The following is a 54,512-nucleotide window of genomic DNA, read 5'->3' on the forward strand; positions in this document are numbered from 1 at the left end:
GGCACATGCACTTCGTGCCGACCTACTCAAGCTGGCTCAATCAGGTCGAGCGATTCTTCGCGATCATCACCGACAAGGCCATCCGCCGTGGCTCGTTCAGAAGCGTCAAGGAACTGACGAACAAGATCAACACGTTCGTCAGCCAATACAACGAGACCTGCAAGCCCTTCACCTGGACGGCGACAGCCGATTCAATTCTCGAAAAGCTCACCCGCCTGTGCGGTCGAATTAACGGGACAGGACACTAGCGCGTAGGGGGGTTGGTCGGCTTCTCTTTCGCCGCGATCCGCGCCATGTCGCCGCGTTCAATGCGCTGGGCAATGTTCTCGCGGGCGTGAAGCACCAGACGCGTCGCCTCGTAGTCCTGGTATTTTTCAGACTCGAGCATCGCCAGGCCCAGCGATTGCACGGCCCGTGCATGGTGGGGAAATTCCTTCATGAACTCGTTGCGCTCCATGGCCCGGAAGGCGGCACCCTCGCGCGCCCATTGCAGCATCTGGGCCGCCGCAGGAACTGCTTCRCATCGCGCCACTGCCTCATCGCGCCATCGCAGCACCTCGCTCGCCACGTCGCGAGGCACTTCGGGGTCCTGGACCAGGCGCCGCACCAAGGTCTCCCACCGCATGGCGGTCTGCACGAGTTCCCTCGGCGCCGGCGTGCGATCGCGCTCTGCGTCCAGCGTCGCCTGGGCACGCGTGGTGCGAAGCCATTCGCCTTGCGCCAATCGGTTCTCGTAGAACTGGGCGCCCCGGGGATCGATGATGCGCAGGCCATCCACGGCCCGGCGATCCTCCAGATGCCCCATCACATGGCGGACGTTGGCGAGCGCCGCGTCGTGCGCCGCGGCTGAAATGAAAGGCGTCGGCAAGCCGCGGGATCGCCACCGGTCGTAGCGCGCCATCAACGCGATGCGACTCAGGTCGGGATGGGTGCTGACGAACACGGCCTGCACCGCGTACGCGTCTTTGCGCAACGCGGCCGCGAGCCTCGGAATCGACCTCGCGTCCTCCAGCTCGTCCTCGATGACCATGTGCAAGCGCTGCGCTCTCGCGTCCTCGACGGCACGACCCAGCCAATGCACGATGTCGGGCTGGATGGCAGGGAAATCGACGGCGCTGTCTGCACGGCTGGCCGGGTGGTAGGCCGTCAGACGCTCGATCGAGAGATGGATGGCCGGGCCTGCGGTCTTGAGCAACGCGCGCCGCAGCAGGGCTGCGGCCACCGGCACGCCGGCCCCAGGTTGCCCGGCGACGAGCATCGCGACCGGCTGGGGGGACGCGGCGATGCCCGCCAACAGGTCGGGCCGGACCCTTTGTTCGTAGAGACGGTCGCGCTCGGATGCGGAAAGGCGGTCGGTTCGCGTCATTCGGCGGCCCCCGAAGCGGTGGGATGCGCAGGAGGACCGTACCTCGCCAGAATCTGTGCGACCTCCGTGGCGCTCATCGGGTCGAAATCGGCGAGCAGCTTGCAGGCGGCGTCGCGTTCGTCGCGTATTCGGTCGAGTCGGCGGACGTCGGGAGCCGACAGGGCCAGACCTTCGTCGAGCGACGTCGTCAGATCGGCGATCGTCCGGTGCAGCAAGGCCAACGCCAACTCGGCGTCCAGCGAGGCATTCAGCGGGTCCCAGTAGCGCGCTTCGTAGTCCTCCACGGGCGGATTTGCCGCAGATCGAGAGGGGGCGTCCTGGTCCTGGTCGATCGAGAAGCTGCGCAGGCGGACCGCCTTGGTCAGCATCATGCGCATCACGTCCGGCAATTCCATGCCGAGCTCGGCCGCCATCCGATACGCTTCTTTCGCGATCGCGCGGTCGATTCGGAATCGGATGATTGGGCTTTCCATGGCGACGCGAGTTATAGCAGGCCGCGGAGGCGTACCCCGGGGGGTCTCGGCGCACTTTCGGCCCGGCGTGGGCCGGACCGACGGGCAGCGAGGCTCAGGCCAGCTGCTTAACGAGCCAGATGACGCTCAGGTGGGCGGGGTAGAAGGCATAGAAGACCCACCGGTAGCGCCCCACGGGAAGGGCCACCTGCGCGGCCGCCCAGATGAGCGGCAGGCAGGCGAGCGCCGCGAGGTTGCGGTTCACCACCCCCAGCGATGCGATCGCGGCCGCCCAAAGAGCAAGCCGCAACGCCGTCGGCCGCCGGCAGAAGGCCCAGGCGCCGAGGCAGCTCAGCAATCCGAACCACCAGAACTCGACCACCGCCCCCGCAAGGATGAACAAGCCGATTGCCAACGCCGTCCGGGCCCGGCCCCCGCCCTCGAGCAGCCCGACGAGGGTGGTTGCCGCGAGTAGAGTCCAGAGAATGTTCAGCGGCCACCCGCCGACCAGTGCCACGTAGGCAGGCGTGGCCACTGCGCCGAAGGCGAGCAGCCGCCACATCACTCTGCGGTGCACCCCCGCCGCCCAGGCGCCAGGGCGCGCGAGGTTGTACATCAGCACGAAGCCGAACAAGGGCATGACCATCCGGCCGAGGTCAAACAGGAAGACGAGGCGCTGGTCCCACAGATACTTGTTGACGTGGTCGAGCACCATCAGGATGAGCGCGAGCCACTTCAGGCCTTCCAGACTGCCGTCGGCGACCACAAAGCGTGCCTTGTGGGGGTGCGCGCGGGTCGATGTGCTGCGGGTCAGCATGATCGGACCGCCACGCGCATGCCAGGTTCAGTTCAGTAGGCCGGGGGCAGGTCCGTGCCCTCGTGCCAGAGACGCTGCCATTCGGTCGTGTACTGCGCCGCGATAGCGGGCGCGTTCCGAATCACCAGCACGTTCTCGGCGTTGCGCGTGGCGGCCGAGGCGGTGTAGTTGAAGCTTCCGGTCTGCACGGTGGCGCCATCGACCACCATGAACTTGTTGTGCTGGAGTGCGTAGCGCGCATTGAGGCGGACGGGCACACGCTCGTTGGCCAGAAACCGCGCGGCCGAATATTCCTTGGTCGCCTCGCCAGCGTCCACGATGACGACCACCTTCACGCCCGCGCGCGCGGCGTCGCGCAGTGCGACAGCGACCGGTCGGCTCGTGAAGGCGTAGGCAGCCACGAAGATCGACGATCGCGCGCCCCTGATCGTGTCGAGCACCAGGGGGAGCGCCTGTCCCGGTGTGAATGCTGCGAAGGCCTCGATCTGCAGGGATGGCGTCCGCTCCGCCGATGCCAGCGGCAGGCCGCTGCCGATCGCAAGGGCCGCTGCCAGAGCGAGCAGCCGGCTGGCGACATGTCGGCGGCGCGAAGGTGACAAGTGGTCGGTCATGGTCATCCACAGGGTTGCGTCGCTTCATTCGCGCGTGGGCTCGGGTTCGTCCCTGCGGGGGGGCGTGCGGCCGCGCGCGTGAACCGGGGCATGCAGCGTGCGCGGTGGCGGCATGCCAATGCGTTCGCCTCGCTCCACGGCGTCGGCGATGCTGTGACGGATCGCCTCGACCACCCTTTGCTGATCGTCGGGGCGCTGCGTCAGCCGGCGCGCAAACTGCCGCGCCAGTCTCAGGCCCAGCATGGCACCCGCGAGGTCCGGGTACTGGGCCAGCACGGCGCTCGTGGCCATCTGGCCCTGGCGCACGACCTCGGCCTTTCGGCCGAGGGCTCTGACGTAGTCCGTCTTCTCGACGGTCCAGCCCATGCGCTGCGCGACCTTCCTTGTCTCACCGACCAACTCTCCGGCCTCATTGCGCCGCGCGACCCGGACCGTCACGGATCGGCCGCCCTGCTGCCGCAGGCTCACCTGGTCGCCGACCTTTGCACCCGAGCGGGATTCGGCCAAGGCGCGTTCGAGGTCCGCGCCCCAGAACGTGCGTTCGCCGGCCGGGGTCCGCACGCGCGCGTAGTACGACATGCGCTCACTCGGATCGAAGTGGTAAGGCGCCGCTGCGTGGGCGAGCAGCTCGCCGGTGACCGGCGGGCGAAGCCAGTCGGGCGCCGAGCGGATCTCGCGCGCTTGCAGTCCGGAAGGGGACCGTTCGGTCGCGGTCGGGCCGCGTTCGTTGATTCGTTCCCCGCCTCGTTCTGCGCCGTCTGTCCCTGGCGGCCTGCGGTCCCGGGCCCGCTGCAACTGCTGGCTTTCGAGATCCGTCGGCGCGTAGCCCCGCACCTCGATGCCCAGCAAGCTCGCTTCGTGCCACACCGCGCGCCGGAACGCCTCGGTGCCCTTCAGCTGAACCACCTGCCAGCCTCGCGCCTGCATGATCGCCACCACGCTATGGATCACCTCGAGGTTGTGCGTGCGCACCTTGAGCTGCGTGCCCTGGTCGACGAAGGCCAGCGTGCGATCGGGAAAGAAATAGCGGTCGTCGATGCGCAGGAAGCGCCGGACCACGGCGTCCGGCACGACGCGGTTCGATGCGGCGCCGGGCCGCGGGGGCTGCTCGTCCACCATGCCAGCCCCGCCGTCCGGATCGCCGACGACGTGGTGGCTGGAGTTTGCCGGAGGGGTGGGATCAGTCGGATCGTGGGCCATGGGGGTCTCCTGCGGCCGTCGTCAGTCGAGCAGCTTCGAGATGAAGCTGTCGGCTGCGGCCTTGATCTCGGCGTCGGTCATCGGTCCCTTCGGGATCTCGACATCGTCGAAATCCAGGGAGAAATCCTCGAGGTCCAGGTCTTCGAGGCGTGTCGGATCGACTTGCATGTCGGGAACCTCCTTGGCAGCGACGTGGGCGCCTGGGTGGGCAGGGCGAGGGGGGCGGGGGCCTGGCGCCATCCGCAGTCGCGTGACGCTCGCGATGTCGAGCAGGGGCACTTCGGGCGGCGGGCGTTCCCGCTTGGCGAAGAAGCGGTCGCGAAAATAGTAGACGCGGTGCGCGAGCACGGGGCGAAGGCCCTCGTAGAAGAGGATCATCCGGTTCGTCCCCAGCTCCTTGACCTCCTGCGGCAGCAGGAGTCGCCGCGGCTGCTCGCTGATGCTCACGGTCGGCGACTTGCCGGCGCCGCCCCACATGGGGCGGCTGATGTTCTTCTGCCGGACCGTGCAGGTGCCAAGTTCGCGCGACACCGCCTCAGCATCGTCGAACTCCTTCGGCGGGAACACGATCCGCGCGGCCAGCATCTTGCGGATCGATTTCGCCCCTTCGATCCCATACTTCTCGATCAGCTGCGAGTTGGACTGCACGATGATCACGGTGCGCACGTTGTAGCCCGGCAGGAAGGCGGTGGACTCGGCGATCACCGGAATGCGCCCGAGCGCCGGGAACTCGTCCAGCATGAGCAGCAGCTGGAGTTTGAGCGCCGGGTTGTTTTCCGGGAGCTCGCGCGTCTGCAGGCCGATCGCCTGCTGGAAGAAGAGGTTCAGGAGTGGCTGCAGTCGCGCGATGTTGTCCGGGTTGATCTGGACGTAGATCGAGATCGGGCGCTTGCGCAGTTCGCGCAGGTCGAAGTCATTGGCAGACGTCGCCGCGTCGATCATCGGGTTGAGCCAGAGGTCGAGCCGGCTCGTGAAGGTCTTGCGGATGCTCGAAGCCGTCGTCGGCGCCAGGTCGATGACGTCGTACAAGCTTTGCACCGTTTCCTGGGAAAGCGGGTAGCCGGCACGTTCGCAGGCATCGATCACGCGCTTCCAGTGCTTCTGGAAGCCTTCGTCGTCGCTCGCCATGCCCTGGCGCAAAACCTCCCCCAGGGTGCGGGTCGCGCCCTCGGTCTCGAACAGGTAGAGCGCGATCCCGAGAAACAGCGAGCGTGCGGAGGAGGTCCAGAACGGGTCGCCTGCGTGCGGGTCCGGAAAGAGCATCGTGCCGATGCGCTGCAGGTCGTCGATGCAGCGGTAGGGTACGGTGGAGACGTAGCCCAATGGATTCCAGCGCGCGGATCGTTCGCGCTCTGACAGCGGATCGAACAGGTGCACCTCCTGGCCGTGCGCTGCGCGGTAGCCGGCCGTGCGCATGAAGTTCTCGCCCTTGATGTCACTGACGATCGTGGAACCCGGCCAGTTCAGGAGGTTGGGGATCACCAGGCCGACGCCCTTGCCGCTGCGCGGTGGCGCCTCGAGCTCGACACCCTGCTGGCCCGGCAACACCAGGTAGCGGTTGCCGAGGCGCCCGAGGATGATGCCGTGCTCGCCGAGCAGTCCGGCTCTCCCGATCTCCCGCTTCGTCGCGAACCGTGCGTCGCCATGCAGGGGTCGGCGGCGCGGCAGCATCGCGAAGCCGACCACACCGAACGCAAGCCCCTGGCCCCCGGCGAGCGCCATGATCAGCGCGCGCCGAATGTCGGGCCGTTCGCCGTAGCCCTGCCAGTAGTGCCAGGCGGTCAGCGGCGTGGCTTGATGGGGCGGCAGCTTCACGGCCATCAGGAAGAAGTAGCCGGCCAAGTGCAGGCCGACCACCGCCGCGCACAGCAGCGCGACCGTCACTTTCAACGGGCTACGCAAGGCCTCTGAGCTTGGTTCCAGGGTCATGCCAGATCTCCGTCACCATGCGCCGCTGGCGGTCGCGCGCGCACTGCACCACCACATCGATGCTCAGCTGCGCCAGTTCGACCCCCTCGCGGGTGCTCATGCCCTGGCCCGCCTCGCTGCGCTTCATGAGCTGCGCGAGCGCCACGAAGGCCATCTGGGCGTTGTCCGCATGCACGCTCGTGATCGAGCCCGGGTGGCCGGTGTTGACGGACACCAGGTAGTCGTACACCTCATCGCCGGTGCGCAGTTCCGAAACGAAGATGCGGTCGGGGCGCTGCCGCTTGGCGCTCGCGAGGAGTTGCCCCGGGGTGATGGCCGCCTGCCCCTGGGCACCCTGCGAATAGAACAGCCGGACGTGATTCGGCTGATTGCGCAGCGACAGCTCCTTGACGTCCTCGATTGTGACCAGGCGCTCCTCGGGCGACACCTCAAGGATCAGCGCCTTGCTCAGTGTCGTCTTGCCGGATCCGGTGGCACCGGACAGCAGGATGTTCCTGCGCAGCTGCACGGCGCGGCGCAGGAAACGGACGATCTGGCGCTCACCCAGTCGTTGCATGAGTTCGTGATCATCCGGCGAGAGGCCCGTGCCAGTTGCCATGGGACAACGGGCAACCGGGACGCTTCGAGTCGACTCGAACATGCCCAGCCCGTCGAGCTCCTCCAGGCTCCAAAGCACGTTCGACGGGCGTCGGATCGTGATCGAAACGGTGCGGTCTTCGGTTGCTGGCGGCAGCACGATCTGGATGCGCTCGCCGCCGGGGAGAGTGGCCGACAGCAGCGGCTCGCTCGCCGAAATGCGCTGACGCGTGAAATTGGCCACCAGCTTGGCGATCGACATGCACCAATCGAAGGTCGCGAAGGGCAGCGGCTCGCGGGTCCATCCGGTCTGGCGCTCGACGAAGGCGCTGCCGGGTTGGTTGATGCAGATCTCGGTGACGTCCGCATTGTCGAGGAGGGCGCCCAACGGTCCGAGGAAGAGTGCCAGTGACGACGGCTCGTCGTGGACAGGCTCACCCTGGCCCGCACGCCCCGAGAAAGCGGGGGTGGCGATCTCGGGAAGGACCGTGTCAGGGGCGGTCTGGATCGCTGCGGAGTGCATAGACGGCCCTGAAATCGACATCGCGCGCAACCAGGATCTGAATGCGCTCGCCCTGGTTCTTGATCACGGTCGGCGGAATCGACATGGTGTTGCGAAGCACCTCGGCGATCACGTCGCGGCTGCCCTGCGGGCCGAGCACCACGCCGCCGCCACTGCCGACGTTGGTGCCGCTCTGCTGATTGGCGACGATCGCCTGGATGGTGCCGTCGATCACGGACAAGAGGATCGCGGCGCCGAAGCGCTGCCAGAAGTGGGTATCGACAAAGCCGGGCAGGCCGTTGCGTCCGAGCTCGTCCGTGCCTGGAGACGCAAGCTGAACGACGACGCCCGTGGGCGTGCGCGCCTCGTTCCACACCACGAAGACACGGCCCTGTCCCTGACGCGGCTCGCCGCGCTGCTCGCCGACGAACTTCGTTCCGCGCTCCAGCAGCACCACCTTGCCGTCGGCGCCATAGATGTCGCTGGCGCCGATGCAGGTCGTCATGCCTTCGTAGGTGGAATCGATCGCGGTCTCGAGCGTGCAATCGATGAACGCGCCCTTGGGGAGCAGCATGCGGCGGGTCGGCAGCAACTGCGCGGTCACGGCCGGTGTCGGGGTCGGCTTCAGCATCGCCGCCAGGGTTCCGCCGCCTCCAGATGGAGAGGTTGTCGGCGCCTGGAGGGAACCGAGCAGCTGGGCCATTCCCGGGGCCATGCCCGGTGCCGTGGCCATTGGCGAGATTCCCGGCATCTGCGGCGCAGCGGCGAAGGCTCCAGGGGCGGACGTGTTGGCCGCTCCAGCTGCGGAGGTCGTCTGCGCGCGGCGAAGGACCGGGACGCCGAGCTGACGCTCGAGCGCCAGCTGTTCGGGGGTCTTGGACGGCGGGCCGCCACCGCTCGAGGTCACGGACGGAGGCGGAGGTGGCAACGCCGACGACGGCGTGCTGATCTCCGTCGCCGTGCGGGCGATCGGCGGATCGATACGGCCGAGCGGCGGCACCTTCATTTCGCCGGCCGCGCGAGTTGCGGCTGCCTTTCGGGTGGATTCCTCTGCGTCCTTGGTGCGGGAATACTGGGTGTTGTAGTACCAGAACAGGAAGCCGGCCCCGAGAAGGACGATGGTGCCCAGCGCAAGGCTGCTGCTCACGCGCGACTGGATCGAGCGCTCACGGTTCACTGAAGGGATGGCGCGCTCGCCCTGCACCGTTTGGGGCTGCGCATTCCCGGGCGACGATTCTTCGAGCTCCTCGTGCTCGCCGTGGCCGGACAGGATCTCGCCTGTCTCCCGGTCGACGGTCGGTGGCTCGTCTTGCGGCTGGCGACCCCTGTTGCCGAGGTCATCCGGCTTGCGGTGGAGGCGATCCTTCCAGCTCATTGCGCAGCTCCTGTCGTGGTGCGCGTTACGCCAGGCACGGTGGTGTTCGAGCGGCTGCGCGCTCCGCCGCCGGCAAACGACTGGTTCACCACGCAACCGACCAGCTTGCCGCGCCGGAGCACGAAGCGTCGAGCGACCCGGTGGATCACGACCTCGTCGTCCTCGATGTTGAAATTGAGCAGAGATTCGGAGCCGTCGTCGTTCTGGACGAACATGGCGGGGAACTCGGACCGCGTCTGGAAGCGAAGCCGGGTCTGCACGCCGTCGTCGTAGGCACTCATCGGCTTCAGGGTGTTGCTGCCGCAGAACCAGTAGTCGCTGTTGCGCGGGCGCTCGGCGACTGCATTTTTCATGCGAGCCTCTGTCAAGAGCCGCTCGCGCTCGGCGGCCGCGGCCCGGGCGTCGTCTTCTGGATAGGTGAAGCGAATGGAATAGACCATGCGACGTGCCGCCTTGCCTGTGGGTGCGGTCGCCGAGACGACATAGTCGAAGTGGTAGGCACGGCGATTGGTGAGAATCGTCAGGTTCGTCGTCGCATGGGCCTCCTTCGGCTTGATGAAGAAATGATTGCGCTCGGCGCCAACGTCAAAGGCGCCGTTGTCGCCGGACCCGAGGTTCACGAACTCCTCTCCCTCGGCCCACTGCATGTGGATCTGGAAGCCCACGTAGCCTTGCAACTCGACCACGTCATCCGGGTTGTAGGCAACGACGCGAATTCGCGCATCGACGGTACCCGCCGGTGGCACCGTGCCAGCCTCGGCGTTTGGCGAAAGGACGGTCATCGCCGCCAAGGCGCCGACGAAGAGGGTCGTCAGGGCCCGGCTCATCGCGTGTCTCCCTTGCCGCCAGCAAGCACGCCCGTCGGCACCTCCGGCTCGCGCCGGTACTCCACGACGCGAAAGCCCAGCGGATTGAGTGACCGGATCTTGTCGTCCTTGGAGGGCTGCGTGTAGGCGAACTCGATGGTCGATACCCAGTGGCTGGCCTGCTCTTCCCCCGTGGCTCCCGGGCGGGTGAAGCGACTGAAGCGGACCTGGGCGAGCTTGTCCCGGCCGCTCTCGAGCTTGAGGAAGGTCACCGAGCGGATCTGCGTGCGAACGGTCGTTCCGTCCTTGAAGAGATTGAGGGGTGAGAGCGGGTTGTTGGTGTTCCAGAGCGCGGCCCATTCCTGGTTCAGGCGCGGGGAGTTCTGTGCAGCGACCAGTTCGTAATCGGCTTCGGCCGTTCCGTAGAAGTACCGCTCGCGGGCGATCACATGGTTCGACAGAAGGTTGCGGGTCACGACTTGCTCGATGTCCGTGGTGCCCTCGTAGGTTGGAACCACATCGACGATGCCGCTGCTGCTGTCGACGCGAATGACGACGGGGACCGGCTGCTTCAGGGGCATGAGACCGGCAACCGCGGCGACGGCCAGCAATGCGATGGCGGAGGCAATGGCCGCGACGGTCCACGCCAGCTTCGAGGATCGAGCAGCGCGACGTGCGCGATCGATCTCCCAGCTCTGGGCCTCTTGCAGGTATCGCTCAAGGGTTGGCGCGCGATTCATGAATCGCTCCTCGCAGGGATGCATCGGCCTGGGCGTTGATCGGGCTCAAGTCTCCTTCACACTCGGGCGGCAACGGGGGCCGTGTTCCGCATGCCGAGAGCAGCGCGATGATCGAGAGAATCAGAGGGACCAGCCTCATCTTGTCCTCCACTTCTCTAGCGCAGGGTGTTCGGATTCGGCATCACCTGCTCCCGAGGCACTACCGTGCCGCCACGCCTGGAACCGCCGATCCGATCCCATGTGTTGGAGACGCCTGCGCCGACGCGATTGCCGGCCAACCGGCGCAGTGAGTCCCATTTACTGCCAGGGTCGCGGCGCAGTCCGTCGAGTACGCCGCGGCCGAACTCGTAGGTGGAGCGACGGGCGCCGCCCATGCCCCATCGCATCAGGGTGCTCACGGCATTGAATGAACTCAGCGAGATGCCGCTGGCCAATCCGGAAGCAATCGCCATTACCTGACGCATCACGAGAAACACCAGTGCGGAGGCAATACACACACGCGCACTCTCCGCGATGGTGATGCCTCCCCCCAGCGCCGATGCATTGGAGGCGTAGGAGCGCAGCACGCTGAGCAACAGTGCTGCGGCCATTGTGGCCAAAAGCGCTATCAAGGCGTAGTTTGCTAGTTGCGCAACCCAGGCCTCAAAGAAGCGTTTGGTCGCGTCGAAGAACAAGAGCACGATGAAGATCGGTCCCAACGCCAGGATCAAGGAAAGCGCGACCTTTGAAAGCGCGAGTAAAAAGGCAGTTACCACCACAGTCAGGCCGACCATGAAGTACACAACGAAACCAGCGATGTAGAAGGCGAAATTGCTGTTGAGCAGGCTGCCCTTGCTGAGAAGCTGTTCGGCGGTCAGATTCCCGTCGATCCAGATCTGATCGACAACGGATATGGTTGTTGGCGATCCAAGTACCGCCGCGGCCAGCTGATCGGGCCCTCGCGTAAAGGTGTCCACGACGAGTTCGTTGTAGCTCCACAGCCGCAGCCCTAAGCCGAGGACGACTGCGACTAAGAGGATGCGCTTCGTCCCTTCCCAGATCGGTTCCTGGATGCGGCCGGTCAGGCACAAGAAGCCCCACATCATGACGTAGACAGTGCCTAGCGTCACCGCAGCAGGCTCGATTGCTGCGGCCACTTTGACCGTGTTCGTGCTCACATATGCGGCAAGCTGACCATTCAACCAGGCGAAGAACTGCTCGAAGAATCCCATATCGCCTCCGCCCAGCTACCTCGACGGCGTCGGGGCAATCGGTACTGGTTTCAGTTGCTTGACGCTTCCGATACCTTCGAGGGTCTTTCGCTTGATCTCCTCTTCATCCCGGGACGGCGAGGTGGTCGCAGAAGAGGGTTGTACGGGAAGTGACGGTTCAGTGATCTGCACTGACGTGACTTGGCGTGAGTAGAAGTAGGCGCCCCCGGCAGCTATCGCCAATACAGCGATAGTTGTGTAGATCCAAGTTGTCTTTTGCATGCGTTGCTCCTCGATGCAGACCTCAGTAAGTCACCGTCGAAATTGATCGAATAGTCCCGACATCTGATATCGCCCGTTCTCTGATCCGTTGCTGTTGTGCCAGCTCCTCGCTCCGAGCCATCTCGTACAACCCCTGCAATTTCGTTTGCTCATTCGTCAACATGCTCTGCTCCGCTTGTATTCGCGCCTGCAGATCCTGGATCGCCTTGGGATCTCTCGCGGTCCCTATCCGATCGACCAGCTGTTGCAACGCGGAGAAGCGCTGGCTGGTGTTCTGGTAGGCCCCCTGGCTCATGGCGCCGAACATGGCGGAGGCTTGGCGGCCTTGTTCGACGACCTGCCGCATCTCCGGACTGAGCGCGCTCATCTGCGAGCTCGAGAGGATGCTGTTGGCACGCATGATTGACTGGATCTGTCCCGACAGGCCCGCGTACCCGCCCGAGGTCGCGTTGACCGTGTTCATCAGTTCGCCGTAGCTGGACGGCAGGTAGTTTCGAGCGATGTCAGCGGTGGGTAGCAGCTGCTCCATGCCACGCGCACCGGTCATGGCGCTGTAGGTCTGCTGGAGCTGAGCGTTGGATTGAGTCAACTGCTCGTACTGGCGCTGCATGCCCGAAAGTTGCTGTTGCCAGGCGCCGAGCTGCTGGATCAGGTTGGCAACGGCGGCCATGTCGATGACCGGGATACCGGCCCTGGCCTGCCAAGGCATCGCGGCCGCGGCGACCGCGAGGATGAAGCCAATGAGTTGTCTACGCATGGTGGTGCTCCTTCGCTGTGGATGCGATCTGGCTGTGGGTGGGGTCGCGGGAGAGCGCGGCTCGAAACTGTGGCAGCCATTGCGCTGGCTCCGGACCGTGCTGCTCGATGACCTCGCGCATCAGGCGCACATTGGCCGTGCGTCCGGAGATGACTTGCAAGGCGTCGTCGAAGCCCTGGAGGTCCAGCTGGGCGACCACGCTGACATGGTTCTGCTTGATCAGAAACTGCCGGGAGCCTGGCTCGAGTTCCTGCTTGATCAAGGCGAATTCCCGGTCCGTGAGATTGAAGCCCTGGGTGTATTCCGCGTACTCCGCCTCGGGGTTCGGGAACAGGATCTTGGTCGGGGTCTGCTCCACGATGGCGCGGGCGATCGAGGAGCCCAGGACGTGACTGGTGCTCTGCGTGAAGGTGGCGATGTTGGCGTTCTTCTTGCGCCAGGTCTCGAGGCCGTTTTTCGCGAACCTGGCAAAGGCAGGGTCGTTCAGCAGCTTGGCGAATTCGTCCATCCAGCAGACCAGGGGGCGGCCGTCGACCATGCGGTTCACCAGATGGAAGAGATACATCGTGAGCGGGGCCCGGACGATGTCGTGATCGAGGAAATCCGTGACGTCGAAACCCACGAGTGCGTGCTGGTCGAGCACCGGCGCGATGTCGTCGATCGGGTTGTCGAAGACCCACGCATAGTCGCCGTGCTCGGCTGCGCACCAGGGCCGCATGCGGGCATGCACGCCCTCGGGGTCCGTCACGTCGAGGAACGCCGCCAGGCGCGACAGCCGGCGATAGGGCATGTCCAGGCGCAAGGTGCCTCGAAGCGCCTGGTCGAGGTCCTCCTCCTGCCGCACGGTGAGCGTGTCGGCCGGGCTGCGCAGGACCAGCCGGCGCAGCCATTGCCGCATGAATTCCAGGTTGTCGGCCACCCCGTCGTCGAGCTGCAGGGGGTTGCAGCCGGTCGGGACGCCGTTCTTGAGCGGCAGGTAGCGGCCGCCTAGCGCCCGAATCAGGATGTGAAGCCCCTCGTCCTTGTCGAAAATCACCTGCGTGGCGTCGAGCCGGTTGCAGATGGCGACCATGCAGAAGCCGAGCAGGGTAGTCTTGCCGGTCCCCACGGGCCCGACGCCCGTCACATGCCCCACGTCGCGGCGACTGCCGCCATCGGCTCGGCGGGGATCGCTCGCATGCAAGGAGAAGTAGAACGGCGAGCCCGCGCGGGTCACGAACATGGCGAGCGCGTCGCCCCAGTAATTGCCGGTCGCCCGTCCGGTCGGGAAATTGTGGAACGGCGACATGCCTGCGAAGTTGCGACTCGTGATCGGTGCCTTGCGCGTCCGGTAAGCGAAGTTGCCGGGCAACTGCGCCCAGAACGCGGCCTCGAGCGCGAGGTCTTCTCGGGCCACGACCATCCCGGTATCCCCGAGGAGGTAGCGCGCCCGAGCGACGTTGTCGTTGAGTTGCTTGAGGCGAGGCAAGCCGTGGGGATCGCCCGTGCCGTCGACGACATCGGCCAGCACGTGAAGCGTGAAGTGGTGGTCGCCCACGACGAATCGGTTGCTCATGAGGTCGTCGAGCGCATCCTTCAGCTCCTCGGCCTGCGAAACCGCCATGTCGCCGGCAGCGGCCATCCGGTGGTGTTGGCGGCTCATCATGTCGGTGGCCGTCCCCTTGCCGAGGAAAGTGAAGCTCTGGGTGAGCACGAACGGGAACGGAGCGGTCAGCAGCGAGCTGAACATGCCCGGCGCGCTGGGGGTCGGGTACTCCTTGATCCCCACGAAGGCGCCAACCCGGGTCTGGGTGCCGGTCCGGTACTCCATCGCCTCGTTGCCGAAGAAAGGCCGGCTCGTGGCCAGGACCTCGTTGAGCGGTGCCCGCGGCAAGGGCATGCGCTGCCATTCCCCGTTGATCAGGAGGCCGTGGAACTCCATGAGGCTCGAGAAGAGCACGTCGCTGCCGGCGCGGCGGTAGACGCCCAAGGCCTCGGGGTCGTAGCGCTCCAGTGCCGCAAGCAGCTCCTGGCGCTTCTTGGCGCATTCGTCCAGCGAGTCACGCATCTCCGCGCGCGCGCCGTCCGGATCGGCCTTCTTGAGGAGGCGCAGCGCGGCGTTGCCGATGCGCGTCGGCTGGGGACGGAAGACGAGCGAGAGGTAGAGCTCGTTGACCATCAGGCGCTCCGCCGCCATCTGGTGCCGATAGCGCTCCTCGACCTCGCGCGCGAAGCCGGGGACGGTGCGACCTCGCGGCCAGGCGCCGTCGCGACGCCGGATGACATGGGTCCAGAGCGCCAGGTTGGGCGAGGCGATGTTGCGCCAGAGCACGTTCAGGCGTTCGTGCCAGTTGTTGATGTCCTCGTCGTCCGCGCTCTCGAAACTGGTGCCGGCCAGGCGCAAGGTCTGGACGTAGTCGCCGGCGCGCGTGCGGGCCACGTGCGCGTCGACATGGGCGACCAAGGGGATCATGCCGGCGGCACCCGCTTCGCGGCGCAGGAGGCGGTCTTTCTGCAGGCCCAGCGTCATGACGGCCTCCCGGGAAGGATGACGCGCGCAGGAGGCTGACGCCGGCGTCCGCGCGCATCCGGCAGGTCCAGCGTCAGGGGGCTGTAGGAGTTGGCACGCCAGTGCCGCAGGTTGCCGGCGAGCAGCGCCGGCAAGCGCGTGCGGCCCCAGAGCTGCAGCAGGTCGAAGAATCGGGGCTCGTAGAGGCAGACCAGGTAGAGCACGCCATGGATCGGGAGGAAGGCCAGCAGCCAGGCCAGGTTCTTCGTCACGATGAAGGACTCCGTCGTGATCACGACATTGACCATCATCGCGGAGTAGGTGACGCCCCAGACCATCGACGGGCGCGTCATGCCGACAAAGAGGGTGTCGGCCACGATGCCCTGGTTGCGGTCCATGGCCATTTGCCTCAGACGCCGAACATCCCGCGGATCCACGAGACGATCTGCGGCCCGCCGAACACCAGCACCGTGCCCAGCACGACGCCGACCATCCACCACCAGCTGATGCGGCCGAACCAGGCCATCACGCCGGACACCATCACCGCCACCGCGGCCAACGGCGTCAGAATCGCGACCAACTGGGTCTGCGTGGCGTTGGCCCCGGTGGCGAACGGGCTGCCGGCGGCCGCGACCTCGGGCATCAGTGCTGCGAGCGCAGCCCACAGCAGAAGCCCCGCCGAGAGTCGGGTTCGCGGCTGGGTGACTTTCCGGTTCAGACCAGGAGTTCGAGCCGGACCAGCGTGCTGCCGATCTCCAGGGTCTTCAGGTGGGTGACCAACGTGTTCAGGTTGCGGTAGGTGCGCGGTCCGCGCGATCCCATCACCGTCGAACGGCCGGGGCGCCAGGAGATGCGCGCCTGCAGGTGGTAGCGCCCCGGGTCCCCTTCCACGACGATGAGTTCGTTGACCGCCCGCCGGTGCAGGAAGTCGACCAGCTCGAGCGCGGTCAGCTCGTTGCGCGCGGGCGGCGTCTGAAGCTGCGTGTTCCCCGGCGTGTCGCGACGCATCGTTGCCATGGCTTTCCTTGTTTTCTCGGGATGGCGCAGGATTGTGATCGAGACGGCAGCGGGGCATGGTGCTCTACTCCAGGCGGCGGGTGGTGGCGTGGCGCGTGGCGTCGGCGCCCGATGGGGTGGCGAGGGACACGGGCTTGGCGCTGGCGGGCGTGGCCCGGCCGTAGACGTCCCACCAGCGAGCGGCAGGCGGGGCGTGCTTGACGGTCGCCGGCTTGGCTTCCGCGGCGGGGAGCATGGCGGCGTTCGATGCCGCCGGGCCGGACAGCCCGGCATGGGACTGTGCAGACCCGATCTCTCGCTTGAGCGCCTCGATGTCCTGGAGCAGGCGGGCGCGTTGAGCTTGCACTTCGTCGGCCCCGACGGTGTCGCTGGCCGCCAGGCGCTCGGCCCGGCGCTTGGCCAGCGCCTCGACCGCTTGCTCTGATTGACGCAGTTCCTCGCGCAGAATGCGCAGGCGTTCGTCGTCGCGTGCCGCTTGCTCCACCGCTGTCACGGCGGGACGCGTATCGGGAATGACTGGCTCCGCGGGTGCCGGCCCGGCGCCGAGCAGAAGCAGGAGCGCGAGGCAGCCCACTGCCGAAGGCCCTGCCCAGCCTTTCAACACCGCACCCATGCGTTGACGAGACCCTGCTTCCATGGGCGCACTTCACCACAACGCAAAATTCACGGTCAAGACAGATTGAGAATTTATTTTGCTATGGTTAGCTATAGCACATATGGACGAGCGATTTGTTTGGGACTACGCTGCGGTCACTGGCAGTCAGTGATCGAGGACCGCTCGGAGAATTTGCGCGAGACGGCGCGGCGAGCGAGGCGATGTGTTGATCGTAGGCCCTCGAGATGCGTCACTCAACGGGCCGCGTGCTGCGGCGCAGCAAGAGCGGCAACAGGAGGTTTCGCAGATGTCGGTCGAAGGTTCTCAAATGCCGTGAAGGAGCCGCAAATGCATGTGGTGGTCCTGACGAATCAGAAAGGCGGCGTCGGCAAGTCGACGTTGAGTGTCCTGCTGGCGCAGTGGCTCGCCGAGCGACACCGACTGCGCGTGGGCGTGATCGATCTCGATACGCAGGCCAACGCCTCGAAGTCGCTGGCGCGGTTCGGCAGCGGGCGCGTGGCGGCCGAACTCTTCGAATCGCACGGGATCCGGTCGTTGGAGGCGACGGCAGCATCCCTCACGCTCTTCGCGGGCACGAAGCGGCTCGCGGACCTCGAGCTCGCCAAGCCAGAAGTCGTCCTTCCCGCCTTCCGTCGGCAGGTCGCCGCGCTCAGTGGAGACTTCGACTTCGTCGTGATCGACACGCCACCATCGCTCGGCCTGCGCATGAGCGCCGCGCTGATCGCGGCGACGCACGTGGCGTGTCCCATCGAGCTCGAGGAATACAGCATCGACGGTGTCACCGACATGCTCAAGACGATCTTCGGCGTGCAGCGGCGCTACAACCCCGGACTGCGCCTGGCCGGGCTCATCGCCAACCGCTTCAACCCGCACTCGGTGCGCCAGAAGGCTGCGTTGCACGACCTGGTCGCGCACTACAGCGAGTTCGTGGTCCCGGCCAAGATCTCCACGCGCTCGGCGATCCCCGAGGCGATCGCCGCGGGGGTGCCGCTGTGGCGCCTGGCCAAGAGTTCGGCGCGCGATGCGGCGGCCGAGGTCTCGGTGGTGTTCGACCTTCTCAAGCAGCGCTTCGACGGGGTCGATGCGCCGCTGGCAGTGCAGGAGTGCCGAGGATGAGCAGCGTCGATTCCCTCGACCTCAGCGCCTTGGCCCAGTTCAAGGCCACTTCGTTGCTGGCGGAGGTCGATGTCTCCCCCAACGCAGTTGCAGGCAAGCCCCTGCAACTCGAGGTTCTGCGGATCGACTTCGATGCCGCCCAGCCGCGGCGCACGATCAGCGAGATCTCGATCGCGGAACTGGCCCAGTCGATCCGCCTGCACGGCGTGCTGGAGCCGATCTCTGTGCGGTCTCATGCCGAGATTCCGGGTCGCTTTGTCGTCAATCGCGGCGAGCGGCGGCTGCGCGCCTGCCGCATGGCGGGCCTGGACCGTGTTCCGGCCTTCCTGGACGAACGCCAAGACGCCTACGCGCAGGCGGCGGAGAACCTGCATCGCGAGGACATGTCGCCCTTCGATCTGGCGCGCTTCATCGCCGAACGCGAGAGGGAAGGGCAGGCGAGGGCGGAGATCGCCCGGCGCCTCGGCAAGCCGCGCTCCTTCATCACCGAGGCCGCCGCCTTGATCGATGCGCCGGCACCGGTGCGTGAGGCCTTCGACCAGGGACGACTCGGCGCCGACCTGCGGGTGCTGTATCGGCTCGCGGGCGCCATGAGGGAACGCCCGGTCGAGACCTCCGCGGTGCTGGCGGGCGCGGGCCCGATCAGCCGGGCCAACGTGGATGCGCTGCTCTCGGAAGTCGGCGCTCCTCGGACCGACGCCGCCGGACACGCAGGCGGGGATCCGTCGGCGCGTTCGGCACGCGTCGTCAGTGCAGGTCGGACCGTGCTGGTGGTGGAGCACGGCGGGCGGCGAGGCTCGTTGCGCCTGAAGGCCCACGACAAGGATGTGGGCGAGGTGCGCTTCGGGGATGGCAGCCGCACGCTTGTGCGACTCGCAGAGTTGCGGCCCTTGTGCTGGGCCACCGAGGAGTAGCCCATGAATCACGCCGTGAACGAGACCGAGGCAGCTCACCGCGCCCCCAAGTCCCGGGATGCGACGTCACCGCTCGTGCTGAGGCTCCTGGCCGGTCTGTGTGTCGTCACGCTGCAGGTCGCTCGCATCGCCTGCTGTGCCTTGCTCGTGCTGATCGAACCGGTGCTGCGTGCGACGCTGGTGCCGATCGCGTTTCTCGGATTCCTCGTGACGCTGGTGTTCGGATTCCTGATCGGCGATCCGCGGTTCCCGCGCTGGGGCATGCTGGCTTTCTCGGTGGGGACGCTGATGCTCTATTGGTTATTCTTGGGTTTGATGGGCCTTTTCATGACCTTGCCTGCGGACCATGACTGTCGTTGACGCCCCGCTGCTGGAGCGCGTGGCGCGCGAGCGCCGTTTCGACGCCCGCACGCTGGAGATCGCGCGGCGGCTGTTCATCGAAAATGAAACCCCGAAAAAGCTCGCCACCGAATACGGGGTCATTCACCAGCGCGTCTACGCCATTCGCAAGCTGGTGCAGGAAGCCGTCGAGAGCTACCGGCTGCCCGAAGGCTGGTCCGAGGTGACCCTGCGCGGGCCCGCCGATCTGGTGCGCGCGACAGCCACCCAGTTCGAGGCAAAGAAGCGCGCTCGCCTGCAGTCGACACAGTAGGGGCGCAGGGCCAGCACTGGCAATGGACCGCGGCGAGTTTTCCGAACGCGGTCGGGAGCCGGGACGCGGCGTTCTCGGCGGTGCTGCGGTCTCAGGCTTGCTTCGCGAAATCCTGCAAGGTCTTGCCGCTGTCGAGCGCCGCCTTCAACCACCCGGGCTTCGGGCCGCGGCCGGTCCACGAATTTCCCGCGTCGTCGCTGTAGTTGATCTTCGAGGGCGCGCGCTTGGTTTTCTTGGCGGGCGCCTTGGCTGCCGGCGTTGCAGCTTCCATTTGACCCATCGCAGAAGCCAACTTCGACTTGGTGCTCGAGCCTGCCCGGAACTCGTCGATGGAGCGACCTGCGGCGAGTGCGTCGCGCAACCAGCGGGGACGTGGACCGCGGCCCGACCAGTTGTTGCCTGCACCATCGCTGAACTGCGCCGATGCCTTGGCCGGGCGCTTGCCTGCGGACTTGGAAGATCCTGCCCCGGGGCCGAGCCCAAGGTGCGCAGCCGTCAGGCCGTAGTGCGCGATCGCGACCTTGATGCGCTCGATGACGCCCTTGACTTCAGTGTTGCGCAGGGCATCCGCCTGCTTTTGCAGCTGTTCGATCTGCTTCTGGATCTGCTTGTAGGTTTGTGCCATTGCTTGCTTTCTCTTCATTGAGGTTGAAAGTACTGCGACTCCCTTGGGGCGTGATTCTGCCAGTCCTGATGCGAAAGATGATGAATTGGCATGAAGCCTGTTCTTCGTCTTCGGGATATTCGCGACTTCGCAACTGGTGCTGAAAGCCTTCGCAAGTTGGAGACGTGCACTCAGACCACGTCCAACGGGCCGATCACGACGTTCTTGTAGCGATCCATGACGGCCACTTCAACGCCTAACCAGCGCGCTACTTCTTCAGGTGCGGTTCCACGTCGAAGTTGCCGCATCGCAAAGGTGTGTCGGAGCTTGAAGGTTCCGCCTTCGTTGCCATCGAGACCTGCCTCCGCGAGCAACTGCCTGGTGGCCGAGTAGTGGGATTGCTTGCTCCAGGGCTTGCCCGTCCCCGTTGACGGAAACAGCATGTCGCCCGGAATCTCTCGTTCCGAGCGAACCAGGAGCCAGTGCTGCAGGAGCTCGCCGGCCCAAGGGGCGATCGGCGTCTCGCGCGCCGGCGCATCTCCAATGGCGGGTATCGAGATCTTCCACGGCCGATCCCGCACGCGGCCGCCGCGTGAGATTGGCGAATTCAGCGTGAGGGCGCGGACCTCGGCGGGTGTCAGGCCGCCACCCAGGTGCAGTGCGACTGCCACGCGATTGCGTAACTCCTGCCAGGTGAACGCCGCGTGGGCATCGCGCCGTGCGCCGCTGGCACCGGGGCGAGGGCGCGCGTTGGACAGGAACGCAATCAGGTGCTTCGCCTCGGCGACGGACAGAAATTCCGGCAACGGGTCGCCGCTGGCTGCCTCGGAATAACGCACGTGCGGGTTCTCGGCGAGCCAATCCGAAGCCGCTGTATTCGGGTTGTCGTTGGACTGCGCTGCGTGGTGGCGCAGCACCCGGTCGATCAGGCGCAAGAGCCGAAGGGCGTGGCGGGGGGTGAGGGACAGGTCCGGGCTTTTCATACCGAAGCGAGCTGCCTGGAAAGCCTGCAGATCCCGCGCGTCGAGTGACTTCAGCGTGACGGCTGGCGACTGGCCCAGACACCAGCCCATGAACCCGCGCCACATCTCGCGGTACACCTCGATCGATCCCGGCTGCCGCAGAGCGCCGGCCGCGCGCTGGTCGGCGAGCCACTGCTCGAAGGCATCGTGCAGACCCCGATGTGCTGGGACTTCGTCAAAAAGGGAGAGGGAGGGCATTCTTTAAATATACTAACGGACCGAGCGATTGATTTCAAGGCGTGGCTGAAGAACAATTGTGTTGCTTGGGGAAGCGTAGGATTCAGACAGTTTCTGACGCGCGCCGTTAGTACATTGTTTAATTCGCCGCGGATGTCTGTTGCTGCTGGTCGATGGGGCGGGCGAGTCAGGTTGTCGAGGCGCGAATCGCGCAACAGCTCACTCGCCGCGTTATATGCTGACGCAGATGAAACTGCCGCACATCCTGGAAGCTCCGCCAAACTTCGACCGTAGCGCGCCGCTGGATCGACAGGTCGAAACCTTGATGAAGAAGCTGCCATGACGGCTATGACGCCCAACCCGGCTGAGTACGAAAACGTCCACGCCGACATCGTTGCGCTGCTGGAGGCTGCCCGAGCCGCCGCCGCGCGTACCGTCAACGCGCTGATGACCGCCACCTACTGGGAGGTCGGCCGACGCATCGTCGAATTTGAGCAAGGTGGACAGGAGCGTGCCGCCTACGGCGAAGCCCTGATCGAACGCCTGTCCGCCGACCTGTCAGCTCGATTTGGCCGTGGATTCAGTCGGCAAAACCTGTGGCAGATGCGCCTCTTCTACACGGCTTGGTCAGCAAACCAGATTCCCCAGACATTGTCTGGAGAATCGGTCGGTCGCGCAAAACTCCCGACGGTGTCTGGGACATCTCCCGACCTTCCTGCTCTCGCTCGAACTTTTCCGCTCCCCTGGTCGGCCTACGTGCGCCTTCTGTCGGTCAAGAGCCCGCTGGCCCGTGCCTTTTACGAAACCGAGGCGCTACGCGGCGGCTGGTCCGTGCGGCAACTCGATCGCCAGATCAATAGCCAGTTCTACGAGCGCACCGCGCTATCCAACAACAAGTCGGCAATGCTGGTGAAAGGCGAAGCGCCCCGGCCTGGCGATGCCATCACGCCCGAGCAGGCAATCAAGGACCCGTTCGTGCTCGAGTTCCTGAACCTCAAGGACGAGTATTCCGAGTCCGAACTCGAAGAGGGCTTGATCCAGCATCTGGCCGACTTCCTTTTGGAGCTGGGCGACGACTTCGCATTCGTCGGCCGGCAACGACGGCTACGCATTGACGACAGTTGGTTCCGCGTTGACCTCTTGTTCTTCCATCGCCGACTCAGGTGCCTACTGATCATCGACCTCAAGGTCGGTAAGTTCAGCTATACCGACGCTGGGCAAATGCACCTGTACCTCAACTACGCCCGGGAGCATTGGACGAGGCCTGGCGAGAATCCACCAGTGGGCCTGATCCTTTGTGCGGAGAAGGGCGCTGCTGAAGCGCACTATGCGCTTGAGGGTTTGCCCAACAAGATTCTGGCGGCCGAGTACCAGACCATACTGCCAGATGAAAAGCTACTGGCTGAGGAATTAGATAGGACGCGGCGTGAGCTGCAGGCTCGGCGGATCGGAAAGGGGCCAGGGCAAAAAGGCAGTGAATGAGAGCCTGCTTCGACGACTACTCGAAATGTTGCCTCTTTGCCTCAAGGCGCCAACTGGATCCACGTCTGCTGTCGGTCTGATGCCTGTCTGTCTGTCTGTCTGTCTGTCTGTCTGTCGACCAAAGCTTTGGACAATTATGTAAAACGCCGTTGGTTAGGCTGGCGCTGCCACAAGAGGAGGGCAGACCATTCCATCATAGCGAACGTCGAGCCCCAGTCCGGCCTTTGGTCAAGGCGCTGCGTCGCTGCATGCGCCATTGCTGGGGAACTTCAGTTTCAACTTCATGAAACCCGGCGTCAAACCGCCGACTCGATACGCCAAATAGCGAAACGCAATGAGCTCAGGGCGAAGTTGTCGGCTGGATCCCCGAGGTTGGTGGGCCCGACGCTTTGGTCGGGTTTCGCCTTGCGCATCGATTGACTCCGAAATTCGCATATCGATAGCTGAAATGGTTCTAGGTCGCCTGCACCGGAGGGCACTCGGCGGCCGCACAGTCATGTGTCCAGCAACTTTGCGCTGCGCGCGGCAGCCCCGCCGACCTCACCGTTGCCGTCGCACACGAGGCCCGCTCGTTGTCCCATGCTGACGGTCAACAGGAAAAACATTTCAACCAATGCTCAATATGGCCAAGAAACTCAAGATCGTCGCCGTCTCCGGCGGCCTGCAACGCCCGTCCCGCACCCTCGTGCTGGTCGAACAACTGCTCGAGGGATTGACGGACGCATTGCCCGTCGAAACGCGGGTCATCGAACTCGGAGAGATCGTCCCGAAGTTCGGCAACGTGCTCCAACGTCACGACCTGCCGCCCGAGGTCGAGTCGATCCTGCGCGACATCGAGACGGCCGACCTCCTGTTGGTCGCAAGCCCGATCTATCGGGGCTCGTACACCGGTCTCTTCAAGCACCTGTTCGACTTCGTGCACCAGGACTCGCTGGTTGACGTGCCTGTGCTGCTCGCAGCGACGGGAGGCAGTGACCGGCATGCGCTGGCGATCGATCACCAACTCCGGCCATTGTTCAGCTTCTTCCAGGCCCACACGCTGCCCATCGGCGTCTATGCGAGCGACAGGGAGTTCGCGAACTACCGCGTGAACAGTGACGCGCTGCGCGCCCGGATTGCGCTGGCCGTCGAGCGCGCGGTGCCTGTGTTGGGGCAACGCGGGCAGCTTTCATTGGCGGTGCCGACGCTCGCACTGGCCTGACCGGTGGGTCCTCGGGCGGTCGGTGGCCAGGTCGTGTCAGTCGAGCCGCTGGCCACCGGCGGAAGCCCTCGGCCCGGATCGATCTGGCACCAGGGATGCCAGCGCCTACTCAATGCCGGGAAGTGGGCGCACTGCTCGCGCTCGGCGCATGCGCGAGCAGTTGCGCAAGCGCCGACTCGGGCAGCGGCTCGCTCTCCCCCTCGGCCGCGCCACCGCCGAGCGCTTGTTTCACCGCGGGGCGCGTCAAGGTGGGGGCGAAGGCTTCGATGAAGGCGTAGACGAAGCTGCGAAGGTAGACCCCGCGCCGCACCGCCAGCTTCGTCAGGTTGATGCCGAAGAGGTGTCCCGCATCGACCGCGCGCAATCGAATATCGCGCTCCGCTTCGAAAGCGATGCCCGCGACGATTCCGACACCGATGCCGAGTTCGACGTAGGTCTTGATGACGTCGGCGTCCATCGCGGTGATGGCCAGTTCGGGCTTGAGGCCGGCTTCGGCAAAGGCCTGGTCGATGCGCGTGCGGCCGGTGAAGCCGCTGTCGTAGGTGACGAGCGGGTACGCGGCCAGTCGTTCGATGGTCAGTGGCCCGTCGAGCAAGGGATGGCCCGGTGGCGCGATCACTGAATGGGTCCAGCGAAAGGACGGCAGCGCCACGAGTTGGGGGTAGTCGCCCAGCGCTTCCGTGGCGATGCCGACATCGGCCTCGCCGTCGAGCAGCATCTGCGCAACTTGCTTGGGCGAGCCCTGGCGCAGGTGCAACTGCACGTTGGGGAACCGGCCGCGGAACTCCTGCACGGCGATCGGCAATGCGTAGCGCGCCTGCGAGTGCGTCGCGGCGATGGAGAGCAGGCCGTCCTCTTGCGCAAGGAACTCCTGCCCGGCCTGGCGCAGATTGTGACTTTCCAGCAGCACACGTTCGATGATCGGCAGCAAATGGTCGCCTGGTGCCGTGAGGCCCGTGAGCCGCTTGCCCGCACGCGCGAAGAGCGCGATGCCGAGTTCGTCTTCCAGTTCACGGATCTGTCGGCTGACGCCCGGCTGCGAGGTGTGCAGCACGTGGGCGGCTTCGGTGAGATTGAAGCCGCATCGAACGGCTTCGCGCACGGAGCGCAACTGTTGAAAATTCATGGAGCCCAACGAGAAAGCAGTGCCGATCAGCACTCGGCGGCCGATTCTGCGGGCGTGCTTTCAAATTCCGAACTACCGATTCGTTGCATTCAAATAAGAGAATGATCTGAGCCGCCTTTTGGGGCTATGCGAAATCTCCATAACCAAAGAACAAGGCATTCGTTGGAACTGTTGGAGCGACTTTCGACAATCGTTGCTTTCATCTCTCTGGAGACTTCATGGCAACCCTGCGACTCGGCGATACCGCCCCCAACTTCACCCAGGACTCCAGCGAAGGCCCGATTGATTTCTACCGATGGGCGGGCGACTCCTGGGTCGTGCTGTTCTCCCATCCGGCCGATTTCACGCCGGTCTGCACCACTGAACTCGGCAAGACTGCGGCCTTGTCGGGCGAATTCGCCAAGCGCGGGGTCAAGCCGATCGCGATCAGCGTCGATCCGGTGGACAAGCACAAGGACTGGATCGCGGACATCAACGACACGCAGAACACCACCGTCAACTTCCCGATCCTGGCCGACGCGGATCGAAAGGTGGCGGATCTGTATGACCTGATCCATCCGAACGCATCGACCACCGCGACGGTGCGCAGCGTCTTCATCATCGATCCGAAGAAGACGATCCGCACCACGATCACCTACCCGGCGAGCACCGGCCGCAACTTCGACGAGATCCTGCGGGTGATCGATTCGCTGCAGCTCACCGACAGCTACAAGGTCGCAACGCCGGTGAACTGGAAGGATGGCGACGACGTCGTCATCATCCCCAGCCTGCAGGACCCGGCCGAGCTCGCCCAGCGCTTCCCGAAGGGCTTCAAGGCTGTGCGCCCGTACCTGCGCCTGACGCCGCAACCGAACAAGTGAACGCGGCGTCATTGCAGCGCGCGACGCGCGGCGCCTGAGCTCAAAACGGATCGGCCGCGAGCGTGGCGCCGGCGGCCGAATCCCAACGGATTGCCTGAACAGCGACTACTTGAGCTTGGTCGTGTAGATCTGCTCGCGCGCGATACGACGAGATGCAATACCGAAAAGTCGGTCGCAGTGGGCTCGCGTGCGCAAGGCGCAACGCGACACGGCCGACGGGCGAGCTTGCAAATCTGGAGATCGACTATGGATATTCGGTAAACATCGTTGGCAGGAGCGCTCGCCACAAGTATCGTCTGAACCGTTTCTCTGCAATTGAAGGAAGGTTTGTCTCCTCGTCGTTTTCGAACGACGTTCACGGGCCTTCGGGCCCTTTTTTTTTGGGCCCGCGCACACGCCGGACGCGGGGTGCGCGTTGGATTCAGTAGCGCGCCGGAAGGAACCGATTCGCCGGCCGGGGCAGGCCGAGGTTCTCGCGCAGCGTGCGACCCTCGTACTCGCGCCGGAAGAGGCCGCGCCGCTGCAGCTCCGGCACGACCTGGTCCGCGAACGCATCCAGCCCGCCCGGAAGCCATGGAAACATGATGTTGAAGCCATCGCAGCCTTCGGTCTCAAGCCATTCCTGCATCTCATCGGCGATGCTCGCCGCGGTGCCGACGAAGGCCAGCCCGCCGTAGCCGCCCAGGCGCTGCGCGAGTTGCCGCACGGTGAAGCCCTCGCGCTGCGCGAGTGCGATCACGCGCTCGCGGCTACTCTGGCTCGCATTGGTTTCCGGCACCTCGGGCAGCGGCGCATCGGGGTCGAACTTCGATGCGTCGTGGCCGAGCGCGATCGACAGCGACGCGATCGCGCTGTCGTAGTGCACCAGGCTGTCGAGCCGGGCACGGATGGCACGCGCCTCGTCCAGCGTGTCGCCGACCACCACGAAGGCGGCAGGCAGGATCTTGAGGTGGGCGCGCTCGCGGCCGAGGGCGGCCAGCCGCCCCTTGACGTCAGCAAAGAAGCGCCGGCCTTCCTGCAGCGTGCCGTGGGCCGCGAAGATCACTTCGGCCGTCTCGGCCGCCAGCTGCCGGCCGGCTTCGGACGCCCCCGCCTGGACGATGACCGGCCAGCCCTGCACCGGCCGCGCGATGTGCAGCGGCCCGCGCACCGAGAGGTACTTGCCCTTGTGATTGAGCCTGTGCAGGCGCGCGGGATCGAAGAAGAGGCCGCTCTCGGGATCGCGGATAAATGCGTCGTCGGCCCAGCTGTCCCATAGGCCGGTGACTACGTCATGGAACTCGCGCGCCCGCGCATAGCGCTCGTCGTGCGGCATGTGGTCCTCGCGGCCGAAGTTGAGCGCCGCGTCGGGGTTCGACGTGGTCACGATGTTCCAGCCCGCGCGGCCGTCGCTCAGGTGGTCGAGCGAGGCGAAGCGGCGCGCGATGTGGAAGGGCTCGTCGAAGGTGGTCGAGGCCGTGGCGACCAGGCCGATGTGCTCGGTGTGCTGGCTCAGAGCCGATAGCAGCGTGAAGGGCTCGAAGGAGCTGACCGTGTGGCTGCGCTTGAGCGCCTCCATGGGCATGTTGAGTACCGCGAGGTGGTCGGCCATGAAGAAGGCGTCGAAGCGGGCCCGCTCCAGTGTCTGGGCGAAGCGCTTGAGGTGCGTGAAGTTGAAGTTCGCATCGGCAAAGGCGCCCGGATAGCGCCAGGCGCCGGTGTGGATGCTGACGGGGCGCATGAAAGCGCCGAGCTTGAGTTGGCGATTGGAGGGCATAGATCGCCGTTGTAAACGATCGTCGGCGCCGCCGCCAAAGACCGATTGCTTCGATGCTTATGCCCCGGCTTTCCGAGCGATGCATGCGCCCGGAGGGTCAACGGAAAACGCATCTGCAAACTCGTATTCCTTCGTTTGCAGGCGTGTCGCGTGTCCGCAGAATCCGCCAGGTCGAAGCCCCGCAACTCGTCTCCCCGGGCTTCTTAGCTTCACTATCGATTGGGCTCATCATGTCGCTTCGCAATCCTGAACTCCTGGCGCCACGCGCCCTGTCCGTGCTGCGCATCGTCTCGGCCTTCCTGTTGATCCAGCATGGGTCGGCCAAGCTGCTGGGCTTTCCTCACGTGGCCTATTTCGACAATCTCCAGATCGTGTCGCTCCTCGGCGTCGCAGGCGTTCTCGAGCTGGTCGGAGGTGCGCTGCTGCTGATCGGACTCTTCACGCGTCCGACGGCGTTCATCCTCTCCGGCCTGCTGGCCTTCGCCTATTTCCTGGGCCACGCGACCAAGGGCTATGTGCTGGCCCCCTCCCTGAACCAGGGCGAAGCGGCAGTGCTGTTCTCCTTCGTGTTCCTGTACATCGCGGCTGCGGGTGCCGGCCCCTGGAGCGTCGATGCACGCCGCTCGAAGGCCATCACACCGACGGGCCTGCCCGCATCGGCCTGAACCTGCGGCGAGGTCGGTTGTTTTGGCTATATGCAACTGACTTAACGGTCGTTCCGGTTCCTGCAACCCCTTCCGACAATCGCGTTCGCCTGTTTTTGACGACCCCGGGATTTTCTTATGCTGCCTGTTCCCACTGAAGACTTCGAGCTCGACCCGCCGGGCAGCTCCATCAACCTGCCCGAAGCCGCCGCCGCAGGCGCTGCATGAACTTGAGGCTCCCGATGAAACGCAATGCCGAGTTGACGCCCGCCGAGCATGTCCGCCGCGTGATCGCGCAAACGGCTTCGGACTGGCAGATCGCGCCAGCCTCGCCGCGCGAAGTGGCCCGTCGTGCGCCGCACGGCTATGTCCCGGTTCGGATCATGCGGCGCATCCGCGCAGCCGCGGTGGCGTACGGCCGGCCGGCCCTCGCGCATTCCTGGTGAAAGCGGCGTGAGGCCATGAACATTCCAAAGATCTCACGCCGTGCGGCGCTCGCCACGCTGACCGCGGGCATCGCCCTGGCGGGCACGACTGCGCTTGCGCAAGGCAGCCAGCCCGTGCGCATCGGCTACCAGAAGTCGTCCACGCTGATCGCGGTGTTGAAGGCGCAGGGTGCACTCGAGCGCGACCTGACGCCGCTTGGCGTCAAGGTGAGCTGGCATGAATTCACGAGCGGCCTGCCGCTGCTCGAGGCGCTGAACCTCGACAACCTTGATTTCAGTGCCGACGTGGCCGACACCGTGCCGGTGTTCGCGCAGGCCGCCGGAGCGCAACTCACCTTCGTGGCACAGGAAGCGCCGTCGCCGACCGCGCAGGCGATCGTGGTGCGAGCGGACTCGCCACTTGGTACCTTGAGTGACCTGAAAGGCAGGAAGATCGGCGTCGCCAAGGGCTCCGGGGGCCACTATCTGCTGCTGGCCGCGCTCGACAAGGCCGGGATCTCCTTGAAGGACGTCGAGGTCGCCTATCTGACGCCTGCCGACGGTCGCGCTGCCTTCGAGAAGGGTGCGATCGATGCCTGGGTGACCTGGGATCCATTCTTCGCAGCGGCGCAGCGCCAGGCCGGTGTGCGCGTGCTCGCCGACGGCACCGGCATCGCGTCCTACCAACGCTACTACCTTGCCTCCACGAAGTTCGCGCAGGCTCGCCCCGACGTCCTGCGCGTGATCTACGCCGCGCTCGACAAGGCGGGCAAATGGGTCAAGCGCAACCCCAGGGATGCCGCGGAACTGCTGGCGCCGGTGTGGGGACTGGACGTCGCCACCATCGAACAGGCCAATGCGCGACGCAGCTACGAGGTTCGCCCGATCGTCACGACCGGCCTGGGCGAGCAGCAGCGCATTGCCGATGCGTTCTTCGCCGAGAAATTGTTGCCACGGCGGGTCGATGCCCTTCAAGCGGCGCTCTTTCAACCGGCCAGGTGACGCCTTGACTCAGGGACTGCGCTGGGCCGTCTGACAGCCGCCTTTTGACACTGAACTTCTTCCGGAACACCAACGATGTCGAACAACTGGAAATTCGAGACCCTGTCGGTTCATGCGGGCTATTCGCCCGAGCCCACCACGCGCGCCGTGGCGCCGCCGATCTATCAGACCGTGGCCTATGCGTTCGACAGTGCGCAGCACGGCGCCGACCTGTTCGACCTCAAGGTGCCGGGCAATATCTACTCCCGCATCAACAACCCGACCCAGGACGTGCTGGAGCAGCGCGTGGCGGCGCTCGAAGGCGGCATTGCCGCGCTCGCGCTGGCCTCGGGCCAGGCGGCCGTGACCTATGCGATCCAGACCATCGCCGAGGCGGGCGACAACATTGTCAGCAGCACCGCGCTCTATGGCGGCACCTACAACCTTTTCGCGCACACGCTGCCGCAATTCGGCATCACGACGCGCTTCGCCGACCACCGCGATCCCCAAAGCTTCGAGCCGCTGATCGACGCGAAGACCAAGGCGGTGTTCGTCGAGTCGCTCGGCAACCCGGCCGGCAACATCACGGACATCGCCGCCATCGCCGAGATCGCGCACCGCCATGGCGTGCCGCTGATCGTCGACAACACCGTGCCGTCGCCTTACCTCAGCCGGCCGATCGAGCACGGCGCGGACATCGTCGTGCATTCGCTCACCAAGTACCTCGGCGGCCACGGCACCAGCATCGGCGGCGCGATCGTGGACTCCGGCAAGTTTCCCTGGGCACAGCACAAGGAACGGTTCCGGCGCCTCAACGAGCCCGACGTGAGCTACCACGGCGTGGTCTACACCGAGGCGCTGGGGCCGGCCGCCTACATCGGCCGCGCCCGCGTGGTGCCGCTGCGCAACACGGGCGCGGCGATCTCGCCGTTCAACGCCTTCCTGATCCTGCAGGGCATCGAGACGCTGGCGCTTCGGATGGACCGCATCAGCAGCAACGCGCTGGCGGTGGCGCGCCACCTGAAGAAGCGCGAGGCCGTGAAGTGGGTCAACTATGCGGCGCTCGAAGACCACCCCGACCATGCGCTGGCGCAGAAGTATCTCGGCGGCAAGGCCAGCGGCGTGCTGACCTTCGGCATCGGCACCGGCCGCGAGGGCGGGGCCAGGTTCCTCGACGCGCTGAAGCTCTTCACCCGACTCGTCAACATCGGCGATGTGCGTTCGCTCGCCACCCATCCGGCCTCGACCACGCACCGGCAGCTCTCGCCCGACGAACTGGCCCGGGCTGGCGTCACCGAGGACACGGTGCGCCTGTCGGTTGGCATCGAGCACATCGACGATCTGCTGGCCGATCTCGACCAGGCGCTGGCGGCTGCATGACCTCGTCGGACAACCCAACCCACCCACCAACAGCCCAACACCCGCAATGACCACGCTCCAAGCCGTTCCCGACGCAGCACTCGATCAGCTCTTTCGCAATGCACGCACCGTGCATGCGTTCAAGCCGGTGCCTGTGACCGACCAGACCATCCGCGCGCTCTATGACCTCGTGAAGTGGGGTCCGACCGCGTTCAACGCGCAGCCCGCACGGTTCGTGTTCGTGCGCAGCGCCGAAGCGAAAGAACGCCTGAGGCCTGCGCTGTCGGCGGGCAACACCGCGCAAACCCTGGCCGCGGGGGTCACCGTGATCGTCGCGCACGACACGCGCTTCTACGAGCATTTGCCGCTCCAGTTTCCGGCCTACGACGCCAAGCCGATCTTCGAGGGCAACGCCGACGTCGCCCAGGCGACGGCCTTTCGCAACGGCAGCCTTCAGGGCGCGTACCTGGTGCTGGCTGCCCGGGCGCTGGGGCTCGATGCCGGTCCGCAATCAGGCTTCAATGCCGAACTCGTTGACAAGACGTTCTTCCCGGACGGGCGCTGGCGCAGCAATTTCCTCATCAATCTGGGCGTCGCCGACCAGGCCGGCACGTTTCCGCGCGGCCCCCGGCTGCCGTTCGACGACGTCGCACAGATCCTCTGATTCCGTTACTCATCCCGTTCGCATTCCCCGGAAGGTTCCCGTGTCATCCCCCATCAAAGCCATCAATGTCCGCAATCAGTTTCGCGGCAAGGTCCGCGAAATCATCCGCGGTTCAGTCGTCTCCGAGATCGACGTCGAGACGCCGTTCGGGATCGTGACGTCAGTCATCACCACGCGCTCGGTCGACGAGCTCGAACTGAAGGTCGGTTCGGCTGTCGTGGCCCTCGTGAAGTCGACCGAGGTATCGATCGCCAAGCTCTGAGACTTCCCCAAGCGTCAAGTCCGCCACCCGAGCATCCATGTCGACCCCGTCTGCCGATCTTCCCTTTGTCCTGGCCGCCGACGCCCCGGAGCTTCGTTCGTCGGGCTTGTCCTGGCGCTGCGGGTGGCAGCGCGTGCTGCCACGCCTGGCGGGCTGGCCCTTTCCCCTGGCCGTATTGCTGCTCTGGTACCTCGGTGCACGCTTCGAGTGGATCGCGCCGCAGGTGCTGCCGTCGCCCGCGGCCGTCTGGGCCACGCTGCTCGACCTGTTTCGCACCGGGGAAATCTGGGGCCATCTCCGGATCAGCCTCTTTCGGGTTTTCGCCGGCTTTGCGCTCGGCCTGGTCGCCGGCGGCGTGCTCGGTGTCGCGATGGGACTGTGGCCGACCTTCAAGGACTATGTCTATCCGCTTTTCAAGGCCTTCAGCCAGATCCCGGTGCTCGGTTGGCTGCCGCTGCTGATGCTGCTGGTTGGCATCGACGAGGCGCTCAAGATCATCCTGATCGCGAAGGCTGCGCTGGTGCCCGTGGCACTCAACACCTACAAGGGCATCGAGGGCGTGCCGACGCGCTACATCGAGGTGGCCCGGGTGTTGCGCTTCACGCGCTGGCAGCTGTTGACCAAGGTCGTGTTCCCCTCGGCCTTCGCGCCGATCTGGAATGGCGTGCGCTACGGCTTCACCCACGCCTGGCTGGCGCTGGTGGTGGTCGAACTGCTGGCCTCGAGCGAGGGCATCGGCTTTCTGATCGTCTACGGCCGGCAGCTGTTCCAGCTCGATGTCGTGCTCGCTGCGGTGGTGGTCGTCGGGGCCGTGGGCTTCGCGCTGGACCGGGCACTGGCGCTGATCGAAGCGCGTCTCACGCGCTGGCGCAGAGCCGGCTTCTGAGCGCCCAGACGACATTTCCATCATGAGCGACAGCCAATCATTGCAGATTACGGGCGGGCGCCGCCAGAGCGGCCATCCGGTGCCGCAGGCCGTGCGCGGCTGGGTGCTCCCGGCGGGCCTGCTGCTGCTGTGGTGGGCCGCTTTTCACTTCGGTTGGAGCAGCTCTGCGCTGTTGGTGTCACCTGCGGCGGTGTGGCAGCGCGGGGTGCGCTACGCCGCCAGTGGCGAGCTGCTGACGGCCCTGGGCTCCAGCCTCTGGCGCAACCTGGCCGGCTTTGCCATCGGCGCGACCGCCGGGCTGGTCTTTGGTGCGGCACTCGGCTTCTCGCGCCTGTTCGAGCGCGCGGTGGGGCCGAGCTTTCACACGCTCAAGCAGATCTCGCTGTTCGCCTGGATCCCGCTGATCTCGGTGTGGTTCGGCCTGGGCGACGCGGCCAAGGTGGCGTTCCTGTCGCTCGCGGCCTTCTTCCCGGTGGTGCTCAACACTTTCGAGGGCATCCGCAGCGTCCCGCGCGAATTCATCGAGGTGGCACGCGTGCTGCGCTTCAACCGGCTGCAACTGCTGTCGCGCGTGGTGCTGCCGAGCGCTTCGCCGTCGATCTTCGCCGGCATCCATCTGGCCCTCATCTATGCCTGGCTTGCCACGCTCGGCGCCGAGTATTTGCTGGCGGCTGGGCAGGGCATCGGCAACACCATGATCGACGGGCGCGAGCGCTTCGAGATGGATCTGGTGATCTTTGGCGTGATCGTGGTCGGGCTGGTCGGCTTCACGCTCAACTGGATCGCCACGCGCGTCGAGCGCCGCCTGCTCGCCTGGCGTGGCCATTCGGTCGCGCAGTTCTGAATCGCAACCACAGGGATTTCCTCATCATGGCGAACAACGCGGGCACGCTCGACATCCGGCATCTGAGCAAGCACTATGAAGTCGAGGGCGCGCCGCTCAAGGTGCTGAGCGACATCTCGCTGCGCATCGAGCCGGGCGAGTTCGTCAGCATCGTCGGCACGAGCGGCTGCGGCAAATCGACGTTGCTGCGGCTGGTGGTCGGCCTCGAGGATGAATACCAGGGCGAAGTGCTGCTCGACGGCCGGCGCATCGTCGGCACCAGCCTGGACCGGGGCATCGTCTTCCAGGAGCACCGCCTCTTTCCTTGGCTGACGGTCGAGGACAACGTCGCGCTCGGGCTGCTCAATGCACCGATGACCGAAGGGCAGAAGCGCTTCGCCGTGCGCGACCACATCGCGCTGGTCGGCTTGAAGGGCTTCGAGAAGGCCTGGCCGCATCAGCTGTCGGGTGGGATGGCGCAGCGCGTGGCGATCGCCCGCGCGCTGGTGAACCGGCCCGAAATCCTGCTTCTCGACGAGCCCTTCGGTGCGCTCGACGCCATCACGCGAGCCCATCTGCAGCAGGAGCTGCAACGCATCTGGCAGGCCGAAGGCATCACGACGATCCTGGTCACCCACGACGTCGAGGAGGCCGTGTTCCTGGGCGACAAGGTGGTGGTGATGGCGCCGCGTCCCGGCCGCATCCAGCGCATCGTCCCAGTGCCTTTGCCGCATCCACGCAACCGGACATCGCCAGCGTTTGTCGAGGTCAAGGACGTCGTGCTGGCGGAGTTCGGAGGCGAGATGCAGGCCCCTGAACCCCTGGCTGTCCAGCCGCGCGATACCGCATCCATCCAACCCATTTCACACAAGACCTTTGCATGACTTTTTCTACTGATTCCCTCGGCCGCCGTTCGTTCGTGGCCGCCGCCATCGCATTCGCCGGGCTGCTCGCAGCGGCCACCGCACCGGCGGCCGATCTGCCCAAGGTGATACGCCTGGCGGCGCCCGAGCAGGGCAGTGCGGGCAAGTCCTTCGCCGGCGCCGGCCCGGTGTCGCTGGCCTACGCGAGCAAAGCGATCGAGGCCGAGTTCGAGAAGGACGGCGTCAAGGTCGAATGGAAGTTCTTCAAGGGCGCGGGCCCCGCCATCAACGAGGCGCTGGCCACGGGCCAGCTCGACGTGGTGTTCCTCGGCGACCTGGCCGGCGTGATCGGACGGGCGAGCGGGCTCAAGACGCGGCTGGTGCATGCCGGTGGGCGCGGCAGCAACAGCTATCTCGCGACGGCGTTGGGCTCCAACATCCAAAGTTTCAAGGACCTGAAGGGCAAGCGCGTCGCCGTGCTGCGCGGCACCGCCTACCAGTTGTCGTTCAACCGCTTGCTCGAGGACCAGGGCCTGACCGAGAAGGATGTGCGCTTCACCAATCTCGACTGGCCGACTTCCAAGGCGGCCCTGGCGAGCAAGGACATCGACGCCACCTTCGGCGGGTCCGACCTGCAATTGCTCAAGCTGGCGGGCACGGCCGACATTCCGGTCAGCACCCGCGGCAAGGGTCCGATCTACGGGATCAACTCGGGCACCATCGCCACCGACGAGTTCGCCACGAAGTATCCGGAAGTGCTCACGCGGCTGGTCAAGGTTCTTGTCCAGCAGGCGCATGCCGCCTCTCTCGACGAGGCGACGCGCAATGAACTGTTCGCGCGCTTCCACGACATCAGCGGCCTGCCGGTGACGCTGTTCGCGAGCGACTTCGAGGGAGCGACGATCAAGGACCGCTACTCGCCGCTGCTCGACAACGGCTTCGTCTCGCACTATGCCGACGTGATCGATGGTGCGAAGAAGGTCGGCATCATCCGCCAGACCTACGACGTACGAGCGTGGGCCGATCCCAGTTTTCTGAACCGCGCGTTGAAGGAGCTGAAGCTCGAGGGCTTCTGGGCACCCACCAACGCAGCCGGACTGCTGGCGGCGCGATGAGCGGGACGCCCAACATCGTCTTCATCCTGGCCGACGACCTCGGCTGGGGCGACCTGGGGGTTTATGGCCAGACCGGCTTCGCCACGCCGCATCTGGACCGCCTGGCGGAACAGGGCGTGCGCTTCACGCAGGCCTACGCCAATTCGGCCGTCTGTTCGGCCACGCGCTTTGCGCTGATCACCGGCCGCTACCAGTACCGGCTGCGCGGTGGGCTGGAGGAGCCTATCGCCAGCGCCGGTAAGGGCCTGGGGCTGCCGCCCGAGCACCCGACCCTGCCCTCGCTGCTGAAGGCGGCCGGTTACGACACCGCACTCATCGGCAAGTGGCATCTCGGCCGCCCACCCGAATACGGGCCGTTGAAAAGCGGCTACGACCGCTTCTTCGGCAACCTGAACGGCGTGGTCGACTACTTCACGCACAAGTCGGGCGTCGGCGACCACGTGCCGCGCGACCTGTGGGAGGGCGAGGTGCCGGTGGACCGCACCGGCTACTACACGCAGATCCTGGCCGACGAGGCCGAGGCCTATTTGCGCGACCAGCGGGATGTCGCCGGGCGTCCGTTCTTCCTGTCGCTGCACTTCACGGCACCGCACTGGCCCTGGGAAGGGCCGGACGACGAACACGTCTCGCGCGAGCTGAAGGATCTCTTTCACTACGACGGCGGCAACCTGAAGAAGTACGGCGAGATCGTGCAGGCGCTCGATGCGGCCTTGGGCCAGGTGCTCGCCGCGCTGGACGACACGGGGCAGGCCGGCAACACCATCGTGGTCTTCACGAGCGACAACGGCGGCGAGCGCTTCTCCCAGACCTGGCCCTTCGTCGGCCAGAAGACCGAGCTGCTCGAGGGCGGCCTGCGCGTGCCCACGCTGCTGCGCTGGCCGGCGCGCATTGCGCCACAGGTTCAGGCGCAGGTGACGATGAGTTTCGACTGGCTGCCCACGCTGCTGGCCGCCGCTGGCGTTGCCCCTCACCCGGACTACCCGAGTGACGGCGAGAGCATCCTGCCCGTCCTCGAGGGGACCGCCCCCGTGCATCCGCGCACGCTGTACTGGCGCTACAAGGCGCAGGCCCAGCGTGCCGTGCGCGATGGCGATTGGAAGTATCTGAAGATCAATGACAACGAGTTCCTGTTCGATGTCGTGATCGACCAGCGCGAACGCGCCAATCTGCGCGAGCGCGAGCCAGAGGTGTTCGCGCGGCTGAAGCGGCAGTGGGTCGAGTGGGACAGCGGCTTCCTGCCGATCACCGACGAGGTCTTCACCCACGGCGTGACGCCCGACATCCAGGCCGACCGCTACGTGCCTCGCAGCCTGACGCGCAGCGCGCCGGGAGAGAGGACGAGATCATGAGCACATCTCCTGTCGACCGCGCGCCGGTGACATGGATCGCCGGTGTCGGCGCCAGCGCCGGGCTCGGCGCGGCCCTGGCGCGCCGGTTTGCAAGGGGCGGCTTCACCATTGCGCTGACCGGGCGCACGGCGCAGCAGCTCCAGGCGGTGGCCGCCGAGATCGAGGCGGCGGGCGGGCGGGCGCATGCATTCGCCGGCGACGTCGCGAGCGAAGCGGAGATCCACGGCATCGCGCAGCGCGTGCAGGCGCTCGGTGCGCTGTCGGTCGCCGTCTTCAATGCCGCCAGCGCGGTGCGCGCGCCGACGCTGGAGCTCACGGTCGACCAGTTCACGCAGGCCTGGCGCACCAGCACCTTGGGCGGCTTCATCTTCGGGCGCGAAGCACTGCAGCTGCTGCTGGCGAATGGCCTGGACCCTCGGGCGCCGAACGGCCGCGGCAGTCTGCTGTTTACCGGCGCCACGGCCGCGCTGCGGGGCAAGCCGCCATTTGCCGCCTTTGCATCGGCCAAGGCCGGTCTGCGTTCGCTCAGCCAGAGCCTGGCGCGGGAGTTCGGGCCGCAGGGCATTCACGTCGCCCATGTGGTCATCGACGGCGGCATCGACGGCGAGCGGCTGCGCAGCCATGCGCCGCAGCGCGTGGCGCTGGCCGGTGACGACGGATTGCTCAACCTGGACGCGATCGCCGAGAGCTACTGGCAACTGCACCTGCAGCATCGCAGCGCCTGGACGCAGGAAATCGACCTGCGCCCGTTCAAGGAACCCTTCTAAGGAGAACCCATGAGTGCCGTACTGAATGCGTGGCCGGGCGTCGCGAACGTCTCGACTGTGAAGGCCGAGCTCAACTACTTGGCGCCGAGCGACGTTCGCCCGGTCAGCTACACCTTCGAGCCGCCTGAGGGCGTTCGCTGGAGCACTGGTGAGCTGACGCCGGAGTGGGTCACGATCCACGATGGCCGCTCGCTGGCCGCGCTGGGCGAGCTTTCGCTCGACCGCAGTGGCTTCTCGCAGGTCGCGCACCGCAGCGCGTTGACGGACTTCAGCGACGATGCGGCCATCCGCACGGTCTACTACCCCGAATCGGCCGAACTGCTGCGCACCGCGACCGGTGCCGAGAAGGTCGTGGTGTTCGACCACACCTTGCGTGACAGCGCGAACGGATCGCGCGCCACGAAGACGCTGCGCGAGCCCGTGCGGCGGGTGCACAACGACCAGACCTTCGTCTCGGGCCCGCGCCGGGTGCGCGACCACCTGCCCGCCAACGAGGCGGCTGAACGTTTGAGGCATCGCTTTGCCATCATCAATCTGTGGCGGCCGCTGGCGACCGTGGAGCAACTGCCGCTTGCACTCTGCGATGCGCGCTCCATTTCGCCCGGGGATCTGGTGCCCAGCGATCTGGTCTACCCCGACAAGGTGGGCGAGACCTATTCGTTTCTGCACAATCCCGATCACCGCTGGTACTGGTTCCCACGGCTGCGCAGCGACGAGCCTCTGCTGCTGAAGATCTACGACTCGCGCGCGGACGGCACGGCGCGCCTGACGGCGCACAGTGCGTTCGTTCATCCGGACACACGGCCCGATGCGCCGCCGCGTCGCAGCATCGAACTCCGGGCCCTGGTGTTCTGGCCTGCCGAATCGACGCGCGGCGCATGAACACTCCTCGCAAGCAAATGCACCTCGGTGCCTTCTTCTTCGGCGTCGGCCATCACCTGGCGGCCTGGCGTCACCCGGACGTCGATCCCGAAGCGGCCAGCCGCATCGAGTCGCTGAAGGAATGGACGCGCATCACCGCCTATCAGGGCCGAACCCTGCGCGAACACCTCGGGCTTGCGCGGCCTGCCCACCCTGGTGCATGCATCGTGCCGCAGGCGCATAGATGAGATGGTTGTTAGGAATCGACTTTTCGGTCGTTTGTGTTGGCCGTGGTCCGGCCTAAAGTGGTCTATCGCCATCCAGGCGAGACCCGCAACCACTCAATCAACGGAGCACTTTTTCATGTCATCGGACGTCGAATCCCTCGCACTGCCGGCCGCGCTGGAGCAAGCCCGGACCGCAGCGGAGCAACAGAACCTGCCCTGTGCCGGGGGTGTCGCGCCGCCGGTCGCATGGCAGCTGGTTCAGCAGCGCGAAGCGGTGTTGGTCGACGTGCGTTCGGGCGAGGAGCGAAAGTTCGTGGGCCACGTGCCCGACAGCCTGCACGTGCCTTGGGCCACGGGCACCGCGCTCACGCGCAACCCGCGCTTCGTGCGGGAACTGGAAGCGAAGCTGGCCAAGGAGGGCGGCAAGGATGCGGTGGTTCTTCTGCTGTGCCGCAGCGGCAAGCGCTCGGCGCTGGCCGCCGAGGCTGCCGCCAAGGCAGGCTTCAGCCATGTGTTCAATGTGCTGGAGGGCTTCGAAGGCGAGATCGACGCCGATCAGCACCGCGGTGCGGCCGACGGCTGGCGCTTCCACCAATTGCCCTGGGTTCAGGATTGAGCGCGCCCCCGGCGCGTGCCCGTATCAAGGAGGAAAGAGATGCCGGGATTTGATGTCGACCAGGTGGTCGGCGCGTTGCGCAGCGTGCGCGGCGAATGGCGTGATGCCCAACGGCGTCCACGCGAGCCCGCCGGTCGGGAATTCCCGTCGCGCGATGCGCTTTCCATCGTGGTCGAGCAGCTCAAGGGCGCGCTCTTCCCGATGCGGCTGGGCCCCTCGGACCTGCGCCACGATGGCGAGGACTTCTACGTCGCCCACACGCTCGATGCCGCGTTGCATGCCCTGCTGGAGCAGGCGCGGCTGGAACCGCAGTATGTCGGGCGCCATGCGCCGCGCACCGCAGCGGAGATCGATGCCCAGGCGCGCGAGGCCGTGCATGCTTTCGGCGCCGCCTTGCCGGAGATTCGCCGGTTGCTCGACAGCGATGTCATCGCGGCCTACCAGGGCGACCCCGCTGCGCACAGCGTCGACGAAGTGCTGCTGTGCTATCCGGGCGTCCTGGCCATGATCCACCACCGGCTGGCCCACCAGCTCTACCGGTTGCAGTTGCCCTTGCTCGCACGCATCGTCGCCGAACTGGCCCACGGGCAGACCGGCATCGACATCCATCCTGGCGCGCAGATCGGCAATGGGTTCTTTATCGACCACGGCACGGGCGTCGTGATCGGCGAGACCGCGGTGATCGGCCAGCGCGTGCGGGTCTACCAGGCGGTGACGCTCGGGGCCAAGCGCTTTCCGGTCGACGCCCACGGCCTGCTTCAGAAGGGCCTGCCGCGCCATCCGGTCGTGGAAGACGAAGTCGTGATCTATGCCGGCGCAACGATCCTCGGGCGCGTCACGATCGGCCGAGGCGCGGTCATCGGCGGCAACGTCTGGTTGACCGACGACGTGCCGCCCGGCGCCAGCGTGACCCAGGCCGGCCTGCAGAATGCCGCGTCGGGCGACGAGGCACTCGCGGTGGCTGTCCGGTGAGCGCGCTGGTGGAGCGCTTCGGGGTGACCGTGCGCCAACTGCGCGTCCAGAACGGCTGGTCGCAGGTGCAGCTGGCAGAACGTTCAGAGCTGGATCGCTCCTATGTGGGCGAGATCGAGAGGGGGCGGGTGATCGCCTCCATCGTCACCGCGGAGAAGATCGCCGTCGCGTTGCAGCTCGACGTGGCGGCCTTGCTCTCGCGCTGCCAGCAACTCGGCGAACAGCGCGCCGGACAACTCATCAGTTTGGCGGCTATAGCCCGTTGAGGGCAATCCCGAAGCCCTCGACACTTCCCGCAATCCCTTTTTCCTCGAACCACGGAGTTTCCCCCCATGACAGCAACAGTCGGCGGAACGCACGCCCTCGGCGATAGCGCCGCGCGCCAGCTAGCCAACGCCACCAAGAGCGTTCCCCAGCTCGAAACGATCAGTCCGCGCTGGCTCACCCATCTGCTGCAATGGGTGCCCGTCGAGGCCGGCATCTACCGCCTGAACAAGGTCAAGAACCCCGAGTCGATCCAGGTCGTCTGCACGGCCAAGGAAAGCGAAAACCAGTTGCCGCGCACCTGGGTCGACTACGAAGACCATCCGCGCGAATACAACCTCAATGCGGTCAGCACCGTGCTCGACGTGCATACGCGCATCTCCGACCTCTACAGCAGCCCGCACGACCAGATAAAGGAACAGCTGCGCCTGACGATCGAGACGATCAAGGAGAACCAGGAGAGCGAGCTCATCAACAACCCCGACTACGGCCTCTTGTCGCAGGTGACGGACGAGCAGCGCATCTTCCCGCTGACCGGCGCGCCGACGCCCGACGACCTCGACGAGCTGCTGACCAAGGTCTGGAAGGAGCCGGCCTTCTTCCTGACCCATCCGCTCGCGATCGCCGCGTTCGGCCGCGAAGCCACGCGCCGCGGCACGCCGCCGCCGACGGTGAGCCTGTTCGGCTCGCAGTTCATCACCTGGCGCGGCATTCCGCTGATTCCGTCGAACAAGGTGCCGGTGGCTGACGGCAAGAGCAAGATCCTGCTGCTGCGCGTGGGCGACAAGCGCCAGGGCGTGGTCGGCCTGTTTCAGCCGGGCTTGACTGGCGAACAGAGCCCGGGCTTGTCGGTGCGCTTCATGGGCATCAACAACCACGCGATCGCGTCCTACCTGATCTCGCTGTACTGCTCGGTCGCGGTGCTGACCAGCGATGCGCTGGCGGTGCTCGACGACGTCGAGATCGGCAAATACCACGACTACACCGTCCTCGACACCTACAAGTAAGCCGCGCGGTGAGCACGTCCCTATCTCCCCAAGGCCTGGCGCAAGTGCCGCAGCAGGCCGAGGCGCCATTCGACCCGGCCGTTCTGGCGCGCATGGCGAACCAGCTGTTCGCGGCGCTGCCGGGCCAGGCTGCGCCGCCCGGCGTGCAGGCGCCTTCGCAACTTGCGCCACCGGGCTCGCCCCTGGTGAGTCCGGCTGGCTTCGGACCGAGCGTGCCGGGCACGCCGATTCCCCAGGGACAGGTGCCGGGCACCAACCTAATCCCGGCCTCGCCGACGCAGGTGCTGTCGCTCGGCAACCGCGCGCCGGCTCTGAAGCCGCACGCCCTCGCGGGCAACGGCGTTCCTGAAAACGCGCTGGGCGCCGTGCCGGCCTACGAGCCACGGCTCGGCGGTGCGGTGCTCGGCGTGCCCGAGGCGCTGGCTGCAACGCCTGCGCAGTCATCGCCGTTTTACTTCCTGGGCGACAGCTACGGCCAGCCGTCACCGGGCGGTCGCGGCACCGACAGCGTGCCGGCCGTGCACGATGCGCTGGCCGACTATCCGTTTGCACAGCCCGAGGGCAGCGATGTCCAGAGCCTGCTGGCCAGGCAGCCGCCGACCCAAGCCGGCCCTGCGCCCGAACCCTCGACCCAGCCGCAGTACTACTTCGTCGATGCGGTTCGCCTGCCGAGCGGCTACGTCACGCCCGCCAAGGCCTCGCCGCACGGCGACGTGCCGACGGTGGCCGCCGGCCAGCGTCAGCCCTTCGACGTGCATGCCGTGCGGCGCGACTTTCCGATCCTGCAGGAGCGCGTGAACGGGCGGCAGCTGGTCTGGTTCGACAACGCCGCGACCACGCACAAGCCGCAGTCGGTGATCGACCGCATCTCGTACTTCTACGAACACGAGAACTCGAACATCCACCGCGCCGCGCATGAACTCGCCGCGCGCGCGACCGACGCCTACGAGGGCGCGCGTGAACGCGTGCGGGCCTTCATCAACGCGCCCGACGTGAACGAAGTGATCTTCGTGCGTGGCACCACCGAGGCCATCAACCTGGTGGCCAAGAGCTGGGGCGGCCAGCACGTGGGCGAGGGCGACGAGATCATCGTCTCGCACCTCGAGCATCACGCCAACATCGTGCCGTGGCAGCAGCTCGCCTCGGCCAAGGGCGCGAAGCTGCGCGTGATCCCGGTCGACGACTCGGGCCAGGTGCTGCTGGACGAGTACCGCAAGCTGCTGAACGACAAGACCAAGATCGTGGCCGTCACGCAGGTCTCGAACGCGCTCGGCACGGTGGTGCCGGTGAAGGAGATCGTGGCGCTCGCACACCGCGCCGGTGCGCTGGCGCTGGTCGACGGGGCTCAGTCGGTCTCCCACATGCGGGTCGACGTCCAGGACATCGGCGCCGACTTCTTCGTCTTCTCCGGCCACAAGGTGTTCGGTCCGACCGGCATTGGCGTGGTCTGGGGCAGGCGCGAGGTGCTCGAGGACATGCCGCCCTGGCAGGGCGGCGGCAACATGATCGCCGACGTGACCTTCGAGAAGACCGTCTTCCAGCCGATCCCGAACAAATTCGAGGCCGGAACCGGAAACATCGCCGACGCGGTGGGTCTGGGCGCCGCGATCGATTACGTGAACAAGGTCGGCATCGAGCACATCGCGCGCTACGAGCATGAGCTGCTGGTCTACGGCATGCGGCAGCTGGGAGCCGTCAAGGGCGTGCGGCTGATCGGCACCGCGGCCGACAAGGCCAGCGTGATGTCCTTCGTGCTGGACGGCTACAGCACCGAGGAGGTGGGCCAGGCGCTCAACGACGAAGGCATCGCGGTGCGTACCGGACACCACTGCGCGCAGCCGATCTTGCGCCGCAATGGCGTCGAGACCACGGTGCGGCCGTCGCTGGCCTTCTACAACACCTTCGACGAGATCGACCGACTGGTGGCCGTGGTGCGCAAGCTGTCGGGGCAGCGGCGGGCGGGTTGAGCGGTGGGGCGAGGCGCATCGCGCCTCAGATAGTTTGTTCATAAGCAAGCGAAAAATCGGTTGTTCCTGATGGCAAACGCGACACCTACAGTCGCGGCTCGCTCTCACCAACAACCGACTTATTCATGCCGGACGTCCTGTCGCCCCACGCACCCGCCCAGACTTTCGAGATTCGGCCCTTCGACGCTCCGGTCGGCGCCGAGATCGTCGGCCTCGACATCTCGAAGCCGATCAATGACACCGACTTCGCACGCATCCATCGCGCGCATCTCGATCATCACGTCGTGGTGTTCCGCGACCAGCAGGTATCGCCCGCCGACCACATCGCGTTCAGCCGCCGCTTCGGGCCGCTCGAGATCCACGTGCTGCACCAGTTCCAGCTGCCGAACCATCCCGAGATCCTGATCGTCTCCAACATCAAGGAGAACGGCGAGCTGATCGGCCTCGGCGACGCGGGCGTGTACTGGCATTCGGACATCTCGTACAAGCCCAAGCCCAGTCTCGGCTCGCTGCTGCATGCCCAGGAACTGCCGGCCGAAGGCGGCGACACGCTGTTCGCCGACCAGCACCTGGCCTGGGCAGCGCTCGACCCGGCGCTGCAGCAGCGCATTCTGCCGCTGAAGGCCGAGCACAGCTACCTCGCCAAGTACGAAGAACTGCGCGCCAGGAATCCATGGCGGCCCAAGCTTTCGCAGCAGCAGGTCGACCAGGTCGCCCCCGCCGTGCAGCCCGTGGTGCGCACGCATCCCGAAACCGGAAAGAAGGCGCTGTTCGTCAGCGAGCATTTCACGACCGGTATCGTCGGCCTGCCGAAGGGCGAAAGCGACGCCTTGCTGGCCGAGCTGTTCGCACACAGCGTCAAGCCGGAGTTCGTCTACCGCCACCGCTGGCAGCCGCACGACCTCGTGTTCTGGGACAACCGCTCGCTGATGCACCTGGCGGCCGGCACGCCCGACCACCTGCGCCGCAAGCTCTACCGCACCACCATCGTGGGCGACGCGCCCCATTGAACTCCCGAAGGACATCGCATTCATGAATCACATCGCACGCAAGGCCGCGGCACTGGCCGTCGGGCTGGGCTTGCTGGCCGGCAACCTCGCCGCGCACGCCGAGGGACAGATCCGCATCGCCGAGCAGTTCGGCATCGTCTACCTGCTGCTCAACGTCGCGCAGGAGCAGAAGCTGATCGAGAAGCATGCCAAGGCGGAGGGCATCGACGCCAAGGTCGAATGGGTCAAGCTCTCGGGCGGCTCCGCCGTCAACGATGCGCTGCTCTCCGGGAACATCGAGATCGCCGGCGCCGGCGTGGGCCCGCTGCTCACGATCTGGGATCGCACCAAGGGCAAGCAGAACGTCAAGGGCGTGGCGTCGCTCGGCAACTTCCCGTACTACCTCGTGAGCAACAACCCCGCGGTGAAGACCATCGCCGATTTCACGGACAGGGATCGCATCGCGGTTCCAGCCGTCGGCGTTTCGGTTCAGTCGCGCGTGCTGCAGTTCGCCTCGGCCAAGTTATGGGGCGACAAGGACTATGCCCGGCTCGACAAGCTCAGCGTTGCCGTTCCGCATCCGGACGCCGCGGCGGCCATCATCAAGGGCGGCACCGAGATCAGCGCCCACTTCGGCAACCCGCCGTTCCAGGAACAGGAGCTGGCCGGCAACCCGCAGGCGCACATCGTTCTCGACTCCTACCAGGTCATGGGCGGGCCAGCCTCGGCCACCGTCCTCTACGCGACCGAGAAGTTCCGCAGGGAGAGCCCCAAGACCTACAAGGCATTCGTCGATGCATTGAACGAAGCCGCTGCCTTCGTCACCGCCAACCCGGAGAAGGCCGCCGACATCTACATCAAGGTCGGCAACGCGAAGATCGATCGCGAACTGCTGCTGAAGATCATCAAGAACCCGCAGGTCCAGTTCAAGACCACGCCGCAGAACACCTATGCCCTGGCCGAGTTCATGCACCGCGTGGGCGCCATCAAGAACAAGCCGAGTTCGGTGAAGGACTACTTCTTCGAAGAAGCGTACGCGCAGCCGGGATCGTGATGGCCTCGCCCGTTCTTCATGCACCCCGCGTCGCTGGGTCGGCCTTCTGGCGCAGCGTGGACGCCGTGGCGGAACGCGACCTGGCGCACGCGATCGCAAGCGACGGATTGCCGCGCATCCCGGCACTGACGCCGAACCCCGCTGCGCTGCTGCAGGTCGACGGCGTCAGCCTCGAATACCGTACCCCCGAGCGAGTGGTGCGAGCCACCCACCGCGTGAGCTTCGACCTCCACGAGGCCGACCGCTTCGTGCTGCTCGGCCCTTCGGGTTGCGGCAAGTCGACCCTGCTCAAGGCGATCGGCGGCTTCATTGCGCCGGTGGAGGGCGAGATCCGGCTCGACGGCCGGGCCGTCGCCGCGCCGGGGCCCGACCGCATCGTCGTGTTCCAGGAGTTCGACCAGCTCCCGCCATGGAAGACCGTCAAGCAGAACGTGATGTTCCCGCTGCTGGCTTCGCGCCTGCTCGGCAGGAAGGAAGCCGCAGAGCGCGCGATGCACTACCTCGACAAGGTCGGCCTCGCGCCCTTCGCCGACGTGCACCCGCACCAGCTCTCGGGCGGCATGAAGCAGCGCGTGGCGATCGCCCGCGCGCTGGCGATGCAGCCACGCGTGTTGCTCATGGACGAGCCCTTTGCCGCGCTCGACGCGCTCACGCGCCGCAAGATGCAGGAAGAGCTGCTTGCGCTGTGGGCCGAGGTGCGCTTCACGCTGCTCTTCGTCACGCATTCGATCGAAGAGGCGCTCGTGGTCGGAAACCGGATCGCGTTGCTGTCGCCGCACCCGGGCCGCATGCGCGCCGAGATCAACAGCCACGGGTTCACGCTCGAGAGCCAGGGCGGCGCGGAGTTCCAGACCGCGGCGCAGCGCATTCACCGGCTGCTGTTCGAAGAGCCGCTTGCAGAGGGATTGGCCGCATGAGCGCAGCGCCGGGCCGCCCCAAGCAAGCTCGCACCGCAGTGCGAAGCACGAAGGTATGGCAATGAGCTATGTCATCGATCCGCCGGTGCGGCCCGAATACGAGCGCCGGCTCGAGCCCTTCACCGCGCTGCCGCTCGAACGCTCGCTGCCGTTGGCCACGCGCCTCTGGGCCCAGGGCTGGCTGCGCAAGAGCGTGATCCTGATCGTGCTCGCCGTGATCTGGGAAGTGGCCGCGCGCTGGCAGGACAACGACCTGCTGCTGCCGACGTTCTCGGCGACTGCACGTGCGCTGGTCGAGGGGCTCGCAAGCGGCGAGCTGCTCGAGAAGGTGCGCATTTCGCTGGCCGTGCTGCTGCAGGGCTACGTTGCCGGCGTGCTGCTGGCCTTCGGCCTGACCACGCTCGCGGTGTCGACGCAGATCGGCCGCGACCTGCTGGGCACGCTGACCTCGATGTTCAATCCGCTGCCCGCGATCGCGCTGCTGCCGCTGGCGCTGCTGTGGTTCGGCCTCGGGCGTGGCAGCCTGGTCTTCGTGCTGATCCATTCGGTGCTGTGGCCGCTGGCCCTCAACACCTACGCGGGCTTCCAGGGTGTTCCCGAGACGCTGCGCATGGCCGGCCGCAACTACGGACTCAAGGGCCTGCGCTACGTGTTGCAGATCCTGGTGCCGGCCGCGCTGCCGGCGATCCTCTCGGGCCTGAAGATCGGCTGGGCCTTTGCCTGGCGCACGCTGATCGCCGCCGAACTCGTGTTCGGCGCCTCGTCGGGCAAGGGCGGCCTCGGCTGGTACATCTTCCAGAATCGCAACGAGCTCTACACCGACCGCGTCTTCGCAGGGCTCGCGCTGGTGGTGCTGATCGGCCTGGCGGTCGAGAGCCTCGGCTTCGCGACGCTCGAGCGACTCACGGTCCGCAAGTGGGGACAGCAACGGTAGCCCGAGCGCTGTGCGCCGGCTCGGCCTCAGGCGACGAGCCGTTGAACGGGATCGGCATCGGCGGTCTCACGCGATCGCCGGGCTTCGTAGCTGCGCAACTGCGCATAGGCCAGCGGTAGAAGGACCGTGTCGGCGGTTGACCAGCGTCCACGGCGCAGGAAATCGCCGAGTATGTGATCGCCCTCGGTCGGGGCGCCGCGCTCGATGTCCTTCAGCAGCGAAGCGGTCAAGGCCGAGCCCGGCGCGGTGACCGTGGCGCGGGTCCTGCCCAAGGCCTCCGGACTGGGCGGGAAGCCGTTGTGCGCGGCGATACGGCTGCATTCGTTCAGCAGCTCGAGGGCAACGTGCTGCGCCCCGGCCTGCACGATGTCGCCCACGCTCGCGCGCATCAGGCTGGTGGTACCGGCCAGCGTCGCGATATGCACCCATTTCTCCCACATGGATTGCAGGATCGTGTCGGTCGGCCGGCTGTCGAAGTTCGCCGAGGCGAACGCGGCCGCGATGGCTTCGATGCGCGGGCTGCGCTCGCCGTCGAGTTCCCCAAAGGCGAGGGTGTGGTCCCGGCCGAGGTGCAAGACCCCACCGGTCTCGTCGAGCGCGGCGGAGATCATGCCGAGGCCGCCCAGCACCCTCCGGTAGCCGAAGCGTTCGGTCAGTCGATCCAGGTGGCGCAGCCCGTTGAGCAGCGGCAGGATCGCGGTCTCGGGCCCGACCGCAGGCGCGAACGCAGCGATCGTTCCTTCGAGGTCGTATGCCTTGCAGCCAACGATGACCAGGTCATAGGGCGACTTGAGCTGGTGCGCGAGCACGGCGGGAGGCGACGGAAGGTGTGCGTTGCCCGCCGGGCTGTGGATGGCCAGGCCGCCCGTCGCGAGCTGTGCGGCGCGCCGCGGGCGCAGCAGAAAGGTCACGTCTTGCCCGGCCTGCAGCAGCCTGCCGCCGAAGTAGCCGCCGAGGGCGCCGGCGCCCACCACGAGGATTCTCATTGATCGTCCTTTCGAGTCTGTCGGTGTGCGAATGCACGAAGGTGGAGGCGGTTCATGCAGGGTATGCGGGCTCGCTCCGTTTGACCACGAAGCTTTCGGCATGTGCTCATGCGAAAACCGTCGGGCGATATCCATGGACGAAAGGCGTCGTCGGCTTTTGCGTCGGACGCTGGCCGATCGGCTGCTCGCGGCGTCCTCGGGGGCTACGGGTGTCAGACCAGATATTGATAGAAGAAATCAGCGCAAGGTCCCGGGCGTCACCGACAACAGAATTCGAGCACTCCTTCACGCGTGCATCCGGCACGAGTCACCTTGTCCTATTCGTTGTCCCTGCTCGACAAGAGCCTCATCCCCGAAGGCCTGGGCGCGACCGAGGCCTTCGCCGCCACGATCGCGCTGGCCCAAAGTGCCGAGCAACTCGGCTATCGGCGCTTCTGGCTCGCAGAGCACCCCGGCAACCGCGGCTACGCCGGATCGGCGCCTGAGGTGCTGGTCGCGCACATCCTGGCGCAAACTTCGCGCATTCGCGTCGGCACGGGCGGCGTCATGCTGCAGCACTACAGCCCGTTCAAGGTGGCGGAGACATTCCGCGTGCTGTCGGCACTGGCGCCGGGACGGGTGGACCTTGGCGTGGGCAAGGCGCCCGGGGGCTTGCCGCTCACGACCCGGGCCTTGCAATGGCTGCATGATCCGCAGGCCAAGCCCGACTTTGCCGTCCGCCTGGCCGAACTCGACGGGCTGCTGCGAGGCACCTTGCCCGCCGGACATCGATTGGCCGAAGCGATCGTCTCGCCCGTTTCAGTGGGGGTGCCGGATCGCATCCTGCTGGGCGGCAGTCCGGACAGTGCCGCGCTCGCAGCGCGTCTGGGCTGGGACTTTGTCTACGCCGGCCACTTCAACGGCGATCCCGCCAATCTCGCCGAATCTGTCGAGGTGTACAGGGCGGCCAGCGGCCGCGCGCCGCGGCTTGCGCTCTTCGCCTTCGTGGCCGACACGCGCGAGGAGGCCCAGGCGCGCGTCGGGTCGATGCGCAGCTTCAAGGTCCAGTTGCCATCGGGCCAGAGCGTCAACCTGCCGAGCCTCGAGGGCGCGGCCGAATATGCGCGCCAGGCGGGCTTCAGCGACTACCGGACCGAAGAACGTTCGCCGCACGTGATCGCCGGCACAGCGGCCGACGTGCGCGCGGAGCTCGACGAACTCAGCGAGCGTCACGGGATCGCCGAATTCATTCTCGATATTCCCGTCGCCAGCTTCGCCCATCGCCTCTTCGCGATCCAGTTGCTGGCGGGCGCCTACGAGCCCGCCTTGGCCTGAACAACCTCACGAACGATTTCTTCGATGACCCAACCCATCACCTTCGGCGTCATGTTGCAGGGCGCCGGCAGCCACATGAACAGCTGGAAGCATCCGGGCGGACCGGCCGACGCGAGCGTCAATCTCGACTTCTACGTGCGGACCGCGCGCAAGGCAGAGGAAAACGGCATCGCCTTCGCCTTCGTCGCCGACGGCCTGTACATCAACGACAAGTCGATCCCGCATTTTCTCAACCGCTTCGAGCCGATCTCGATCCTGTCGGCCCTCGCAGCGCTGACTTCCAGGATCGGTCTGGCGGGAACGGTCTCCACCTCCTACAGTGATCCCTTCACGGTGGCGCGGCAATTCGCATCGCTCGACCTGATCAGCGGCGGACGGGCCGGCTGGAACGTGGTGACCACGCCGCTCGAAGGCAGCGCCAAGAACTACAGCCGCACCCATCCCGAGCATTCGCTGCGCTACGAGATCGCCGACGAGTACCTACGCGTCACACAGGGGCTGTGGGACAGCTGGGATGACGATGCCTTTCCGCGCGACCGCGAGACGGGGCAGTTCTTTCGCCGCGACAAGCTGCATGCGCTCGATCACAAGGGCCGCTTCTTCGAGGTGGCGGGCCCGCTCAATATCGCGCGCTCGCCGCAAGGCCAGCCGGTGATCTTCCAGGCCGGTGCGTCCGACGCAGGCATCGGGCTGGCGGGCAAGTACGCCGATGCGGTGTTCACCCACTCGCCTTCGCTGGAGGAGACGCGCGGCTTCCTGCGCCAGGTGAAGGCGAGTGCGGTGGCGCAAGGCCGCCAGGCCGCCGACGTGAAGATTTTTCCGGGGATCGGCCCGGTGGTGGCAGCGACTGACGCCGAAGCCGAAGCCAAGTACCTCGCGATTCGCGCGCTCCTGACGGTCGAGGAGGCGCTGGCCTTTCTCGGGCGCTTCTTCGATCACCACGACTTTAGCCAGTACCCGCTGGATGCGCCGTTCCCCGAGCTCGGCGAGATCGGCCGCAACAGCTTCCGCTCGACCACGGACCGCATCAAGGCGCAGGCCAAGGCGAAGGGCAGCACATTGCGTGAAGTGGCCCTGGAATTGGCGACACCCAGGACCCAGTTCGTGGGCAGTGGCGAGCGCGTTGCCGACGAGATCATCCGTTGGGTCGACGAGGGCGCCGCCGATGGTTTCATCCTCGGATTTCCGGTGCTCGGGCAGGGACTGGACGATTTCATCACCTTCGTCATCCCGGTGCTGGAAGCACGCGGACGCTTCCAGCGCACGCTCACCGGGCGGACGCTGCGCGACCACGTGGGCCTGCCGCGCAAGGCGAGTCGCTACGCCGCCGCGAGCATCGACCCAACGCTGGCGAACGAGGCGGCCTGATGTCGAGCGACACCGCCGCAGTGGCTCCGCCTTCCGGGCTTGCCGAGGAACCAGTCGCATGAGCGAACAGCTTGTCTACACCACACTGCGCGATCCGCGCGCGAAGCCCCTGATCGACGAGCTGACCGTCGAGTACGACAGCCGCTACGGCGACGTGCTCAGGGAGCCTGGCCTGCCACGCGAGATGGACCGATTCACGCCGGAGGTGTTCGCGCCGCCCCACGGGAACTTCCTGCTGTTGTTGCGCGCTGGCGTCGCCATCGCGGGCGGCGCCTTCATGCGGCATGACGAACGGACAGCGGAACTCAAGCGGATGTGGACGCAGCGCGATTGTCGGCGGCAGGGGCTGGCCGCCAAGGTCTTGCTCGAACTCGAGCTGCAGGCACGCCGTCAAGGCTACGCGCGCATCTATCTCACCACCGGCTTCCGCCAACCGGAAGCCGTGGGGCTTTACCGCGCGCATGGCTACACGGCGCTCTTCGACGAGGTGCCCGATCCGCAGACGCCGCGAAAACTGCCATTCGAAAAACGCCTGGTGATGCCGGCGCAACGCCGTCGGCAGGCCGCGCTGGAAGCGGACGTGCGGCAATGAGCACCCGCATTGCGCTGGAAGGCGTCCGCCAGCCGGCCGGCCCGCCCAAGGCACCGCCATTCGCGAGCGCGGTGCGGGCTGAAGACGGCGACTACGCGCGCTTGCGCGTGGTACCTGCGCGCTATCCGGCGCGCACCGCGGGCACGTTGTTCGCGTTGCTGGTGATCGCGGTCGTCCTCCAGTCGATCTTCACCAACCCGCGCTGGGGCTGGGATGTCTTTGCCGAATGGTTCCTGGCCGAGCCGGTGCTGGTGGGTCTGGGCCGCACGCTGCTGCTGACCGCGCTCGGCGCGCTGCTCGGTTTTTTCTTCGGCACCGCCTTGGCGCTGGCGCGCGTCTCGCGCTCGCCGCTGCTGGCCGGTCTGTCGTGGGTCTATGTCTGGATCTTCCGCTCGATCCCGGTGATCGTGCTGCTGCTGATCATCAACAACCTCGGCTACCTGTACGAGACCGTGACGCTCGGGGTGCCGTTCACCGGCTGGACCTTCTTTTCTTACCCGACGACGCAGCTGATCAGCCCGTTCGCGGCGGCCCTGATCGGCCTGACGCTCAACCAGGCCGCGTTCGCCTCCGAGGTGGTGCGCGGCGGGATCCTGTCGGTCGACCAGGGACAGCTTGAAGCGGCCGCCGCGCTCGGCCTGTCGCGTCGTCGCCAGGCGTTTCGCATCGTGCTGCCGCAAGCGATGCGCACCATCCTGCCCACCGCCTTCAACGACATCATCGGCCTGGCCAAGGGCACCTCGAACGTGTACATCCTCGCGCTGCCGGAGTTGTTCTACACGATCCAGATCATCTATCGCCGCAACCTCGAGGTGATACCTCTGCTGATGGTGGCCACGGTCTGGTACCTGATCATCCTCACCGTGCTGTCCGTGATCCAGCACTACGTGGAGCGGCACTTCTCCAAGGGCGCGCTGCGGCATCCGTCGCGCGACCTGGTCGCCGTGGTGCTTCGCAGGCTCCGGCCCGCGCGCACTGCTGCGGCCGCACCGCCCGGCGGCGAAGCGCCCCGAAGCGTGCCGGCGACGACGCTGGCGGAGCCGGTCGTGGTGCCGCCCTGGACCGAACAGCGCGTGCGCGGCGGCGAGGTCACGCTGCACGGCGTCTCGAAGAGCTTCGGCGCGTTGAAGGTGCTCGACGATCTCAGCTTCACCGTGCCCTCCGGGAGCGTGGCCGTGGTGCTCGGGCAGTCGGGCTCGGGCAAGTCGACCTTGCTGCGCGCGATCAATCACCTGGAACGGTTGGACGCCGGCTTCATCGCCATCGACGGCGAGCTGATCGGCTACCGCCGCGAAGCCGACACGCTGCACGAACTGCACGAGAAGGACATCCTGCGCCGTCGCGCGGACGTCGGCATGGTGTTCCAGAGCTTCAATCTGTTCCCGCACCTGACGGTGTTGCAGAACCTGGTGGAAGCACCTATCGCGGTGCGGCGACTCGCGCGCGCTGAGGCCGAGCGGCTCGCGGCGGAACTGCTCGCGCGGGTCGGCCTGAGCGACAAGATCGACGCCTACCCGCGCCAGCTGTCGGGCGGCCAGCAGCAGCGTGTGGCCATCGCGCGTGCGCTGGCGTTGCGACCCAAGGTCCTGCTGTTCGACGAGCCGACTTCGGCGCTTGACCCGGAGCTGGTGGGCGAAGTCCTGTCCGTGATCAAGGAGCTCGCGCGATCCGGCACGACCTTGATCATCGTGACGCACGAGATCGGCTTCGCGCGGGAGGTGGCGGACACCATCATCTTCATGGAACAGGGACGCATCCTCGAAGCGGGCACGCCGCAGCAGGTGTTCAACGCACCGCGCCACCCGCGCACGGCCGAGTTTCTGGCCAAGGTTCTCTGAGCCCTTGACCTTCTTCATTTCGACCGCTTCCTCTCAATCACCCAGCGCCTGGCGCTTCAACTGAAACCCAAGATGAAACTCCGAAGAAGAATGCTGTCCACCCTGTGGAGCCTGGCCGTGGTCACGGCCCTGCCGTGCACCGCCCTCGCTCAGGCCGTCGACCTCAGCCCGGAGCAGCCGGGGCGCCCCCGCGCGCAAAAGGTGGACGTTGCGGTCCGGCTGCTGCCCAAGGACTTCAAGTGGGTGAAGGAGGGCGTGCTGACGGTCGGCACCACGGCAAGCCGCCTGCCGTTCGCGGTCTACGGCAACGACACGCGCACCCCGGTCGGCAATGCGCCGGACATCGCGCAGCTGGTGGCCGACAGTCTCGGGCTCAAGCTCGAACTGGTGAACACCGCCTGGGCCGACTGGCCGCTCGGCCTGCAGTCGGGCAAGTTCGACGTCGTCGTCTCGAACGTCACCGTGACCGAGGAGCGCAAGGAGAAGTTCGACTTCTCCACCTACCGCAACGACCAGCTCGGCATCTATGTGAAGTCGGACAGCAGGATCGCGAGCATCAAGGAGCCGAAGGACATCGCGGGCCTGAAGGTCATCGTGCAGGCCGGCACGAACCAGGAGCAGATCCTGCTGCGCTGGAACGAACAGAATGTCGCCGCTGGCCTGAGGCCCGTCGAGATCCAGTACTACGACGACGACGTGGTGCTGCGCCTCGCGCTGCAATCCGGCCGCGCCGATGCTTACCTGGCGCCCAATGCCATCGCGGCCTACGAGGCGCGGGACGGCAAGACCCGGCTGGTCGGTACCTTCTCGGGCGGCTGGCCGCAGACGGCCGAG

At 66.2% G+C, this 54,512-nt stretch carries 58 protein-coding genes and 1 pseudogene (1 of these 59 running past the window's edge); 37 read left to right on the plus strand and 22 right to left on the minus strand.

All coding sequences use genetic code 11. The features are described from left to right. Nucleotides 1-248: pseudogene (locus AC1DYD_RS29845) on the plus strand (IS630 family transposase); the annotation flags it as partial. Here the strand turns inward: AC1DYD_RS29845 and AC1DYD_RS29850 are convergent. The 17 genes from AC1DYD_RS29850 to AC1DYD_RS29930 all read right to left on the minus strand — a co-directional run bounded on the left by AC1DYD_RS29850 (nt 245) and on the right by AC1DYD_RS29930 (nt 16,745). Then, on the minus strand, nt 245-1,366 hold the full coding sequence (locus AC1DYD_RS29850; protein WP_478176363.1) for a zeta toxin family protein: 1,122 nt from the start codon (nt 1,364-1,366) through the stop codon (nt 245-247). The pseudogene AC1DYD_RS29845 and the gene AC1DYD_RS29850 overlap by 4 nt on opposite strands. After that, the gene (locus tag AC1DYD_RS29855; RefSeq protein WP_478176364.1) at nt 1,363-1,779 is read right to left on the minus strand and encodes a hypothetical protein; all 417 of its coding nucleotides are present in this window, start codon (nt 1,777-1,779) and stop codon (nt 1,363-1,365) included. Before AC1DYD_RS29855 ends, AC1DYD_RS29850 begins: the two co-directional genes overlap by 4 nt. Nucleotides 1,780-1,933: 154 nt before the next feature. Next, nucleotides 1,934-2,635 carry a TraX family protein gene (locus AC1DYD_RS29860; RefSeq protein ID WP_478176365.1) on the minus strand — a complete coding sequence of 234 codons (702 nt, stop codon included), beginning with the start codon at nt 2,633-2,635 and terminating at the stop codon, nt 1,934-1,936. Nucleotides 2,636-2,667: 32 nt separating this feature from the next. Then, a complete protein-coding gene (locus AC1DYD_RS29865; protein WP_478176366.1) occupies nt 2,668-3,246 on the minus strand; it encodes a phospholipase D family nuclease in 579 nt (192 codons plus the stop codon). Nucleotides 3,247-3,270: 24 nt separating this feature from the next. Beyond that, nucleotides 3,271-4,446 (minus strand): LPD7 domain-containing protein, encoded by a 1,176-nt coding sequence (locus AC1DYD_RS29870; protein WP_478176367.1) that lies wholly within the window; start codon nt 4,444-4,446, stop codon nt 3,271-3,273. A 21-nt stretch (nt 4,447-4,467) separates the two neighbouring features. Next, nucleotides 4,468-6,375: a type IV secretory system conjugative DNA transfer family protein gene (locus AC1DYD_RS29875; protein WP_478176368.1), complete on the minus strand. Its 1,908-nt coding sequence runs from the start codon at nt 6,373-6,375 to the stop codon at nt 4,468-4,470. Then, entirely contained in the window at nt 6,341-7,495 is a 1,155-nt protein-coding gene (virB11, locus tag AC1DYD_RS29880; protein ID WP_478176418.1) for a P-type DNA transfer ATPase VirB11, read from the minus strand. Before virB11 ends, AC1DYD_RS29875 begins: the two co-directional genes overlap by 35 nt. Further along, a complete protein-coding gene (virB10, locus tag AC1DYD_RS29885) occupies nt 7,443-8,828 on the minus strand; it encodes a type IV secretion system protein VirB10 (RefSeq protein ID WP_478176369.1) in 1,386 nt (461 codons plus the stop codon). The genes virB11 and virB10 overlap by 53 nt, the downstream gene beginning before the upstream one ends. Continuing rightward, nucleotides 8,825-9,610, minus strand: coding sequence for a TrbG/VirB9 family P-type conjugative transfer protein (locus AC1DYD_RS29890; RefSeq protein ID WP_478176419.1), 786 nt, complete (start codon nt 9,608-9,610; stop codon nt 8,825-8,827). Before AC1DYD_RS29890 ends, virB10 begins: the two co-directional genes overlap by 4 nt. Before the next feature lie 41 nt (nt 9,611-9,651). After that, entirely contained in the window at nt 9,652-10,374 is a 723-nt protein-coding gene (locus AC1DYD_RS29895) for a VirB8 family type IV secretion system protein (protein WP_478176370.1), read from the minus strand. A gap of 155 nt (nt 10,375-10,529) precedes the next feature. Continuing rightward, nucleotides 10,530-11,585, minus strand: a complete 1,056-nt coding sequence (locus AC1DYD_RS29900; protein ID WP_478176371.1) for a TrbL/VirB6 family protein — start codon at nt 11,583-11,585, stop codon at nt 10,530-10,532. A gap of 283 nt (nt 11,586-11,868) precedes the next feature. Beyond that, nucleotides 11,869-12,603 carry a P-type DNA transfer protein VirB5 gene (virB5, locus tag AC1DYD_RS29905; protein ID WP_478176372.1) on the minus strand — a complete coding sequence of 245 codons (735 nt, stop codon included), beginning with the start codon at nt 12,601-12,603 and terminating at the stop codon, nt 11,869-11,871. After that, nucleotides 12,596-15,112, minus strand: a complete 2,517-nt coding sequence (locus AC1DYD_RS29910) for a VirB4 family type IV secretion/conjugal transfer ATPase (RefSeq protein ID WP_478176373.1) — start codon at nt 15,110-15,112, stop codon at nt 12,596-12,598. Before AC1DYD_RS29910 ends, virB5 begins: the two co-directional genes overlap by 8 nt. Continuing rightward, nucleotides 15,109-15,489, minus strand: a complete 381-nt coding sequence (locus AC1DYD_RS29915) for a VirB3 family type IV secretion system protein (RefSeq protein WP_478176374.1) — start codon at nt 15,487-15,489, stop codon at nt 15,109-15,111. Before AC1DYD_RS29915 ends, AC1DYD_RS29910 begins: the two co-directional genes overlap by 4 nt. 11 nt (nt 15,490-15,500) lie before the next feature. Further along, nucleotides 15,501-15,908: a TrbC/VirB2 family protein gene (locus AC1DYD_RS29920; protein ID WP_478176420.1), complete on the minus strand. Its 408-nt coding sequence runs from the start codon at nt 15,906-15,908 to the stop codon at nt 15,501-15,503. After that, nucleotides 15,806-16,108, minus strand: coding sequence for a hypothetical protein (locus tag AC1DYD_RS29925; RefSeq protein ID WP_478176423.1), 303 nt, complete (start codon nt 16,106-16,108; stop codon nt 15,806-15,808). Before AC1DYD_RS29925 ends, AC1DYD_RS29920 begins: the two co-directional genes overlap by 103 nt. Nucleotides 16,109-16,172: 64 nt before the next feature. Then, nucleotides 16,173-16,745, minus strand: coding sequence for a hypothetical protein (locus AC1DYD_RS29930; RefSeq protein ID WP_478176375.1), 573 nt, complete (start codon nt 16,743-16,745; stop codon nt 16,173-16,175). 306 nt (nt 16,746-17,051) lie between these two features. On the opposite strand from AC1DYD_RS29930, the gene AC1DYD_RS29935 reads away from it, so the two are divergent. The 4 genes from AC1DYD_RS29935 to AC1DYD_RS29950 are packed head-to-tail and all read left to right on the plus strand — an operon-like array spanning nt 17,052 to nt 19,406. After that, on the plus strand, nt 17,052-17,840 hold the full coding sequence (locus AC1DYD_RS29935) for a ParA family protein (RefSeq protein ID WP_478176376.1): 789 nt from the start codon (nt 17,052-17,054) through the stop codon (nt 17,838-17,840). Then, nucleotides 17,837-18,754, plus strand: a complete 918-nt coding sequence (locus AC1DYD_RS29940; protein WP_478176377.1) for a ParB/RepB/Spo0J family partition protein — start codon at nt 17,837-17,839, stop codon at nt 18,752-18,754. The genes AC1DYD_RS29935 and AC1DYD_RS29940 overlap by 4 nt, the downstream gene beginning before the upstream one ends. A 3-nt stretch (nt 18,755-18,757) precedes the next feature. Further along, on the plus strand, nt 18,758-19,114 hold the full coding sequence (locus AC1DYD_RS29945) for a hypothetical protein (RefSeq protein WP_478176378.1): 357 nt from the start codon (nt 18,758-18,760) through the stop codon (nt 19,112-19,114). Continuing rightward, entirely contained in the window at nt 19,101-19,406 is a 306-nt protein-coding gene (locus AC1DYD_RS29950; protein ID WP_478176379.1) for a TrfB-related DNA-binding protein, read from the plus strand. Before AC1DYD_RS29945 ends, AC1DYD_RS29950 begins: the two co-directional genes overlap by 14 nt. Nucleotides 19,407-19,497: 91 nt before the next feature. Here the strand turns inward: AC1DYD_RS29950 and AC1DYD_RS29955 are convergent, their stop codons facing one another. Beyond that, complete coding sequence (locus tag AC1DYD_RS29955; protein WP_478176380.1) at nt 19,498-20,031, minus strand: H-NS family nucleoid-associated regulatory protein; 534 nt, start codon at nt 20,029-20,031, stop codon at nt 19,498-19,500. Nucleotides 20,032-20,201: 170 nt separating this feature from the next. After that, nucleotides 20,202-21,230 (minus strand): tyrosine-type recombinase/integrase, encoded by a 1,029-nt coding sequence (locus tag AC1DYD_RS29960; protein WP_478176381.1) that lies wholly within the window; start codon nt 21,228-21,230, stop codon nt 20,202-20,204. Between the two features lie 139 nt (nt 21,231-21,369). Here AC1DYD_RS29960 and AC1DYD_RS29965 point away from each other — a divergent pair, with 139 nt between their 5' ends. The 3 genes from AC1DYD_RS29965 (at nt 21,370) to msuE (ending at nt 23,892) form a co-directional block, all read left to right on the plus strand. Continuing rightward, nucleotides 21,370-21,552, plus strand: a complete 183-nt coding sequence (locus AC1DYD_RS29965) for a hypothetical protein (protein ID WP_478176382.1) — start codon at nt 21,370-21,372, stop codon at nt 21,550-21,552. Next, nucleotides 21,549-22,691: a PDDEXK nuclease domain-containing protein gene (locus AC1DYD_RS29970; RefSeq protein WP_478176383.1), complete on the plus strand. Its 1,143-nt coding sequence runs from the start codon at nt 21,549-21,551 to the stop codon at nt 22,689-22,691. The genes AC1DYD_RS29965 and AC1DYD_RS29970 overlap by 4 nt, the downstream gene beginning before the upstream one ends. 622 nt (nt 22,692-23,313) lie before the next feature. Further along, complete coding sequence (gene msuE, locus AC1DYD_RS29975) at nt 23,314-23,892, plus strand: FMN reductase (RefSeq protein ID WP_478176384.1); 579 nt, start codon at nt 23,314-23,316, stop codon at nt 23,890-23,892. Between the two features lie 109 nt (nt 23,893-24,001). Here msuE and AC1DYD_RS29980 read toward each other — a convergent pair whose 3' ends face one another. Beyond that, entirely contained in the window at nt 24,002-25,018 is a 1,017-nt protein-coding gene (locus AC1DYD_RS29980) for a CysB family HTH-type transcriptional regulator (protein WP_478176385.1), read from the minus strand. A gap of 218 nt (nt 25,019-25,236) precedes the next feature. Here AC1DYD_RS29980 and AC1DYD_RS29985 point away from each other — a divergent pair, with 218 nt between their 5' ends. Beyond that, nucleotides 25,237-25,878 (plus strand): peroxiredoxin, encoded by a 642-nt coding sequence (locus AC1DYD_RS29985; protein ID WP_478176386.1) that lies wholly within the window; start codon nt 25,237-25,239, stop codon nt 25,876-25,878. A 421-nt stretch (nt 25,879-26,299) separates the two neighbouring features. Here AC1DYD_RS29985 and AC1DYD_RS29990 read toward each other — a convergent pair whose 3' ends face one another. Next, a complete protein-coding gene (locus tag AC1DYD_RS29990) occupies nt 26,300-27,634 on the minus strand; it encodes an LLM class flavin-dependent oxidoreductase (RefSeq protein ID WP_478176387.1) in 1,335 nt (444 codons plus the stop codon). A gap of 230 nt (nt 27,635-27,864) precedes the next feature. Here AC1DYD_RS29990 and AC1DYD_RS29995 point away from each other — a divergent pair, with 230 nt between their 5' ends. The 23 genes from AC1DYD_RS29995 to AC1DYD_RS30105 all read left to right on the plus strand — a co-directional run bounded on the left by AC1DYD_RS29995 (nt 27,865) and on the right by AC1DYD_RS30105 (nt 47,580). Next, nucleotides 27,865-28,299 carry a DoxX family protein gene (locus tag AC1DYD_RS29995; RefSeq protein WP_478176388.1) on the plus strand — a complete coding sequence of 145 codons (435 nt, stop codon included), beginning with the start codon at nt 27,865-27,867 and terminating at the stop codon, nt 28,297-28,299. A 221-nt stretch (nt 28,300-28,520) separates the two neighbouring features. Then, nucleotides 28,521-28,724: a hypothetical protein gene (locus AC1DYD_RS30000; RefSeq protein ID WP_478176389.1), complete on the plus strand. Its 204-nt coding sequence runs from the start codon at nt 28,521-28,523 to the stop codon at nt 28,722-28,724. 15 nt (nt 28,725-28,739) lie between these two features. Then, nucleotides 28,740-29,705 (plus strand): aliphatic sulfonate ABC transporter substrate-binding protein, encoded by a 966-nt coding sequence (locus tag AC1DYD_RS30005; RefSeq protein WP_478176390.1) that lies wholly within the window; start codon nt 28,740-28,742, stop codon nt 29,703-29,705. Between the two features lie 75 nt (nt 29,706-29,780). Beyond that, nucleotides 29,781-31,064, plus strand: a complete 1,284-nt coding sequence (locus tag AC1DYD_RS30010; protein ID WP_478176391.1) for an O-acetylhomoserine aminocarboxypropyltransferase/cysteine synthase family protein — start codon at nt 29,781-29,783, stop codon at nt 31,062-31,064. Nucleotides 31,065-31,110: 46 nt separating this feature from the next. Continuing rightward, nucleotides 31,111-31,707 carry a malonic semialdehyde reductase gene (locus AC1DYD_RS30015; RefSeq protein ID WP_478176392.1) on the plus strand — a complete coding sequence of 199 codons (597 nt, stop codon included), beginning with the start codon at nt 31,111-31,113 and terminating at the stop codon, nt 31,705-31,707. Nucleotides 31,708-31,747: 40 nt separating this feature from the next. Further along, nucleotides 31,748-31,969, plus strand: coding sequence for a TOBE domain-containing protein (locus tag AC1DYD_RS30020; protein WP_478176393.1), 222 nt, complete (start codon nt 31,748-31,750; stop codon nt 31,967-31,969). Nucleotides 31,970-32,006: 37 nt separating this feature from the next. Then, entirely contained in the window at nt 32,007-32,855 is an 849-nt protein-coding gene (locus AC1DYD_RS30025) for an ABC transporter permease (protein WP_478176394.1), read from the plus strand. 22 nt (nt 32,856-32,877) lie between these two features. Further along, complete coding sequence (locus AC1DYD_RS30030; protein WP_478176395.1) at nt 32,878-33,699, plus strand: ABC transporter permease; 822 nt, start codon at nt 32,878-32,880, stop codon at nt 33,697-33,699. Nucleotides 33,700-33,725: 26 nt separating this feature from the next. Beyond that, on the plus strand, nt 33,726-34,562 hold the full coding sequence (locus AC1DYD_RS30035) for an ABC transporter ATP-binding protein (protein ID WP_478176396.1): 837 nt from the start codon (nt 33,726-33,728) through the stop codon (nt 34,560-34,562). After that, a complete protein-coding gene (locus AC1DYD_RS30040; RefSeq protein WP_478176397.1) occupies nt 34,559-35,656 on the plus strand; it encodes an ABC transporter substrate-binding protein in 1,098 nt (365 codons plus the stop codon). The genes AC1DYD_RS30035 and AC1DYD_RS30040 overlap by 4 nt, the downstream gene beginning before the upstream one ends. Next, on the plus strand, nt 35,653-37,005 hold the full coding sequence (locus AC1DYD_RS30045; protein ID WP_478176398.1) for a sulfatase family protein: 1,353 nt from the start codon (nt 35,653-35,655) through the stop codon (nt 37,003-37,005). Before AC1DYD_RS30040 ends, AC1DYD_RS30045 begins: the two co-directional genes overlap by 4 nt. Continuing rightward, nucleotides 37,002-37,772: an SDR family NAD(P)-dependent oxidoreductase gene (locus AC1DYD_RS30050; protein WP_478176399.1), complete on the plus strand. Its 771-nt coding sequence runs from the start codon at nt 37,002-37,004 to the stop codon at nt 37,770-37,772. The genes AC1DYD_RS30045 and AC1DYD_RS30050 overlap by 4 nt, the downstream gene beginning before the upstream one ends. Before the next feature lie 9 nt (nt 37,773-37,781). Next, nucleotides 37,782-38,654: a CmcJ/NvfI family oxidoreductase gene (locus AC1DYD_RS30055; protein WP_478176400.1), complete on the plus strand. Its 873-nt coding sequence runs from the start codon at nt 37,782-37,784 to the stop codon at nt 38,652-38,654. After that, entirely contained in the window at nt 38,651-38,881 is a 231-nt protein-coding gene (locus tag AC1DYD_RS30060; protein WP_478176401.1) for a hypothetical protein, read from the plus strand. The genes AC1DYD_RS30055 and AC1DYD_RS30060 overlap by 4 nt, the downstream gene beginning before the upstream one ends. 115 nt (nt 38,882-38,996) lie before the next feature. Then, nucleotides 38,997-39,476 carry a rhodanese-like domain-containing protein gene (locus tag AC1DYD_RS30065; protein WP_478176402.1) on the plus strand — a complete coding sequence of 160 codons (480 nt, stop codon included), beginning with the start codon at nt 38,997-38,999 and terminating at the stop codon, nt 39,474-39,476. A gap of 39 nt (nt 39,477-39,515) precedes the next feature. Beyond that, nucleotides 39,516-40,448, plus strand: coding sequence for a serine O-acetyltransferase EpsC (epsC, locus tag AC1DYD_RS30070; RefSeq protein ID WP_478176403.1), 933 nt, complete (start codon nt 39,516-39,518; stop codon nt 40,446-40,448). After that, on the plus strand, nt 40,445-40,714 hold the full coding sequence (locus tag AC1DYD_RS30075; RefSeq protein ID WP_478176404.1) for a helix-turn-helix domain-containing protein: 270 nt from the start codon (nt 40,445-40,447) through the stop codon (nt 40,712-40,714). The genes epsC and AC1DYD_RS30075 overlap by 4 nt, the downstream gene beginning before the upstream one ends. 66 nt (nt 40,715-40,780) lie before the next feature. Next, nucleotides 40,781-41,719, plus strand: coding sequence for a family 2A encapsulin nanocompartment shell protein (locus AC1DYD_RS30080; protein WP_478176405.1), 939 nt, complete (start codon nt 40,781-40,783; stop codon nt 41,717-41,719). Nucleotides 41,720-41,811: 92 nt separating this feature from the next. Further along, nucleotides 41,812-43,686 (plus strand): family 2A encapsulin nanocompartment cargo protein cysteine desulfurase, encoded by a 1,875-nt coding sequence (locus AC1DYD_RS30085; protein WP_478176421.1) that lies wholly within the window; start codon nt 41,812-41,814, stop codon nt 43,684-43,686. A gap of 125 nt (nt 43,687-43,811) precedes the next feature. After that, on the plus strand, nt 43,812-44,696 hold the full coding sequence (locus tag AC1DYD_RS30090) for a TauD/TfdA dioxygenase family protein (protein ID WP_478176406.1): 885 nt from the start codon (nt 43,812-43,814) through the stop codon (nt 44,694-44,696). 22 nt (nt 44,697-44,718) lie between these two features. Further along, nucleotides 44,719-45,729: an ABC transporter substrate-binding protein gene (locus AC1DYD_RS30095; protein ID WP_478176407.1), complete on the plus strand. Its 1,011-nt coding sequence runs from the start codon at nt 44,719-44,721 to the stop codon at nt 45,727-45,729. Continuing rightward, entirely contained in the window at nt 45,729-46,646 is a 918-nt protein-coding gene (locus AC1DYD_RS30100; protein ID WP_478176422.1) for an ABC transporter ATP-binding protein, read from the plus strand. The genes AC1DYD_RS30095 and AC1DYD_RS30100 overlap by 1 nt, the downstream gene beginning before the upstream one ends. 61 nt (nt 46,647-46,707) lie before the next feature. Beyond that, nucleotides 46,708-47,580, plus strand: a complete 873-nt coding sequence (locus AC1DYD_RS30105; RefSeq protein ID WP_478176408.1) for an ABC transporter permease — start codon at nt 46,708-46,710, stop codon at nt 47,578-47,580. 26 nt (nt 47,581-47,606) lie between these two features. Here the strand turns inward: AC1DYD_RS30105 and panE are convergent, their stop codons facing one another. Further along, nucleotides 47,607-48,566, minus strand: a complete 960-nt coding sequence (gene panE, locus AC1DYD_RS30110; protein WP_478176409.1) for a 2-dehydropantoate 2-reductase — start codon at nt 48,564-48,566, stop codon at nt 47,607-47,609. Nucleotides 48,567-48,878: 312 nt separating this feature from the next. Between panE and AC1DYD_RS30115 the strand changes: the two genes are divergently transcribed. The 5 genes from AC1DYD_RS30115 to AC1DYD_RS30135 all read left to right on the plus strand — a co-directional run. After that, a complete protein-coding gene (locus AC1DYD_RS30115; protein ID WP_478176410.1) occupies nt 48,879-49,880 on the plus strand; it encodes an LLM class flavin-dependent oxidoreductase in 1,002 nt (333 codons plus the stop codon). A 24-nt stretch (nt 49,881-49,904) separates the two neighbouring features. Then, a complete protein-coding gene (locus tag AC1DYD_RS30120) occupies nt 49,905-51,248 on the plus strand; it encodes an LLM class flavin-dependent oxidoreductase (protein ID WP_478176411.1) in 1,344 nt (447 codons plus the stop codon). Nucleotides 51,249-51,306: 58 nt separating this feature from the next. Further along, nucleotides 51,307-51,840 (plus strand): GNAT family N-acetyltransferase, encoded by a 534-nt coding sequence (locus AC1DYD_RS30125; RefSeq protein WP_478176412.1) that lies wholly within the window; start codon nt 51,307-51,309, stop codon nt 51,838-51,840. Beyond that, nucleotides 51,837-53,678 carry an amino acid ABC transporter permease/ATP-binding protein gene (locus AC1DYD_RS30130; protein WP_478176413.1) on the plus strand — a complete coding sequence of 614 codons (1,842 nt, stop codon included), beginning with the start codon at nt 51,837-51,839 and terminating at the stop codon, nt 53,676-53,678. The genes AC1DYD_RS30125 and AC1DYD_RS30130 overlap by 4 nt, the downstream gene beginning before the upstream one ends. A 72-nt stretch (nt 53,679-53,750) precedes the next feature. Continuing rightward, on the plus strand, nt 53,751-54,512 hold the 5' portion of the coding sequence (locus AC1DYD_RS30135) for an ABC transporter substrate-binding protein (protein WP_478176414.1). The gene runs 168 nt beyond the window's last position; the window shows 762 of its 930 coding nt (coding positions 1-762); the start codon lies at nt 53,751-53,753; its stop codon lies beyond the right edge, outside the window.

Source organism: Variovorax sp. P4_B11 (assembly GCF_056402355.1).

What these genes read in the sequence shown, in the direction of transcription:
- AC1DYD_RS29855 (WP_478176364.1), bottom strand. Translation starts at nt 1,779, where the DNA reads ATGGCGGCCGAGCTCGGCATGGAATTGCCGGACGTGATGCGCATGATG.
- AC1DYD_RS29860 (WP_478176365.1), bottom strand. Translation starts at nt 2,635, where the DNA reads ATGCTGACCCGCAGCACATCGACCCGCGCGCACCCCCACAAGGCACGC.
- AC1DYD_RS29865 (WP_478176366.1), bottom strand. Translation starts at nt 3,246, where the DNA reads ATGACCGACCACTTGTCACCTTCGCGCCGCCGACATGTCGCCAGCCGG.
- AC1DYD_RS29870 (WP_478176367.1), bottom strand. Translation starts at nt 4,446, where the DNA reads ATGGCCCACGATCCGACTGATCCCACCCCTCCGGCAAACTCCAGCCAC.
- AC1DYD_RS29875 (WP_478176368.1), bottom strand. Translation starts at nt 6,375, where the DNA reads ATGACCCTGGAACCAAGCTCAGAGGCCTTGCGTAGCCCGTTGAAAGTG.
- virB11 (WP_478176418.1), bottom strand. Translation starts at nt 7,495, where the DNA reads ATGTCGATTTCAGGGCCGTCTATGCACTCCGCAGCGATCCAGACCGCC.
- virB10 (WP_478176369.1), bottom strand. Translation starts at nt 8,828, where the DNA reads ATGAGCTGGAAGGATCGCCTCCACCGCAAGCCGGATGACCTCGGCAAC.
- AC1DYD_RS29890 (WP_478176419.1), bottom strand. Translation starts at nt 9,610, where the DNA reads ATGACCGTCCTTTCGCCAAACGCCGAGGCTGGCACGGTGCCACCGGCG.
- AC1DYD_RS29895 (WP_478176370.1), bottom strand. Translation starts at nt 10,374, where the DNA reads ATGAATCGCGCGCCAACCCTTGAGCGATACCTGCAAGAGGCCCAGAGC.
- AC1DYD_RS29900 (WP_478176371.1), bottom strand. Translation starts at nt 11,585, where the DNA reads ATGGGATTCTTCGAGCAGTTCTTCGCCTGGTTGAATGGTCAGCTTGCC.
- virB5 (WP_478176372.1), bottom strand. Translation starts at nt 12,603, where the DNA reads ATGCGTAGACAACTCATTGGCTTCATCCTCGCGGTCGCCGCGGCCGCG.
- AC1DYD_RS29910 (WP_478176373.1), bottom strand. Translation starts at nt 15,112, where the DNA reads ATGACGCTGGGCCTGCAGAAAGACCGCCTCCTGCGCCGCGAAGCGGGT.
- AC1DYD_RS29915 (WP_478176374.1), bottom strand. Translation starts at nt 15,489, where the DNA reads ATGGACCGCAACCAGGGCATCGTGGCCGACACCCTCTTTGTCGGCATG.
- AC1DYD_RS29925 (WP_478176423.1), bottom strand. Translation starts at nt 16,108, where the DNA reads ATGGCAACGATGCGTCGCGACACGCCGGGGAACACGCAGCTTCAGACG.
- AC1DYD_RS29930 (WP_478176375.1), bottom strand. Translation starts at nt 16,745, where the DNA reads ATGGAAGCAGGGTCTCGTCAACGCATGGGTGCGGTGTTGAAAGGCTGG.
- AC1DYD_RS29935 (WP_478176376.1), top strand. Translation starts at nt 17,052, where the DNA reads ATGCATGTGGTGGTCCTGACGAATCAGAAAGGCGGCGTCGGCAAGTCG.
- AC1DYD_RS29940 (WP_478176377.1), top strand. Translation starts at nt 17,837, where the DNA reads ATGAGCAGCGTCGATTCCCTCGACCTCAGCGCCTTGGCCCAGTTCAAG.
- AC1DYD_RS29945 (WP_478176378.1), top strand. Translation starts at nt 18,758, where the DNA reads ATGAATCACGCCGTGAACGAGACCGAGGCAGCTCACCGCGCCCCCAAG.
- AC1DYD_RS29950 (WP_478176379.1), top strand. Translation starts at nt 19,101, where the DNA reads ATGACTGTCGTTGACGCCCCGCTGCTGGAGCGCGTGGCGCGCGAGCGC.
- AC1DYD_RS29955 (WP_478176380.1), bottom strand. Translation starts at nt 20,031, where the DNA reads ATGGCACAAACCTACAAGCAGATCCAGAAGCAGATCGAACAGCTGCAA.
- AC1DYD_RS29960 (WP_478176381.1), bottom strand. Translation starts at nt 21,230, where the DNA reads ATGCCCTCCCTCTCCCTTTTTGACGAAGTCCCAGCACATCGGGGTCTG.
- AC1DYD_RS29970 (WP_478176383.1), top strand. Translation starts at nt 21,549, where the DNA reads ATGACGGCTATGACGCCCAACCCGGCTGAGTACGAAAACGTCCACGCC.
- msuE (WP_478176384.1), top strand. Translation starts at nt 23,314, where the DNA reads ATGGCCAAGAAACTCAAGATCGTCGCCGTCTCCGGCGGCCTGCAACGC.
- AC1DYD_RS29980 (WP_478176385.1), bottom strand. Translation starts at nt 25,018, where the DNA reads ATGAATTTTCAACAGTTGCGCTCCGTGCGCGAAGCCGTTCGATGCGGC.
- AC1DYD_RS29985 (WP_478176386.1), top strand. Translation starts at nt 25,237, where the DNA reads ATGGCAACCCTGCGACTCGGCGATACCGCCCCCAACTTCACCCAGGAC.
- AC1DYD_RS29990 (WP_478176387.1), bottom strand. Translation starts at nt 27,634, where the DNA reads ATGCCCTCCAATCGCCAACTCAAGCTCGGCGCTTTCATGCGCCCCGTC.
- AC1DYD_RS29995 (WP_478176388.1), top strand. Translation starts at nt 27,865, where the DNA reads ATGTCGCTTCGCAATCCTGAACTCCTGGCGCCACGCGCCCTGTCCGTG.
- AC1DYD_RS30000 (WP_478176389.1), top strand. Translation starts at nt 28,521, where the DNA reads ATGAAACGCAATGCCGAGTTGACGCCCGCCGAGCATGTCCGCCGCGTG.
- AC1DYD_RS30005 (WP_478176390.1), top strand. Translation starts at nt 28,740, where the DNA reads ATGAACATTCCAAAGATCTCACGCCGTGCGGCGCTCGCCACGCTGACC.
- AC1DYD_RS30010 (WP_478176391.1), top strand. Translation starts at nt 29,781, where the DNA reads ATGTCGAACAACTGGAAATTCGAGACCCTGTCGGTTCATGCGGGCTAT.
- AC1DYD_RS30015 (WP_478176392.1), top strand. Translation starts at nt 31,111, where the DNA reads ATGACCACGCTCCAAGCCGTTCCCGACGCAGCACTCGATCAGCTCTTT.
- AC1DYD_RS30025 (WP_478176394.1), top strand. Translation starts at nt 32,007, where the DNA reads ATGTCGACCCCGTCTGCCGATCTTCCCTTTGTCCTGGCCGCCGACGCC.
- AC1DYD_RS30030 (WP_478176395.1), top strand. Translation starts at nt 32,878, where the DNA reads ATGAGCGACAGCCAATCATTGCAGATTACGGGCGGGCGCCGCCAGAGC.
- AC1DYD_RS30035 (WP_478176396.1), top strand. Translation starts at nt 33,726, where the DNA reads ATGGCGAACAACGCGGGCACGCTCGACATCCGGCATCTGAGCAAGCAC.
- AC1DYD_RS30040 (WP_478176397.1), top strand. Translation starts at nt 34,559, where the DNA reads ATGACTTTTTCTACTGATTCCCTCGGCCGCCGTTCGTTCGTGGCCGCC.
- AC1DYD_RS30045 (WP_478176398.1), top strand. Translation starts at nt 35,653, where the DNA reads ATGAGCGGGACGCCCAACATCGTCTTCATCCTGGCCGACGACCTCGGC.
- AC1DYD_RS30050 (WP_478176399.1), top strand. Translation starts at nt 37,002, where the DNA reads ATGAGCACATCTCCTGTCGACCGCGCGCCGGTGACATGGATCGCCGGT.
- AC1DYD_RS30055 (WP_478176400.1), top strand. Translation starts at nt 37,782, where the DNA reads ATGAGTGCCGTACTGAATGCGTGGCCGGGCGTCGCGAACGTCTCGACT.
- AC1DYD_RS30060 (WP_478176401.1), top strand. Translation starts at nt 38,651, where the DNA reads ATGAACACTCCTCGCAAGCAAATGCACCTCGGTGCCTTCTTCTTCGGC.
- AC1DYD_RS30065 (WP_478176402.1), top strand. Translation starts at nt 38,997, where the DNA reads ATGTCATCGGACGTCGAATCCCTCGCACTGCCGGCCGCGCTGGAGCAA.
- epsC (WP_478176403.1), top strand. Translation starts at nt 39,516, where the DNA reads ATGCCGGGATTTGATGTCGACCAGGTGGTCGGCGCGTTGCGCAGCGTG.
- AC1DYD_RS30080 (WP_478176405.1), top strand. Translation starts at nt 40,781, where the DNA reads ATGACAGCAACAGTCGGCGGAACGCACGCCCTCGGCGATAGCGCCGCG.
- AC1DYD_RS30085 (WP_478176421.1), top strand. Translation starts at nt 41,812, where the DNA reads ATGGCGAACCAGCTGTTCGCGGCGCTGCCGGGCCAGGCTGCGCCGCCC.
- AC1DYD_RS30090 (WP_478176406.1), top strand. Translation starts at nt 43,812, where the DNA reads ATGCCGGACGTCCTGTCGCCCCACGCACCCGCCCAGACTTTCGAGATT.
- AC1DYD_RS30095 (WP_478176407.1), top strand. Translation starts at nt 44,719, where the DNA reads ATGAATCACATCGCACGCAAGGCCGCGGCACTGGCCGTCGGGCTGGGC.
- AC1DYD_RS30100 (WP_478176422.1), top strand. Translation starts at nt 45,729, where the DNA reads ATGGCCTCGCCCGTTCTTCATGCACCCCGCGTCGCTGGGTCGGCCTTC.
- AC1DYD_RS30105 (WP_478176408.1), top strand. Translation starts at nt 46,708, where the DNA reads ATGAGCTATGTCATCGATCCGCCGGTGCGGCCCGAATACGAGCGCCGG.
- panE (WP_478176409.1), bottom strand. Translation starts at nt 48,566, where the DNA reads ATGAGAATCCTCGTGGTGGGCGCCGGCGCCCTCGGCGGCTACTTCGGC.
- AC1DYD_RS30120 (WP_478176411.1), top strand. Translation starts at nt 49,905, where the DNA reads ATGACCCAACCCATCACCTTCGGCGTCATGTTGCAGGGCGCCGGCAGC.
- AC1DYD_RS30125 (WP_478176412.1), top strand. Translation starts at nt 51,307, where the DNA reads ATGAGCGAACAGCTTGTCTACACCACACTGCGCGATCCGCGCGCGAAG.
- AC1DYD_RS30130 (WP_478176413.1), top strand. Translation starts at nt 51,837, where the DNA reads ATGAGCACCCGCATTGCGCTGGAAGGCGTCCGCCAGCCGGCCGGCCCG.